At 42.5% G+C, this 57671-nt stretch carries 62 protein-coding genes and 3 tRNA genes (1 of these 65 cut by a window edge); 23 read left to right on the forward strand and 42 right to left on the reverse strand.

The genetic code is table 11. The features are described 5' to 3' along the window. Window positions 1-111: 111 nt before the first annotated feature. The 4 genes from V4467_00575 (at window position 112) to V4467_00590 (ending at window position 2908) form a co-directional block, all read left to right on the forward strand. A tRNA-Val gene (locus tag V4467_00575) sits at window positions 112-184 on the forward strand. Window positions 185-381: 197 nt separating this feature from the next. Further along, window positions 382-463: transfer RNA gene (locus tag V4467_00580), tRNA-Leu, on the forward strand. Between the two features lie 382 nt (window positions 464-845). Beyond that, window positions 846-1652: a hypothetical protein gene (locus tag V4467_00585; protein MES2087467.1), complete on the forward strand. Its 807-nt coding sequence runs from the start codon at window positions 846-848 to the stop codon at window positions 1650-1652. A 140-nt stretch (window positions 1653-1792) separates the two neighbouring features. Beyond that, a complete protein-coding gene (locus V4467_00590) occupies window positions 1793-2908 on the forward strand; it encodes a hypothetical protein (protein MES2087468.1) in 1116 nt (371 codons plus the stop codon). Window positions 2909-3152: 244 nt separating this feature from the next. On the opposite strand, the gene V4467_00595 is transcribed toward V4467_00590, so the two are convergent. The 12 genes from V4467_00595 to V4467_00650 all read right to left on the reverse strand — a co-directional run bounded on the left by V4467_00595 (window position 3153) and on the right by V4467_00650 (window position 13443). After that, a complete protein-coding gene (locus V4467_00595) occupies window positions 3153-3722 on the reverse strand; it encodes a hypothetical protein (GenBank protein MES2087469.1) in 570 nt (189 codons plus the stop codon). 472 nt (window positions 3723-4194) lie between these two features. Beyond that, the gene (locus V4467_00600) at window positions 4195-5733 is read right to left on the reverse strand and encodes a hypothetical protein (protein MES2087470.1); all 1539 of its coding nucleotides are present in this window, start codon (window positions 5731-5733) and stop codon (window positions 4195-4197) included. 1104 nt (window positions 5734-6837) lie between these two features. Then, window positions 6838-7086 carry a hypothetical protein gene (locus V4467_00605; GenBank protein MES2087471.1) on the reverse strand — a complete coding sequence of 83 codons (249 nt, stop codon included), beginning with the start codon at window positions 7084-7086 and terminating at the stop codon, window positions 6838-6840. Between the two features lie 43 nt (window positions 7087-7129). Beyond that, entirely contained in the window at window positions 7130-7546 is a 417-nt protein-coding gene (locus tag V4467_00610; GenBank protein MES2087472.1) for a hypothetical protein, read from the reverse strand. 364 nt (window positions 7547-7910) lie between these two features. Next, window positions 7911-8744: a hypothetical protein gene (locus V4467_00615; GenBank protein MES2087473.1), complete on the reverse strand. Its 834-nt coding sequence runs from the start codon at window positions 8742-8744 to the stop codon at window positions 7911-7913. A gap of 25 nt (window positions 8745-8769) precedes the next feature. After that, window positions 8770-9309 (reverse strand): hypothetical protein, encoded by a 540-nt coding sequence (locus V4467_00620; protein ID MES2087474.1) that lies wholly within the window; start codon window positions 9307-9309, stop codon window positions 8770-8772. 111 nt (window positions 9310-9420) lie between these two features. Next, entirely contained in the window at window positions 9421-9774 is a 354-nt protein-coding gene (locus V4467_00625) for a hypothetical protein (GenBank protein MES2087475.1), read from the reverse strand. Between the two features lie 14 nt (window positions 9775-9788). Beyond that, window positions 9789-10211 carry a hypothetical protein gene (locus V4467_00630; protein ID MES2087476.1) on the reverse strand — a complete coding sequence of 141 codons (423 nt, stop codon included), beginning with the start codon at window positions 10209-10211 and terminating at the stop codon, window positions 9789-9791. Window positions 10212-10270: 59 nt separating this feature from the next. Continuing rightward, the gene (locus V4467_00635; protein ID MES2087477.1) at window positions 10271-10738 is read right to left on the reverse strand and encodes a pilin; all 468 of its coding nucleotides are present in this window, start codon (window positions 10736-10738) and stop codon (window positions 10271-10273) included. A gap of 11 nt (window positions 10739-10749) precedes the next feature. Further along, the gene (locus V4467_00640) at window positions 10750-12015 is read right to left on the reverse strand and encodes an extracellular solute-binding protein (protein MES2087478.1); all 1266 of its coding nucleotides are present in this window, start codon (window positions 12013-12015) and stop codon (window positions 10750-10752) included. A 103-nt stretch (window positions 12016-12118) separates the two neighbouring features. After that, window positions 12119-12610 (reverse strand): methyltransferase domain-containing protein, encoded by a 492-nt coding sequence (locus V4467_00645; protein MES2087479.1) that lies wholly within the window; start codon window positions 12608-12610, stop codon window positions 12119-12121. Between the two features lie 116 nt (window positions 12611-12726). Further along, window positions 12727-13443 carry a glycosyltransferase family 2 protein gene (locus V4467_00650; GenBank protein ID MES2087480.1) on the reverse strand — a complete coding sequence of 239 codons (717 nt, stop codon included), beginning with the start codon at window positions 13441-13443 and terminating at the stop codon, window positions 12727-12729. A gap of 258 nt (window positions 13444-13701) precedes the next feature. Here V4467_00650 and V4467_00655 point away from each other — a divergent pair, with 258 nt between their 5' ends. Then, entirely contained in the window at window positions 13702-15003 is a 1302-nt protein-coding gene (locus V4467_00655) for a glycosyltransferase 87 family protein (protein MES2087481.1), read from the forward strand. On the opposite strand, the gene V4467_00660 is transcribed toward V4467_00655, so the two are convergent. From V4467_00660 to V4467_00680, 5 genes are all read right to left on the reverse strand, one after another. After that, window positions 14989-15939 (reverse strand): NAD(P)-dependent oxidoreductase, encoded by a 951-nt coding sequence (locus V4467_00660; protein MES2087482.1) that lies wholly within the window; start codon window positions 15937-15939, stop codon window positions 14989-14991. The genes V4467_00655 and V4467_00660 overlap by 15 nt on opposite strands. 10 nt (window positions 15940-15949) lie before the next feature. Beyond that, window positions 15950-17233 (reverse strand): hypothetical protein, encoded by a 1284-nt coding sequence (locus V4467_00665; protein ID MES2087483.1) that lies wholly within the window; start codon window positions 17231-17233, stop codon window positions 15950-15952. A 12-nt stretch (window positions 17234-17245) separates the two neighbouring features. Further along, window positions 17246-19711, reverse strand: a complete 2466-nt coding sequence (gene gyrA / locus V4467_00670) for a DNA gyrase subunit A (protein ID MES2087484.1) — start codon at window positions 19709-19711, stop codon at window positions 17246-17248. Window positions 19712-19815: 104 nt separating this feature from the next. Then, the gene (locus V4467_00675; GenBank protein MES2087485.1) at window positions 19816-20094 is read right to left on the reverse strand and encodes a hypothetical protein; all 279 of its coding nucleotides are present in this window, start codon (window positions 20092-20094) and stop codon (window positions 19816-19818) included. Between the two features lie 108 nt (window positions 20095-20202). Continuing rightward, complete coding sequence (locus V4467_00680) at window positions 20203-20853, reverse strand: MBL fold metallo-hydrolase (GenBank protein ID MES2087486.1); 651 nt, start codon at window positions 20851-20853, stop codon at window positions 20203-20205. Window positions 20854-21000: 147 nt separating this feature from the next. On the opposite strand from V4467_00680, the gene V4467_00685 reads away from it, so the two are divergent. The 3 genes from V4467_00685 (at window position 21001) to V4467_00695 (ending at window position 23550) form a co-directional block, all read left to right on the forward strand. Further along, window positions 21001-21483, forward strand: coding sequence for a hypothetical protein (locus V4467_00685; protein ID MES2087487.1), 483 nt, complete (start codon window positions 21001-21003; stop codon window positions 21481-21483). 354 nt (window positions 21484-21837) lie between these two features. Next, window positions 21838-22989 carry a S1 RNA-binding domain-containing protein gene (locus V4467_00690; GenBank protein ID MES2087488.1) on the forward strand — a complete coding sequence of 384 codons (1152 nt, stop codon included), beginning with the start codon at window positions 21838-21840 and terminating at the stop codon, window positions 22987-22989. Between the two features lie 159 nt (window positions 22990-23148). Beyond that, a complete protein-coding gene (locus V4467_00695; GenBank protein MES2087489.1) occupies window positions 23149-23550 on the forward strand; it encodes a helix-turn-helix domain-containing protein in 402 nt (133 codons plus the stop codon). Between the two features lie 137 nt (window positions 23551-23687). Here V4467_00695 and V4467_00700 read toward each other — a convergent pair whose 3' ends face one another. From V4467_00700 to frr, 10 genes are all read right to left on the reverse strand, one after another. Beyond that, window positions 23688-24317, reverse strand: a complete 630-nt coding sequence (locus V4467_00700; protein MES2087490.1) for a Type 1 glutamine amidotransferase-like domain-containing protein — start codon at window positions 24315-24317, stop codon at window positions 23688-23690. A 99-nt stretch (window positions 24318-24416) separates the two neighbouring features. Further along, the gene (locus V4467_00705) at window positions 24417-25082 is read right to left on the reverse strand and encodes a Type 1 glutamine amidotransferase-like domain-containing protein (GenBank protein ID MES2087491.1); all 666 of its coding nucleotides are present in this window, start codon (window positions 25080-25082) and stop codon (window positions 24417-24419) included. Window positions 25083-25116: 34 nt separating this feature from the next. Next, window positions 25117-25746, reverse strand: coding sequence for an aminoacyl-tRNA hydrolase (gene pth / locus V4467_00710; protein MES2087492.1), 630 nt, complete (start codon window positions 25744-25746; stop codon window positions 25117-25119). A 131-nt stretch (window positions 25747-25877) separates the two neighbouring features. Beyond that, window positions 25878-27587, reverse strand: a complete 1710-nt coding sequence (locus V4467_00715) for a penicillin-binding transpeptidase domain-containing protein (GenBank protein MES2087493.1) — start codon at window positions 27585-27587, stop codon at window positions 25878-25880. After that, window positions 27577-27840: a hypothetical protein gene (locus V4467_00720; protein ID MES2087494.1), complete on the reverse strand. Its 264-nt coding sequence runs from the start codon at window positions 27838-27840 to the stop codon at window positions 27577-27579. Before V4467_00720 ends, V4467_00715 begins: the two co-directional genes overlap by 11 nt. Window positions 27841-27844: 4 nt before the next feature. Continuing rightward, entirely contained in the window at window positions 27845-28642 is a 798-nt protein-coding gene (gene mreC / locus V4467_00725) for a rod shape-determining protein MreC (protein MES2087495.1), read from the reverse strand. Then, window positions 28620-29684 carry a rod shape-determining protein gene (locus V4467_00730; protein ID MES2087496.1) on the reverse strand — a complete coding sequence of 355 codons (1065 nt, stop codon included), beginning with the start codon at window positions 29682-29684 and terminating at the stop codon, window positions 28620-28622. Before V4467_00730 ends, mreC begins: the two co-directional genes overlap by 23 nt. 8 nt (window positions 29685-29692) lie before the next feature. Continuing rightward, window positions 29693-30934 (reverse strand): aminoacyl--tRNA ligase-related protein, encoded by a 1242-nt coding sequence (locus V4467_00735; protein MES2087497.1) that lies wholly within the window; start codon window positions 30932-30934, stop codon window positions 29693-29695. A gap of 157 nt (window positions 30935-31091) precedes the next feature. Then, window positions 31092-32192 (reverse strand): site-2 protease family protein, encoded by a 1101-nt coding sequence (locus V4467_00740; GenBank protein MES2087498.1) that lies wholly within the window; start codon window positions 32190-32192, stop codon window positions 31092-31094. A gap of 94 nt (window positions 32193-32286) precedes the next feature. Beyond that, window positions 32287-32835, reverse strand: a complete 549-nt coding sequence (gene frr / locus V4467_00745) for a ribosome recycling factor (protein ID MES2087499.1) — start codon at window positions 32833-32835, stop codon at window positions 32287-32289. An 8-nt stretch (window positions 32836-32843) separates the two neighbouring features. On the opposite strand from frr, the gene V4467_00750 reads away from it, so the two are divergent. Beyond that, the gene (locus V4467_00750; protein MES2087500.1) at window positions 32844-32972 is read left to right on the forward strand and encodes a hypothetical protein; all 129 of its coding nucleotides are present in this window, start codon (window positions 32844-32846) and stop codon (window positions 32970-32972) included. Here V4467_00750 and V4467_00755 read toward each other — a convergent pair. Beyond that, on the reverse strand, window positions 32965-33666 hold the full coding sequence (locus tag V4467_00755) for a hypothetical protein (GenBank protein ID MES2087501.1): 702 nt from the start codon (window positions 33664-33666) through the stop codon (window positions 32965-32967). The genes V4467_00750 and V4467_00755 overlap by 8 nt on opposite strands. Window positions 33667-33671: 5 nt before the next feature. Next, window positions 33672-34685: a rod shape-determining protein gene (locus V4467_00760; protein ID MES2087502.1), complete on the reverse strand. Its 1014-nt coding sequence runs from the start codon at window positions 34683-34685 to the stop codon at window positions 33672-33674. A 140-nt stretch (window positions 34686-34825) separates the two neighbouring features. Here V4467_00760 and V4467_00765 point away from each other — a divergent pair, with 140 nt between their 5' ends. Further along, on the forward strand, window positions 34826-35092 hold the full coding sequence (locus V4467_00765; protein ID MES2087503.1) for a hypothetical protein: 267 nt from the start codon (window positions 34826-34828) through the stop codon (window positions 35090-35092). A 184-nt stretch (window positions 35093-35276) separates the two neighbouring features. Here the strand turns inward: V4467_00765 and murA are convergent, their stop codons facing one another. Continuing rightward, window positions 35277-36575, reverse strand: coding sequence for a UDP-N-acetylglucosamine 1-carboxyvinyltransferase (gene murA, locus V4467_00770; protein MES2087504.1), 1299 nt, complete (start codon window positions 36573-36575; stop codon window positions 35277-35279). Between the two features lie 123 nt (window positions 36576-36698). Here murA and V4467_00775 point away from each other — a divergent pair, with 123 nt between their 5' ends. Beyond that, the gene (locus tag V4467_00775; protein ID MES2087505.1) at window positions 36699-38600 is read left to right on the forward strand and encodes a hypothetical protein; all 1902 of its coding nucleotides are present in this window, start codon (window positions 36699-36701) and stop codon (window positions 38598-38600) included. A 192-nt stretch (window positions 38601-38792) separates the two neighbouring features. Here V4467_00775 and V4467_00780 read toward each other — a convergent pair whose 3' ends face one another. Continuing rightward, the gene (locus V4467_00780) at window positions 38793-39185 is read right to left on the reverse strand and encodes a hypothetical protein (protein MES2087506.1); all 393 of its coding nucleotides are present in this window, start codon (window positions 39183-39185) and stop codon (window positions 38793-38795) included. 312 nt (window positions 39186-39497) lie between these two features. Here V4467_00780 and def point away from each other — a divergent pair, with 312 nt between their 5' ends. Further along, window positions 39498-40040 (forward strand): peptide deformylase, encoded by a 543-nt coding sequence (gene def / locus V4467_00785; protein MES2087507.1) that lies wholly within the window; start codon window positions 39498-39500, stop codon window positions 40038-40040. Then, the gene (locus V4467_00790) at window positions 40037-40903 is read left to right on the forward strand and encodes a methionyl-tRNA formyltransferase (protein ID MES2087508.1); all 867 of its coding nucleotides are present in this window, start codon (window positions 40037-40039) and stop codon (window positions 40901-40903) included. Before def ends, V4467_00790 begins: the two co-directional genes overlap by 4 nt. A 53-nt stretch (window positions 40904-40956) precedes the next feature. On the opposite strand, the gene V4467_00795 is transcribed toward V4467_00790, so the two are convergent. The 4 genes from V4467_00795 to V4467_00810 all read right to left on the reverse strand — a co-directional run bounded on the left by V4467_00795 (window position 40957) and on the right by V4467_00810 (window position 43571). Next, a complete protein-coding gene (locus tag V4467_00795) occupies window positions 40957-41112 on the reverse strand; it encodes a hypothetical protein (GenBank protein MES2087509.1) in 156 nt (51 codons plus the stop codon). A 12-nt stretch (window positions 41113-41124) separates the two neighbouring features. Further along, window positions 41125-41490 carry a ribosome-associated translation inhibitor RaiA gene (gene raiA, locus V4467_00800; GenBank protein MES2087510.1) on the reverse strand — a complete coding sequence of 122 codons (366 nt, stop codon included), beginning with the start codon at window positions 41488-41490 and terminating at the stop codon, window positions 41125-41127. A gap of 159 nt (window positions 41491-41649) precedes the next feature. Beyond that, window positions 41650-43218, reverse strand: coding sequence for a hypothetical protein (locus V4467_00805; GenBank protein ID MES2087511.1), 1569 nt, complete (start codon window positions 43216-43218; stop codon window positions 41650-41652). Between the two features lie 125 nt (window positions 43219-43343). Continuing rightward, the gene (locus V4467_00810) at window positions 43344-43571 is read right to left on the reverse strand and encodes a DUF167 domain-containing protein (GenBank protein MES2087512.1); all 228 of its coding nucleotides are present in this window, start codon (window positions 43569-43571) and stop codon (window positions 43344-43346) included. A gap of 327 nt (window positions 43572-43898) precedes the next feature. On the opposite strand from V4467_00810, the gene V4467_00815 reads away from it, so the two are divergent. Further along, window positions 43899-43973 (forward strand) — tRNA-Asn (locus V4467_00815). Here V4467_00815 and V4467_00820 read toward each other — a convergent pair. Genes V4467_00820 through V4467_00845 form a run of 6 tightly spaced genes read right to left on the reverse strand, consistent with a single transcriptional unit; the run spans window position 43959 to window position 48423 of the window. Then, window positions 43959-45470, reverse strand: coding sequence for a recombinase family protein (locus V4467_00820; GenBank protein MES2087513.1), 1512 nt, complete (start codon window positions 45468-45470; stop codon window positions 43959-43961). The genes V4467_00815 and V4467_00820 overlap by 15 nt on opposite strands. A gap of 1 nt (window position 45471) precedes the next feature. Next, window positions 45472-46239, reverse strand: coding sequence for a PmeII family type II restriction endonuclease (locus V4467_00825; GenBank protein ID MES2087514.1), 768 nt, complete (start codon window positions 46237-46239; stop codon window positions 45472-45474). A gap of 1 nt (window position 46240) precedes the next feature. Further along, window positions 46241-47113: a site-specific DNA-methyltransferase gene (locus V4467_00830; protein MES2087515.1), complete on the reverse strand. Its 873-nt coding sequence runs from the start codon at window positions 47111-47113 to the stop codon at window positions 46241-46243. After that, window positions 47098-47283 (reverse strand): helix-turn-helix domain-containing protein, encoded by a 186-nt coding sequence (locus V4467_00835; protein MES2087516.1) that lies wholly within the window; start codon window positions 47281-47283, stop codon window positions 47098-47100. The genes V4467_00830 and V4467_00835 overlap by 16 nt, the downstream gene beginning before the upstream one ends. Before the next feature lie 37 nt (window positions 47284-47320). Continuing rightward, window positions 47321-47761, reverse strand: coding sequence for a hypothetical protein (locus tag V4467_00840; protein ID MES2087517.1), 441 nt, complete (start codon window positions 47759-47761; stop codon window positions 47321-47323). A 35-nt stretch (window positions 47762-47796) separates the two neighbouring features. Next, a complete protein-coding gene (locus V4467_00845; protein ID MES2087518.1) occupies window positions 47797-48423 on the reverse strand; it encodes a hypothetical protein in 627 nt (208 codons plus the stop codon). 593 nt (window positions 48424-49016) lie between these two features. Here V4467_00845 and V4467_00850 point away from each other — a divergent pair. From V4467_00850 to V4467_00885, 8 genes are all read left to right on the forward strand, one after another. Beyond that, window positions 49017-50435 (forward strand): nucleotidyl transferase AbiEii/AbiGii toxin family protein, encoded by a 1419-nt coding sequence (locus V4467_00850; GenBank protein ID MES2087519.1) that lies wholly within the window; start codon window positions 49017-49019, stop codon window positions 50433-50435. A gap of 569 nt (window positions 50436-51004) precedes the next feature. Next, window positions 51005-51487, forward strand: a complete 483-nt coding sequence (locus V4467_00855; protein MES2087520.1) for an AAA family ATPase — start codon at window positions 51005-51007, stop codon at window positions 51485-51487. A 78-nt stretch (window positions 51488-51565) separates the two neighbouring features. Next, entirely contained in the window at window positions 51566-52135 is a 570-nt protein-coding gene (locus V4467_00860; GenBank protein MES2087521.1) for a hypothetical protein, read from the forward strand. A gap of 115 nt (window positions 52136-52250) precedes the next feature. Then, window positions 52251-52607 carry a hypothetical protein gene (locus V4467_00865; protein MES2087522.1) on the forward strand — a complete coding sequence of 119 codons (357 nt, stop codon included), beginning with the start codon at window positions 52251-52253 and terminating at the stop codon, window positions 52605-52607. Between the two features lie 155 nt (window positions 52608-52762). Then, complete coding sequence (locus tag V4467_00870) at window positions 52763-53278, forward strand: hypothetical protein (GenBank protein MES2087523.1); 516 nt, start codon at window positions 52763-52765, stop codon at window positions 53276-53278. 168 nt (window positions 53279-53446) lie between these two features. Next, entirely contained in the window at window positions 53447-53689 is a 243-nt protein-coding gene (locus tag V4467_00875) for a hypothetical protein (protein MES2087524.1), read from the forward strand. 196 nt (window positions 53690-53885) lie between these two features. Continuing rightward, window positions 53886-54509, forward strand: coding sequence for a hypothetical protein (locus V4467_00880; protein ID MES2087525.1), 624 nt, complete (start codon window positions 53886-53888; stop codon window positions 54507-54509). 326 nt (window positions 54510-54835) lie between these two features. Further along, the gene (locus V4467_00885; protein ID MES2087526.1) at window positions 54836-55384 is read left to right on the forward strand and encodes a histidine phosphatase family protein; all 549 of its coding nucleotides are present in this window, start codon (window positions 54836-54838) and stop codon (window positions 55382-55384) included. Between the two features lie 371 nt (window positions 55385-55755). Here the strand turns inward: V4467_00885 and V4467_00890 are convergent, their stop codons facing one another. Further along, window positions 55756-56193 carry an S-adenosylmethionine decarboxylase gene (locus tag V4467_00890; GenBank protein ID MES2087527.1) on the reverse strand — a complete coding sequence of 146 codons (438 nt, stop codon included), beginning with the start codon at window positions 56191-56193 and terminating at the stop codon, window positions 55756-55758. 282 nt (window positions 56194-56475) lie between these two features. Between V4467_00890 and argS the strand changes: the two genes are divergently transcribed. Continuing rightward, window positions 56476-57671, forward strand: the 5' portion of a protein-coding gene (gene argS, locus V4467_00895) for an arginine--tRNA ligase (GenBank protein ID MES2087528.1). It continues 661 nt past the right edge of the window; 1196 of the gene's 1857 nt are visible here — the first part of the coding sequence; the start codon lies at window positions 56476-56478; its stop codon lies off the right edge, out of view.

A 57671-nucleotide genomic window follows, 5' to 3' on the forward strand; every position in this document is an offset into this window, starting at 1 on the left:
ACTACAAGGGCAGTAATCACCAATCACTTACACCATAGCATTTGCTCCTTATTTTTCAAAGCCTGCCAGGTTGAGTTTTTGGCCGATATAGTGTATAAGTTAGGTAGCAATGCGCGATTAGCTCAGTTGGTAGAGCAATCCGTTTACACCGGAAAGGTCGGGGGTTCGAGTCCCTCACCGCGCACATGAGAGAGAAGTTTAAACTGCTTTAAACTTTTTCTCAGTGGTGCGAGCCGGAGGCATGTTTTGCTAGTAAGCAAAACAGCCGAGGCAAGGCTACGAAATTTTGTGAGCGACGGCGAGCAAAATATTTGTGGCCACACAACTTAGAATTTAATCGAGTGCAAATCCACGTGATAGTAGGTGCATAAAAAAATAAATGGGCGGGTGGCGTAATTGGTAAACGCGCTGGTCTTAGGAACCAGTGGAGAAATCCGTGGGAGTTCAAGTCTCCCCCCGCTCACATTTTGAAAATCCGCTCTGCTAAGAGCGTGATTTTCTTATGTGAGCGGAGTAGGCAAATTTCTTTGCCTACGCGGGGAGACTTGAAAAGGTTCTGCCATATTTTCGAACAATTCTTATCGTAAGAAAATGGGAAACCTGTACCGAGTCTGTAAGACTCAAGTCTTCTCCAGCTCGCCCCTCGTTCACCCTTCCTTATTTCCCTCTTCCAAACCCCCCAAAACCCTTATTCTTCAACCTCTTTTCCGTATTACCACCCATCCCAAACCATTGACTTTTTAATAAAATCGTGCTAAACTGCTCTCAGCGTTAATTGTACGGGTTTTGGCTGTTTCCAATACCTTTTGACAATTGCATAACATTCAAAAAACAAAGGACAATCTATGTCTGATCCTAAAACCGTAGATACAAAAGATGGCGCGAGTAATGCGTTCAAAAATATCACTGAGCCCCTGAAAAAGGCCTTGGGTGGAACGCCCGACTTAAACACGTTTCTGTCACTCTTGAATCCGTTCTTAAGCGACTCAGCAGAGGCAGCAGCAGCAAAAGCAAAAAAATCACTCGGTAATGACCACTGGCTTTGTAGTCGCAAGGGTGAGTCGGTGATCGGTGTCATTGCGGCCCAAATTGAAAACTACGCTGCAACGCAAAAAGATCCTTTGCAGGGCGCCCTGATGAAAGCCGCTGATTGGTTCGAAGCCTTCGCAGAAGCACTCCGTAGTAAGGATGGAGATCCAGCTACGGCAGGGAAAGTTACTGCCAGAGCAAGTTCCGCCGGCATTACCAAGCTTGACGAGGAATTCCTCCAATGGGCCCAAGGAAAACTCCAATCAGCAGACCTCGCTCAAATAGCGGAAGTCGAAGCGGAAATTCTGAAAAAGGCCGAAGCCCGTGAGAGATTGAAAAAGCTCGCGGCCGAGGGCTTGCCACCGGTTGAAAAGCCGGTGGTACCAAAACCCCCGAAAGAGCCTGGAACGCCGTGGACAGAAGTCTTAGACGCACAGGTCACTGAGTGGGAAGCCACGAGAGCTGCGCGGAACGCCGAAATCGTTCCTTATGAGCCAAACTGGCTCAGCCGGCTACTCCTATGGCCGTGGAAAATACTTGGGGGACTCCTCTTCGGATTCCCCAAGAGCAAGAAAAAGAAAACGTTCACAAGGCGTGGAGTGCTTGAGCGCGCCGACTGGTAAAATTCTGAAACAACATACTTAAAGAAAAAATGAAAGAACTGATTAGCTTCCTGCGACTTGTCCACAGGATATTCAAAATCGGGAGTACTGGGATCGGCCCATTGACTCCGGAAAGAATTGCCAGGTATAAAAGCGGGCTAATGCAGCTCGGTACCTTGGTGTTCTTGTTCCCCTTAGCTCTGACTATTTTAGGGGTCACAACAGGCTGGAGCAGTTTCACTGCGTGGGGAGGAGTTTGGTGCTTAACCTTTTCACTCCTTTTGATCGTTTGGGCAACCCCCATTGCAATCGCAGCTGACGCCATCCTGAGAATCAGGTGGATGAAGATCAGCTGGTACGCCGAGCTTGGACGAGGGTTGCTTCTTTCGGAGGCACTCACGTTTTCAATTCTCACACTTGTTCCAATCAGAAACGCCTGGGGTGTCTTCCCCTTCTGCTTACTCTGCGTTATAGGAATAATCTTGATGTCGTACCATTGGAAAATGGGGATGTCATGGTTTAAACCGATGATGTGGTACGGCACGATTGGGGCGGTGATTGTCTGTTTGGGGATGTTCTTCTGGCCAGCATTGGTTAGCGGAATAAAGTGGATGCACAGTGACTGGAACACCTTCGAGGTGGTAAAGGGTTACCACTGGTTGTCGCCGCACGTCAGACCTCAAATCTGGCGGGCCGACGGCAACATGAGGACTCGAGCCATCATCGGCCTAATCCTCATCCTGGCATGGGTCGCTGTTGGTAGCATCGCCCTACTCGTTACCTGGGTCTTCGGCCGAAAAGCTGGAGCTCCAGGGGCAAGTCACGCGGCTTCACCAGCGTCATCACATGGCTCAGGTCATGGAGGTGGTGGAAGTGGTGGCCTGTCGTGGAAGGCGATATTTGGGGTAGTGGTCGTGATCGGGATCATCATTGCGATCTTAGAGCACGCGGACCATCCCAATAATCCCTATCCCTTCTTCGGAGGACCGGGAAGTGGGCGAATGTTCGCCACAACCAATCCCCCAAGAACAACCACGGGGCATGCGGTTGGAGCGGCAGAAATCGCCGTCCCAATTCCCGACAACTACGACTTCGACGTCGTGGTCAGGGAGGTGGGAAAACCCATCTGGATCCGTCCGGAGGGTTCCACCAACAAGTTCCGACTCCAAAGGGGAGAGTACCTCCCCCACTTCAACCTCTATGGGAACCACTTGTTCCTGTCGACGGTTGATCCGAGTCAAACTGTCGCGGTCGACGTCAGCGTCTGGCCAAGATAGTAAAATCACAAGCGAGGAAGAGATTATATCTCCCCTCGCTTTTTCTTTTTTTTAATTTTCGAGCTACATGTTTTCAATCTTCATTCACCCCACTCGTCCCGCCTCTCTGTGTGTATGTACACCGTTTCTTCTTCCGTATACATTAAGGAGTCACGGCCGTGACTCCTTAATGTAGGTGCTCAAATCAGAGAATAATTTTTTGAAACTTAATTAGAAATAGATTTAGAAGAAACAGAAAAGAAGATTACTTCAAACCAAAATTTTTACGAATTTCTGTATCATTCTCTATTGAATCTACGATCATGTACAACACTGCCTTCCCTATCTTAAAATCCGCCTTGAGCATGGTTATAAAATCTTCGCAATCGTAGGGGTACACCCAAACGCTTTGTTGAAGCTTAATGAATCCGATATTTGATAAAGTTTTTCTTAAAAGATCGCGCGTCTTTCTGTTACCTTCTCGTATATCAAAAATCACTACGCGCCATTTCTTGTCCCAACGTTTTGGTTTCATGATCCTAAAATTATGCAGTTCAAAGTGACGAAGAATACTTTGACCTTTAGGAGAGAGCTTTAGAAAGCCGTGAGCGTCATAGAACAACAGACCTTTCTCCACGAGACGCTTCCGTGAGTTATGAATTATTTCAAGCTGTCTTGCACTTTTAATTATCCCTAACTTCTTGAGTGACTGGAGAACATTTGGTGCCAAGAGAGCAATCGCGAGTATCCCCGCAGAAGCAACTGTCTGCAAAATAATTTCCTGCAATTGATGTTTACGCGCTCGCTTTCTCGATTCAACTTCCATGTTTCCCATATACATTGATTATACACGGCCGTGTGCAATCAATGTAGTGGAAAACTAGAGACTTTACGACACTTCCGCTCACCCATTCCTACAAAAACCCGAATCTCTTACCTTCTGCTCGGTCTGCCGTTAATAAACAGACGCAACCTTGTTTTATTTCTATTACAGATGACACTTACCATAGCTCTCAGATACCATGAAATAGTCGGTAATTAGCGAACTACATTGATCACACACGGCCGTTGCTCATCGATGTAGGTGGAAGTTTTAAAGGTTTAATGATCATGAAGTCTAAGGATTTGATAATTTAAAATTTTGGAATTTAAAAGTTGAAGGATTTTTAATGTAGAGATTCTTGAAAAGGAAGGTGAAAAAGGATACGAGAAAGATTTAGTATTTAATCGATTGATACACTTTGATTAAACCAAAAGAAAAACCTCTAAACACTTAGTGTCTAGAGGTTTTTCTGAGATAAGACCGATTAGAAGATGCTCAGTAACTTTGATCCGAAGCTAACCATTTTCTGGCTCAAGGTTACAGTGGCGGCAGCCTTTACAACTGGCTTAGCTTGAGATGCCTTGAGAGCCTTGCCTCCCCCTCCAGTCTGAGGCAAGCCAGGATAAGTCTGAACAGGAGCTTGAACCGTCGGAGTAATTATTGGCGCTGGTACAGAATAGCTCGGTGAGCTCAACGAAGGAAGTACAATTGTGGGTGATGCTTGATATGTTGGACCAGCGAGCGATCGGCCAACGAACGTTGGACTAGAATCATAGGTTGGAGAACTTAGGGTATTCCCCGCTGTACCTTCTGTTGCGGCGTAGGTTGGTGAGCTCAAATTTGAACCAGCGTTACTTCCACTTGTATCATAATTTGGAGAACTTAATGAAGCACCGTTAATACCAGCTGCGGCAACATAACTTGGTGAACTTAAGGTAGCACCGTTATTACTTGCCGTAGTGTATGTGGCAGAGGACAAGCTTCCACCATTAGAATTTTCATTTGTAGTATATGTTGCGGAACTCAAAGTGCCGCCGACAGTTGCTGTCGCAATATAGGTTGCGCCAGACAAAGTGGCGCCGTTGTTGTTTGATGCACTGTAGGTTGGGGAAGAGAGGTTGTTACCGTTAGTACTTGCAGAAGTTGTATAGGTTGCTCCAGAAAGAGTCTGACCAGAATTGCCTGGGTTGGCAACGTATGTAGCAGAGCTCAAAGTAACCCCGTTAGGGTTATTAGTCGAAGTGTAGGTCGGTGAGGAAAGATTTGTACCATTTACGTTTGAATTTGCAACGTAGGTAGCCGAACTCAAGTTGGTACCGTTGACATTGCCTGTCGCGGTATACGTAGGAGAAGCTAAGTTGTTACCAGAGTTACTTCCTGAAGTTGTGTATGATGGAGAACTAAGGTTGGTACCGGTATTACTTCCTGAAGTACTGTAGGTCGGAGAAGCAAGATTGCTCCCAGAATTATTTCCATTAGCAGTATAGGTAGCCGAACTCAAGGTTGTGCCGGTGGTGTTGTTTGTCGAGGTGTAGTTTGGTGAAGATAAATTAGTTCCGGAGTTACTTGAGTTAGAAACATACGTAGCTGAACTTAGAGTAGGGCCGGCAGGATTATTTGTTGCGTAGTAATTTGGTGAAGATAAGTTTGAACCGCTATTATTGGCCGATGTTGCATACACAGGAGAAGTCAAAATATTTCCACCACTAGTTACTGTTGTTACGTACGTAACTGAAGATACAGTAGAACCATTCACGTTATTTGTAGCTGTATAGTTGGGAGAAGCTAAATTCTTACCAGTATTGTAAGAAGTTGTTGTATACCCTGGTGAAGCAAGACTGCCACCACCAGTATTGGTGTTCGCGACATAATTTGCAGCGGAACGTGAAGCGCCAGAAATATTGCTATTAGCAACATAACTTGGAGCGCTTAAAGAAGCACAGGCGCAATCAGCCTTACTTACTGCTGGTAAGAAAGCTATAAAAAGTATTGAAAAACCGATATTTATAAGGTTATTTTTCATAATTTTGTTGATTACTTTGGCGTGGAAAGTGAGGTTTTAGGCTCAATTTTTCACCCCTGAATCATAACAAACATTATAAATAAAGTCAAGGGGTATACTTGACATATCGAAACCGTGTGATAAACTGCGGTGAGCGTTCGGTTGGGCTAATTCCCTACTGAACATGACGGTTCAACGCAGTTGCACATTACACATATCTCTATGAAAAATCTGATCCTGAAGCTGGCGTTCAGCTTCCTCGCCCTCACCGCAACCTTCACCAGCGTCCATGCGGGCTTCCGAGCTCCAGTCTGGAATGACCGATGCTACACCTGTCACGGCGGCACGCCAAGCATCTGGCCCGGAGCGCCGGGGAGTGGTTGTGGAGGCCTCGCGTACGCGATCGCCTGCGGGTTCGTCAAACCCGTCACAGCGCCTCCGGCATGCTCTAACTGCGCCGTGGTTACGGTCTGCGATCCCCCACTATCGGCACCGGTCTATTCGCCGGCTGGAGGACCGGATTGCGCCCCATCGTTATCGGCGCCAGTCTATTCACCGGCAGGTGGAGTAATCTGTTACCCCTCGTTGTCGGCTCCGGTCTACAGCGCACAGACAAATGTCTGCTGTGGCGAGCCACTGTCCTCGCCGACATACACTGCGGATACAAACACCTGCTGTGGAGGGTCATTATCAGCACCGGTGTACACCGCCAACGTGGTTCCGTGCGCGGTGGTTGTGACTCCCCCGCCACCTCAAGCCAAGCGGCCGGTTTTGGGCCTAGTATTTGACTACACCGGTCAATACATCCAGGTCAAGATCTCCTTGAAAAACGGAGACCCGAATGCGAAGTATTCGCTCGAGGCGGCGGCGGTCACTGGAGGACAATGGGGAGTGGTTCCCGGCCAGAAAATATCGGCCAACGGAAATGGGGTCGGAGAGGTGAAGTTCCTCTACAACTCCACCTTTCCCTTCGCTCTCTTCAGGGCGAGATTGGATCAGTGAGGTCAGTGAAGATTTAATTACCCGAGGTTTGAGACACCACAATGTCTCGAACCTCGGTTTTTTCTTTGTAAAATTAATGCAGAAAACACCGCCGCGCAAAGCGCGGCGGTGTTTTCACTACACTTACAAAATATTAACCGTGCCCAGAATTATCTCTTTGAGCGCGTAGGCGGAAATCATAACAACCATTCCCACCACGCCCCAGATCATCTGACGAGTGCCAGTTGATCGAGCTTCGGCGTCATCGGCGGCGCCAACAAAGTTTTGGACCCCCCAAATAAAGACAAGTGTGGCCAGAGCAAACATCAACAAAATCAGCGGCTTCAGAATGAAGTCGCTGATTTTGTTTACTAATTCATTAACAGCAGTCATAGATAATATAATTTCTGCGTATAATAAATTATTTCAAACTAGATTAAACGCAAGGTGGAATAGTACAGGTAATTGTTGGCAAACCGTTCTGCGTTGCTGCTCTGTTTACTGTTGTCTGTCCAGCATTACTTAGTCCAAAAGTATTGATGAGGATTCCAACAAGACCCCAAACAGAGGCCATGAGGAAAATACCGATGATTCCCCAAATAATAAAGCCCTTAGCGCTAGCTCGAGCCTCTTCATCTCCAGCTGAACTGATGAATCCGAAAATACCGTAGATAACAACGAAAACAGCAAGACCGAACAAGAACGGAATAATGGTGTTAATAACAAGGGTCAGTCTCTGCAAAAAAGTAGTTAAACTAGTTACAGGGGCAGAAACTTGGGGAGCAGCTGCTGCTTGCGCGAACGCAAGAACCGGAAGAAGAAACGATGCTGAAGCGACGAGAAACTTTTTCATTATATTTTAATTGATTAATTGAAAACTAATAATTTGTATTGATACCGAGCGACCTTTATTATTTTTTATGAATGGTTACATTATATATTGTCCATTACAGATAACAAGTGGGGTGTGGATAGTGGCGCTCGGATTGTTCTTTTCGCTAAAGCGCTTCGTAATCCTCGAAAATCAAGTCGGTGGTCTTTACGTAAAACAAAAAACTCGCTCGAGGACTCGCTCAAACAATTTCATTTTCCTAACCATCTCGTGATTTTTTACGGCTACTACGCTAACCCGCTCAAAGAACTATCCTCACTTGGATACCGAGATAGGAATCTCGGTAGGAAAACAGGGCTGGAAATTCAAATAGAGACTAATTCAGCTACTTGCAACCAGCTGGTGTAGGAATGGCTAAACAACGAAATATCTGAGTAGTGCCTTGAGGTGTGTTGTCAAAATTAAAGGTTTTAACCAAAATATTAATCATGCCCCAAATGGAGAGCATGAGAAATATGAAGATAACACCCCAAATTATAAAATTCCTCGCATCGGCTCGTTTTTCCTCATTTTGAGCTTCTCGAATATAATTGAAAATACCAAGAATGACAACAAAGACAGCAATACCAATAAGAAATCCAACAATGTTGGGGCCGATGATATTGAGCCTTGCGATGAGTTCAACAATGGTTTTTGGCGGTGTGGTCGGCAAAGGAGTATTGTTGGGATATACAGCCGTCACAATACCGTTTGACCTGTCGAGGTTGAAAGTATTGTAGAGAATGTTTATAAGACCCCAGACTGAGAGCATGCAAAAAATACCAACAATCCCCCACACAATAAAATCTCGGGCTTCTTTACGTTTTTCTTCGTCAGCCGCCTGAGAAACATAACCGAAAATGCCGTAAATAATCAAAAATACAGCGAGACCGATCAAAAACGGTATGAAAAGGTTTATGATACCGATGAATCTATTGAGGAGAAGGTCGATGGTATTGATAGTGCCAGTCTGCAACGCTCCGGTGACAGCGCTATACCGACTATAGCCAGCTGGGCAATTCCCGTTAGCACTAGGCTGACTACTAGAGCCATCAGCAGAAACACAAATATCGGCCGCAAAAGCTGGACTGACATTCACAAAAAAACTAAGGAGCAAGGGGAAAATCAGGAGTCCCAAAAGCACCTGTGACAGTCGTAATTTTAATAATGTAATTTTCATGAGAATAATTCTGTAATCAAAAATTTCATTGAGCACCAACCAAAGGAATCACAGGGTAACGGGAATGAACGGTCGTATTTGTGTTATCGATCCCTAAGGTGTTGTACAAAATATTTACGAGCCCCCAAACAGAGAGCATGAGAACGACACCAATAACGCCCCACATGATAAAGTCACGAGCTTGCTTGCGAGCTTCTTCGTCCGCGGCTTGAGAAATGTAAGTGAAAATGCCATAAATAATGACGAAGACTCCTAGACCGACGAGGAATGGGATGAGAAGGTTTATGACACCAATAGCTCGGTTTAGAAGACCAGCGATACTGGTGATGGCTCCGCCCCCACCACCCGAACAATTTCCGAGCGCTGCATAAGCTTGGTTTAGAGCTGTGCCATTATTACCTTCCCTAGTCATATTGTGAGAACTCAACCATGCATTAACTTGATCATCAGTACATGAAGCAAAAACTGGACTAACACTTATTGAAAAACTTGAAACTAGAAGCAAACTAAAAACACTTAAAAGAAAGACTCTAGTAAATTTTGATTTTAATGATAGTTTTTTCATGGGGTAATTATATAATGAATTCATGGAACATGGAACACAAATCACAGAACACTGGGGGATAAAATTAATCTCTTTTTTATGATCCGTGTTCCATGTTTTGTGTTCTGTGACCTAAAAGGTGTCCACTCCCAAATAGGTATTGGCCAAAAGTCTGGCTAGACCCCAGAAAGAGAAAATAATAAACATCCCCAGAAGACCGTAAATAATGAGTTGTTTGGCTTTACCCAAACGTTCTTCGTCTCCACCTGCCCCGCTGTATTTTAAAATTCCGGTGAGCAATCCGAAAAAACCGAGACCGGCAACAAACATTGTAACGTCGCCTAAGATGTTTATAAAATTTAGAACAAATTCAGAAAAATTTCTAGACGGGGTCGCTGGCGTCGCGGCAACTGCGAGAAAAGGAAAGGTAGAAGACGAAATTATTATAGCCAAAGTTTTCGTATGTTTTCGTATTTTCGTAATCATTTAGTATGTTCGTATTACCGTGTTGGACACGTGAGTCCTGCAGTACCGAGTTGTTGGATGGTGCCACAAATAATAGTGGAAATAACTTTAGCACCGAGTAGAACAGCGACACCGATCACGGTCCACAAAAGTGCATTCTTGGCTTTACTTAATTTTTCTTCACTGCCTCCAGCCATAACCATCAGAAATCCAGCATAAATGAGAAAGAAAATAGAGAGTAGAGCGGCAATCGGAAAAAGGGTATCGAGAAGTAATTTGATGAAAGCCTCGATAGAGTTAACGCTTCCAAGAGGATTGGTTATAATCGGGGCAATTTGTGATCCAGATCCACCTCCCGTGATCTGCGAGCCCTGAGCCAGAGCCGTAGTGGCTGAAAGCATTGCATATGTAACTCCTGTCAAAAACGCTAGAAAAATTTTAAATTTTTTAAATATCATTGAATATATTTGATTACTATTTTGGAGCTTCATTAAAATGAATACGATTTGGAAAAATTTTATATTGGTTTTAATGTACTCCTGCTTATAAACCCGGCATCAATTAACCCGGCGTCGATTGCATGGACAATAAGCCAGGCCGAAAGCATGATCAAAAACCCGACAAGCACTTTTCCAAAAATTTCTTTGGCATGCTCTATTTTACCCATTTCTCCTCCCGCTGTCATCATCAAAAATCCTGCCCAAGCAAAGGCGAGAGCAGAAACCGCTGCTCCAAGGACGATGAGGTAGTTAGCTATTTTATTGATGAGCGTAATAATGTGTTGAAATCCACAGGGATTCGAAACCGTACCTCCTACATATTTAACTCCACTTCCTGTTCCAAGGGTAGCCCCGTCAGGATAGACTTCTGTGCCACAGGGAATAAAATTTTGTACCGCTTGTCCAAAAACCAAAAAGGGTGCTGTAATCAAAAATATCGCCAAGAAAAACGAGAAGATGGCATTTTGATTTACAATTTTTGTCATGAAAATTTTATCTAGTTACGGAGAGACTTGCCAGCAATAGTAATTGCATCTCCGACACCAGCTTCACCGCTTGTTATAGATTCTATCATATTTTGGAAAGCGGCCCGTGAATTTGAGGAGTTTGGATCAACCCAGGCTTTGGCGCGCAGTGCAGAATTATAAAAAATTGCTTGATATGGATCTTTCGGATCAGCAACAAGCATGGAGCGTCGAACTGGTGGAAGTCCAGTCCGTGAACTTAAAAGATTGATGGTGTCGGGAGCTGTCATGGCAATTAGCAACGAAACTGCACTTGCCTGGTTTTGGGAACTTTTAAGAACTGCTAAACCTTGCATTTTTCCAAAGGTCGTCAATATTGAAGCGCCTTTTGGTTGAGGGAAATAGGTTACATCAAAATTGAGATTGGAGTTTCGATCACGAATTTTAGACATCTCCGAAGCGAACCCAAAATAAAAGGCTAAATCTCCTGAGGCAAACATGTCGCGAGAATTGATCAAAGCCCTATTCCAAGAGTAGTCGGGTTTTAATGGATTAGCAAAATCAGTATAAAAATTAACAGCTCCAATAGTAGCTAAGGTTGGCGAAAGAGCGCCCATTAAGCCATCTGGACCGTACTGAGTAATGGGGCTACCTGCCTGGAGCAAGATGGCTGAAATTATTTCAAACGCATTTGTAATGTTTTTAAATTCCCCTAAAGCAACTCCGCTTTTCAGTATGTTTGAATTGGCATCCTTAACTGACAGTCGTGGAACGAGTGTAATAAATTGATCCCACGTTTTTGGAGGAAGGGATTCACCAATATTGGTCAAGGAATCTCGGTTCCAATACATGACGAGCGGATCTACTGTGAACGGTAACGCAACAACACCTTCGCTATCTATATACAACTCAGCCTCCTGAATAAAAGTGTCTTTGAAATCCCTCAGAGGCATTATGTTGTAGGAAAATGGCAGAATTTTGTCTCTATATTTAATAATTTTATCCTGTGGGAGCAAAATTGCGTCAGGTCCTACCCCTGAAGCCAAAGCTTCGATCAAATCCTGGTCAAAAGCTGCTTCAATTTTTTGTATATACTCAATTTTATAACCATTAGTACCTAACGTTAAATTTGATACAGAGTCGTTGAAAGCGGCAGTGTCCATTGTTCCCCAAATAACAACAGTCACGCTGTTGACACTACCATTTTTTGCTTTCGTGAGAGCAAGAACGATCACACCGCCGACTAAGGCGATAATAAAGATAGCGGTGAGTACGACTTGGAATGGGCTGGCTTTCATAATGATACGAAATTATTATACGAAAATACGAAATGTATACGAAAATTATGTTCCACTGTTATAATTTTTATACTAGCTCCAACGTCCATGTAAATATAGCATATTATCGTATAAAAATTAAGCCGTAGTGGTGCTCCCCTGCTGAAATTTCCCGCTGGAAAACAAATCCGGCCTTTTCAAAAAGCGCCCGAGCCATGTCAGAGGAAAAAACGTGTTCCTTTTGCGGGCCCATGCCACCAAACGACTCCTTCCAATCAACAACGAGGACACGACCTTTTGGTTTTAAAATTCTTTTTACTTCAAATGGGAAATCGGTTTTGTGTTCTAACTGAAAAAGCGTATTGCATACCAACACGTCGTCCACAGAAGAATCTGCCAATCGTGTACCACCAAGCTTTTCGACATTACCCAAAAGCGCTTCTACATTTGTGAGACTACTTCGTCGCGCCTCGTTTTTAAGTTTTTCCAATAAGTCTTTTAAAACGTCCACAGCGTAGACCTTGCCTTTGTCGCCTACTGCTCGTGCGGCAGCCATAGTATAAAAACCGGCACCCGAGCCGAGGTCGGCTACGGAAGTTCCGGGTTCAAGTCTCAATTGCTCTATATTTTTTTGTGGGTCAGAGAACAAGGTTTCTAATTATTAGTTGTAAGTCTTAAATATAAGAGAAATTATACCGCTCTCAAAACCGAAAAGCTAGTGACACTCGGGGGTTATTTGCCGATTTTAAGTTCACCAAACAACCGGTACATCCCGATAAGTTCTTTCGTCACAATAGCAGGGATTTTTTTCAGATAAAAAATATTGGTTTTTCCGCTCTGGCGCCTAAAATGATTAACTGGCACCTCGATTATTTTTGCGCCCGCAAGGTTTACTCGTATCACAAACTCAGCATTAAAAAACTGAAGATACGATACTTTTTGAGCAACGTCGTCCAAAAAACTTTTTTTAATAAGTCTAAAACCAGTATCCATGTCCTCAAAAGAAACCTTGAATATCCTGCGTAACAAAAAATTATATCCTTTTGAGAGTACTGATCTTAGCGCACCGTCCTTTCTGTCGATTTTCTTTCCTAGAATAACATCATAGCGATCAGCGTACTCCCATAATTTCCAGAAATCTTTTGGGTCAAATTGGCTATCAGAATCAACGAGAAAAACCCACTCATACCGAGGGTATTTCAAAGAATCTTTAATGGCTTGAAGATACCCCTTTCTCTTTTCACTTAAGTATACTCGTATCGATAGTTCACTCTCCAAATCTTTAAGTATCCGTTTGGTGTCATCCGTACTTCCATCCTCCACGGCAATTATTTCAAAATTAAGTTTACCTTTTAGTTCGTTGTAATATGAATGAATTGTTTTAGCAATTATGTACTCTTCATTGTATACAGGAAAAACAAATGATACGCTTCTGGTTTGTAAATTCATAATTCCGCATTATATCAGATATTTTATTCGAGTGAATAGCGATAAAAATCTTGGAAATTAATTAAATGCTATAATTATTTTGCAATTCAAATGAACGCTGTAAAACAAATTTTAACGAACCGAAAAATCATACTAAAGTGTGTTATCTGGTTTCTTATTATTGCATCGAGTGTCGCCATCTATGAACCATATCTCTCAAGCGGTTGGTCTTCGAACGAATCCCCGCGTTTTGAAGGCTGGGCGTTTTTTCATTACTATTTGGGAGCAAAATATTTTGGGGAAGTGGGTTATTTCGATTTCTACCAATGCGCTATAGAAGCTGGAGGAAAAACTGTTGGGTGGTCAGATGAGACCATAACTCGAGATTTGCGAACCTACAATCTCCTGCCCTCAAAAGACGTTCCTGCTTGTCATCGTGAACGATTTTCGGAAGCCCGTTGGCTAGAATATAAAAATGATGTAGCTTGGATTATCAAAGAAGGTGACCAGCAAAATCATCTTCCAAATCTAGACCTAGTTACCGACAAGGGTTTCAACCCAACACCTTTTTGGTCTGTGGTGGCAGGAGATCTTGCAAATGCATTTCCTTCCCAAAAAGGCTTGGCCTTAACCTTACTCATGATGGTAGACTTTTTGGTCTTTGTCTTTTCGATTGCATTCATACGCTGGAAGGAAGGAGACACACTGGCAATACTAACGGCCTTACTAACTCTTTTTTACTTCGGCGCATTTCATTCTCTTGGTGGACAATTTTTGCAGTATATTTGGTTTTTATGCATTATCGTTAGTACTGTTTTATGGCGCGCGAAAAAACCTTTCTCAAGTGGTGTATTAATGGGACTTGCGATAGGGATTCGGTCATTTCCGTTATTTTTTGCTGCGCCAATGTTTTGTGTCGCTTTTTATTCGCTCATCAAAAAGCAAAAAAATATACCTGTAATAATTTTTTGCGCTGGTTGCATAACAGCAATGCTCATGTGTTTTATTATTGGAAGCACGTCAACAAGAGGAGTGAGCGCCTGGCAGGAATGGAGCGAGAAGATATCCGTCCACGAGAAATATTTGCGTGGAGAAATTTTTGAGATTGGACTTCCGAATTTGATAAGTACGATTGCTTCAGAAGAAAATGGAAATGCGTCAAATTACCTTGAAGATTTTCCACATACGCTTCTACGTATTGCACGTTTTGAAAAATTTATTTTCTTATATTACGCTCTGGCCGGAACTCTTCTTGCTTTGTGGGCGTGGTTGCTTTGGAAAAATAGATCTCTGGAGGTTTTTGGATATGGGTTTATACCTCTCTATGTGCTTACCTCTCTTTCCCCCATTTACTATCTTTCTCTAGCACTTTTACCCTGCATGTTTGGGGGGGCACCAATACGAATTCGTAACTATGCCGTTGGCGGGACTTTATTACTTATGGTGGCTCACCTTCCTTTTCTGCTCAGTGGTTATATAACCTTCAATTATTACGATCATCTTATCAGTGGCATATTGATTTTCCTCTTTTTCATCGGAATGGTATATGTATGGCACAAGGAAGAATCATTGGCGCCTTAAAACAACGTCGATATATTTTGTCTTGACAAAAGTTTCTTGAATCGCATCCTCGAAAGGCGTTTGAGTGACACCAAACACCTTTTTTGTATCAACACCTTTGAAATCGTCCCCTGCCACTAATGCTGTGAGCTGCTGAACAGTAAATGGTGGTTTTTGAACAAACAACGCGCATATCTGCAACATAAAACCAAAAAATACAATTGGGATGTGTATAATTTTTGTAGATAATTTTTTGGCGCGAATAATTGCAAAAATAATATCTTGGTAATCGATGCGAGTGTCACCGACGATATCAAACACCTGATTATTAAACTCGGGCTTCAGAGACCGCACAAGACATCGACAAAAATCTTTAACATACAGTGGCTGTCGCAAAAACTTTCCGTTGCCAGGAATAGGAAAAATCGGAGTTTTTTCCATAAAACGTGACAACCAACCTAAGTGTTTTGGGTCAAATGGGCCAAACATCAACGTTGGCCGTAACACCGTATATCGGAGACCGCTTCTAAGCACTCCTGCTTCTTGAATTTTTTTGGCGTTTGTGTAATCATCGGTTGCAACAGAATTGACCACCGAAGAACTGACATGAATGAGACGCGGGACACTAAATTTTCTGCATGCATTGAGCACACTGTATGTGGTGTCAATCGTGTTACGTTTAAATTGCTCCGAATGCGTACTTGTAATTTGTGCCTGCAACTGAATAACTACGTCTACACCCTCAAGCGTCCGCTCCCAAAAATCAGAAGAAATAGCTAAATCTGCCTCAACAACATCCACTTCCGGATGTAACCTGTGGAGTATCGACAAATTATAGGCACTCTTATCTATAACAACAAAACGAGTGTATCTTTCTGATTTTAATTCGAAGAGAAGATTTTGCCCAACAAATCCTGCCCCTCCAGTTATCGCAATTTTTATATTTTTATTGTTCATACTAGTGAGGCTACTTCCGATAGATACTTTGTATATTTGGATATAGTCCGTCAAGCCAAATTCGTTGGTAGAATATCTTAGAGAAAAAAACAAAAAAATATAAAAATAATAAAAAATTTATTATTTCATCTATATACAATAAGTTTTGTGACCATCGACTGAGCCATACGCTAAAGATAACCCCAAGCAAAACGGCCGAGGCGGAAATACTGTATTTTCCAGCATCTTTGATCCAAATTAAAAGTTGTGGCACTAAAAAAATTAAAAAAATTAATCGATAGTCATAATTTCTACCAAGGATATAGGTACCAAGATATATTCCTGCCCCAACAAGAAAACCGGCACTAACAACTCTTCCACGTTGGGAATTTTCAAATTCCACTGCGGTTCCAAAATAGCTGCGTCTCCTAAATATAGAAAAAATCAAAACCAGCAGTGATGATAGGGTTAAAAATTCGATAAAAAAACCTACTTTTGATGTTAGAACATGCTCAATGATATCGAAGCTGACGCTAATTCCGTACGTAAAATAATTACCGATAGTTGGAAGAACTTGAACTATACGCTGAATGTCATTAAAGATTACGAATAGGTACAACAAGAAAGTGAAAAAAACACTTATAAAAATAAGCGTTCCTCTTTTTCCTTTCTCCTTCAACACAACAACAAGCGCCATTATTGGATATAATTTTAATACAGCAGCTAAAAACAAAACGACGTAACCAAAAACATTAGTTTTCTTCTGTACGCTACTTATAGAAAACGTAGCCAAGGCCAAAAGAGAAAATATAATGAGATCATTATTACCCCGTTCAACCGCAAGCAAAACAGACGGGGAAAGCAAAATTAAAAGATACACAATCACTTCCGGTATATTTATAAAGCCAATTATAAAATAAGCACTGGTAAAAAAAAGTATTCCCGAAAGGATTCCTAAAAAGACTGTGTGCGACTGATCTATCTGGAGTGGGGCCAGCGCCATCCATATGCGAGGATAATCAAATGGCCGCTTCCACGGATCGCATGGATTTGCGATGAGTACATCATGTCCAGAACGATTGCACTCAAGAGCGCTCGTAGTTTGTCTTGTGTCTGCAAACAACGAACCGTTAGCTAATTCACCCGGTTTTTGCCAAAACAAAATATAATACGGCATGAAAAAACTTGAGACAAACACCGTCAAAAAATAAAGGCCCGTGAGAAAAAATAATATCTTGCGACAATCAAATGACTGATTTTTTGCCACCCGAGAAATACTACTACTGTTGAGAAACTGAAAAGGTGGTGTGGTCACAAAACAAAAATGTTACAAACAAGTAAGTGACGCGATGGCATCACCTTCGCGGAGTTTCATAATGCGAACGCCCTGAGTCTGGCGGCCAATGACAGGAATTTCTTTGATATCAACACGGATGACCTGACTTTTTTTGGAAATGGCAATCACCTCTTCGATTTCAGTTTCATCGATCACTTTTGAGGCGATGAGTACGCCAGTTTTTGGAGTAATCTTGGCGGTCTTGATGCCCGATCCTCCGCGCTTTTGCACTTTATATTCTGAGAGATCAGTTTTCTTACCATAACCATTTTCCATGATGACAAGCAGTGATGGTTCTTTGTGACTTTTCTTAATGATGTCAGCGCCAACAAGCATGTCGCCTTTTCCGAGTCGAACAACACGAACTCCGCCGGCATTTCTGCCCATTTCTCTCACATCATTTTCTTTAAAACGAATTGATTGACCCTTGCTGGTGACGACAATACAATCATCCCCCTTCTCAACAAACGAAGCGGAAATCAATTGATCGCCCGGCTGAAGTTTAATAGCAATCAAACCACTGCGTCTGACATCGTGGAAACTTTTTGCGGCCACTTTTTTGCCAACGCCAGATTTTGTAACCATCATAAGAGACAGGGTTGATTGTTTAACTTCTTTCGGCATCGCCAAAATGCTCGTAACTTTTTCGTCATCAGAAAGTGAGATGAAGTTTACAATGGATTTTCCTCGCGTGGCGCGTTTACCTTCTGGAATTTCATACATTTTCACTTGGTAGGCCTTGCCTTTATCGGTAAAGAACAACAAATCACTGTGGGTTGTGGTCGTCAAAAACATCGTCACAAAATCTTCTTCCTTAGTATCAAGATCAACCACGCCAACTCCTCCGCGTTTCTGTTTGCGATATTCTTCTGGATCGGTGCGCTTAATGTAACCGCCCTTGGTGAGCACCAAAACGCTTTCCGCGTCGGGAATTAAATCTTCTTCGGAAAACGTGCCCGCGCCGGCCTTGATAATTTTGGTGCGGCGTTCGTCGCCATACTTGGCTTTGATTTCGTTCAACTCATCTTTAATAATTGAAAGAATTTTCTTTGGGCTGGCCAAAATAGCTTTGAGAATTTCGATGAGTTCTTGGATCGCTTTGAGTTCATCTTCGATTTTCTTGCGTTCAAGGCCGGCGAGACGTGAGAGTTTCATTTCCAAAATGGCGGTGGCCTGACGGTCAGAGAATTTAAATTGCTTCATCAAGTTGGCGTGAGCTTCGGGAGTGTCTTTCGACTTTTTGATGAGTTTGATAATTTCATCAATGTGATCCAGCGCTTTTTTCAGACCGATCAAAATGTGCTCGCGTTCTTCCGCTTTTCGTAAATCAAATTCGGTGCGGCGTCGCACGACGATCACCCGATGCGCCACGAATTCCTCGAGGATGGATTTCAGTGACAAAGTTTGAGGAATACCGTCAACAAGCGCAACCACGTTGAAGTGAAAAGCTTCTTCGAGCTGAGTGTGTTTGTATAAAAAGTTTAAAACTTTTTCTGGATAGGCTCCCTGCTTGAGATCAATCACCACGCGAATGTCTTTTGAGGATTCATCGCGAAGACCCTTGATGCCTTCGATTTTTTTGTCGCGAACCAAGTCGGCAATGCGCATGATGAGTTCAGCTTTGTTGACGCGATACGGAATTGAGGTAATGACAATTTGAAAAGTTCCAGATTTTGATTCGATAATTTCTGCAATACCTCGAGTTACGACGCCACCGCGGCCTGAGCCGTAGGCGTGCATTAAATCTTTGGCGCCGAAGACCACGCCGCCCGTTGGAAAATCGGGGCCTTTAACAAACTGTAATAAATCTTCGGTTGTGGCACTTTTATTATCGATAAGATGTGTTGTCGCATCAACCACTTCGCCGAGATTGTGCGGTGGGATGTTGGTGGCCATACCGACAGCAATTCCCAATGTGCCGTTGAGCAAAAGACTTGGAACGACTGAAGGTAACACTATCGGTTCTTGTTTGGTGTTGTCATAGTTTGGACGGAAATCAACAGTTTCTTTTTCGATGTCACGAAGAAGTTCTGAAGAAATTTTAGACATGCGAGCTTCAGTGTATCGGTGCGCAGCTGCTGGATCGCCGTCGATTGAACCAAAGTTTCCCTGGCCAATGATCAGCGGGTATCTCATCGAAAAATCCTGAACCATTTTTACCATTGTGTCGTACACTGCAATGTCGCCGTGAGGGTGATAGTTACCGAGTACTTCTCCAACCACGGTGGCGGATTTTCTAAATTTGGCAGACGAAGTGAGACCCATCTGGTTCATGGCGAAGAGAATGCGGCGGTGCACTGGTTTTAATCCATCACGAACATCAGGAAGGGCTCGAGAGGTAATAACCGACATGGCGTAGTCGAGATACGACTCGCGCATTTCAGTGGAAATGTTGCGGGAAACTACGTTTACATGAGGGGCTTTTTCCTCGTTTTTTGGTTCTTTCTTGTCGGGCATTGTGGGGCAATTTTAACAGAAAATGAATAAAAAGTGAAGTCCTTCAATACGAAAAGGCGGGTATACGAAAATACGAAATTTTACGAAAACTTTGTGGTGTGTTTTCAATATTTTTGGTCGGGAGAAGTTGTAGCATCACCTGCAAACATCTCGCTACCCAACTTTTTTATGACCGTGAAAAAACTAGAAATATTTGATGCGATTTCACTAATTGGACCGGACTGTTCTTCCTCCAATGACTGTACTGGCTGGTCGAAACTGAAATTAAAAGTGCTGACCCAAATCAAAAAAATCAAACCAGTGATTGACGTGGTAACAATGAGCAAAAAACGCTTCCGGTAGGCGAGAGGTTTCTTTCTCAATTGTTCTATGTAGTCGAACATATAAATATGAACTTGTTTATGAAAATACGAAATAATACGAAAACTCTCGTTACATAGAAAAAATTTTTGTATGTTTTCGTATTTTCGTACCCATTTCGTATGTTCGTATTAAACCTGTGCCTCCAAAACAATCGCCTCGCCCTCTTTGCCCTCCAAATCTTTTTTCTTGAGCGTCAATTTATCTACCGGTTTAATTCCCTCTTCTCCGGCTTCTTTCAAAAATAACTTAAGATTTTTATCCTGAGCATTTTCGTAGTGGGTAGGAATAATAATTTTCGGTTCTAGTTTTACTGCAAGCTCATAGGCCAGAGATGGACTCAAAACTCCTTCGCCACCAATTGGCACAAACAAAACATCAATATCATCGAGTGCTTCTTTGGTTTCCGCGGATAAATCTTTAGAATCAAGCGCACCGAGGAAACAAAGATTCATGCCTTCCAACGATAGACTATATATAGTATTGAGTCGCGATTCGCCTGAGCCGGCCTTGAGCCCGTAGTGGGATTCACCTTTAAATCCTTTTATAAAAATTCCTTTAATTTCATATTCGCCAGGACCGGTAATAGCAAACGGCGCGCGATCGCCATGAGTGACTGCTTCAACACCGTTGAAATCTGGATCGTTTAAGGAAATCAAAGCGATGTCGGCACCAAATCGAGAAACTTTACGCTTTGAATCTTTCGAAATCGGGTTGACCGCGATCACGGTGTCGCCGAATTGAATCTTGAAGGCTTCGAGGCCTAGGTATGTGATTATCATAAAAATAAGCTGAAAGCTTATAGCTGTTAGCTGATAGGAAGAGGACTCAAGTATAACAGAACGGAAAAAAGATTAAAGCCCCCAATCATTGACAACTCCCAACAAATAAACTAGTTTTTGATTAGAAATAATGCGAAAGAAAGACCTATGAAAAGCGATACAATACTGATCACGAACCTTTGCTCCGTAATAATCCAAGTTCCTGGGGCAATTATGACCGCCTCGCCCCACGCCTTAGTCTTGTTTCAAAGGCCATACCAAGGAGAGCCACTGACGCGTGGAGAAAATTGCATCCGAGGATTTGGCACTGAAAAGGCAGAGTGGATTTTTGACAGGACGCTTGCCTGCGGCTACGGTGACTATCAAATCTTCGATCCGCAAGGCGACGATTCTCACTACAAATGGATCACTCTGGCCTTCGCTGACGGGACAACAGTAAAGTTGCAGAGGATGCAAGATGATCAGGATCTAGTAATCTTACGGCACGAGAATTATGAGCACGCAACGCGTAATGTGTTGCCGCGGCTTGTGCGAAAATTCTGGCACCAATCAGGAAACTTCCCCGTCAGGAACTGGCTCAGGTTTGCGGATCTTCCTCCGTTGACTCCGCCGATCGAATCGGCCGATTAAAGCACGATGTTCACTTCCGAGACACAACCTTTTGTGTCTCGTTTTATTTTGCAAAATCAGGAAAACTTTTAACTTGAGAAACGCTCCGGTTATTGCCATTGGAGCGTTTCTCTGTATAATACCCCCATGCCTGTTCGCCAGATTGCGGATGCATAATTGAGAACTAATTAAATAGCCTCCAGATGCGAGGCGCCAGCGAGGATTGCGACCAAAATGTATTCATATACATTGCGGGAGCAAACGGAGCTGGCAACAAAGCAGATGGGGTTATTTTATTAGTTCTTGGGCATTTAATAGAAAGAGTGTGAGCTAACCTTAGACAAAGTGTCTGAGCCTCGCATTCACCATTAAAAAATGAAAAAAGATACTACTGCGAAAGTAAAGGACGGTTCAAGTGGAGCAGATATGATCGCGAAAGATCACGAGGAAAAAGTAGAAGAAGAAAGCTTGATGACACGTCTCATCAAGGAAACCGGCAATCCAGCCGCCGTTGGAGATTTGGTTGAGGGTACTGTTTTAAATATCGAAAAAGCTAAAGTGTTTGTTGACCTGTCGCCATTCGGCACGGGTATTATTTATGGACGGGAATACATCAACGCCCGAGATGTTATCAAAAAAGTAAGCATCGGGGACAAGATTGCCGCCAAGGTTGTCGATGTTGAAAATGAAGATGGTTATGTTGAACTCTCTCTTCGAGAAGCTCGACAGGCGATGATTTGGAGCGAGGCCGAAGCGGCTATTCGCGACAAGAAAACTTTAGAACTTTTGGTTAAGGAAGCTAACAAAGGAGGTTTGATTTTGGAATGGCAAGGCATTGCAGGATTCCTTCCTGCGTCACAATTGAAGCCTGAACATTACCCTCGCGTGGCTGAAGGCGATAAAGATAAGATTATCGAGGAACTCCGCAAGTTGGTTGGCGAACGAATTTCTGTCTGCGTTATTTCCGCCATTCCTAAAGAAGGTAAATTGATTTTCTCTGAGAAAAATCCTGAAACAAAAGATAAAGAAAAGATTGTCGGTAAATATACTGTTGGCGATGAAGTCGGAGGTGAAATCACGGGCATCGTAGACTTCGGCATCTTCGTGAAAATCGAAGAAGGACTTGAGGGCTTGGTGCACATTTCTGAAATCGACTGGGCACTTGTAGAAAACCCACGACTTTTGTACAAAGTCGGCCAGAAAGTAAACGTGAAAATAATTGAAATTAAGGAAGGAAAAATTTCACTTTCAATTAAAGCGTTGAAAGCAAACCCTTGGGTTGATGCCAGCAAGAAATACAAAAAAGATGATGTGGTCAAGGCGGTTATCATCAAATTCAACAAACACGGAGCCTTGGCTTCGATTGAAGAGGGTGTCGCCGGACTTGTTCACATTTCTGAATTTGGAACCGAAGAAAAATTGCGCGCCAATCTAGAACTCGGCAAAACCTACTCTTTCAAAATCACCTTCTTTGATGCGAAGGAGCAGAAGATGGCGCTGTCGTTTGCAGGTGAAAAGAAAGCCTAGAGCTGAAAAAAAATTTTTTGATTAAACTGAAAACTCCGCCGCGACTACGTCGCGGCGGAGTTTTCTCTACTTATTTGCTTTTAATTTCGTTCTAGTTATTGTCATTAAAATATTTTGTACGATATATCGTACAAAATATTGTTGTGATACAATAACAACATGCCACATGTATCCAAACACCTTGTAGCTGAAAAGGTACTCCGCGAACTAGAGGAGCACATTATCGCTGTCTTGAGTGACACAGGTTTGAAAGCCAGAAACAAAATCTTCAAAGAAATACTAACAAAGACAGAGAGACTGATGGTTGCGAAACGTCTGGCAATGATTTACTTGATACAGAAAGGGAGGGCGACGCACGAGATCAGCGAGATGTTGAAGGTTAGTCCTTCAACTGTAGCTCGTTTTGAGAACCAACTTGAGCAAAAGTGTTTCATACACACCGCTTCGTGGGTAAAAAATCACGTTGCCATGAATCGCGTTTTTAAACTTATTTTTAACTTAGCTGCCGTTCCGTTTGAAGCCCAGAAAAAATCTCTCGGCCAAATGCTTGATGAAAACTAATTATTGAACATGTCGGTTCACTATTTGTACGATATATCGTACAAAATCAATTTGACACCTTGAATTGTTCACGAAAGAAGAGACAAAAAAAACGGCTCTGCCCAATTTGTACGATATATCGTACAAAGTAGAGATTTTTATAGAATAATTTCGTCACCTTTTCCGATCAATTCCACCTTCCCATCTCGCATCAAAATCCCTTGCTCATCGGTAAGAATTTTTACCGGAAGTGGGGTTTGAGAAATTTTTTCCTTCAAAATCTGATCATACTCTGGTTTGTAATGAACCGTCATAAGAAATGGAACCAAACTCATGGCGGTCAAATCGGTAAGATTGTAATGACTGTATTTATCCTGATGTTTCCAAAGCGCCATTTCTATTGTTGGACAGGCAACATAACTGCCGGCACTTGCTCCCATGTAAATTAAACCTTTCGGCAACAACTCTTTTATAATTTTTTCAAAACCACTCTGCCTAATTGACTTCATGAGTAAAAACGTATTACCACCTTCAACGTACACTAATTCAGTTTTTTCTAAAACTTTTTTTAAATCATCCCCTGTCGTGTGATCCAAATCTATTTCCGTGCAATCATAGTTGTGTTCTTTGAAAAACTTTCGATTCCTTTCAAAGTAGGCTGTATCAGAAACTCCTTTCGAAGCAGTTGTAATGTGAACCATCTTGAAAGTATTGAAAGGCCGCCCCAAAACTTCAGGAGGGTTGTTCATCAAAAACCGAGCGGTGGAAAGCAATAAAATTGTACTCATGTTTTTAAATTCTAGCTGGCTGTTTCATTACTCAAGAAAGAAGACGTACCAAAACAACCCTAGCCAATTTGTACGATATATCGTACAAATTGCAAATACTTATAATTTACTTTGATTGAAAATAAGATACTTCCCTTCACTAACAACCTCAACTTCCTCATCAACAACTTTAAGTGCGGACTCATCGTCAAGAGCATATATTGGTTCTTTAATTTTTTCTGCAACCTTAGTGAGATTTTCTTTTGTATTCTTTGGTGAATCTGGAGAATGTAAATGAGGGTAAAAATAAAAAGGAACCAAACCAAGTGCGTCATTGTCATCATACCCAGTAAGTTCTTTATAGACCGAACGTTTGTTACTCATCAGAAGTGTTGGTGCAGTAACAATACTGCCGGCGCTTATCCCAGCATATACCTTAGTTTTTAAGAGTTCAGGCAAAAGCTCCTTCAGGCCAGATTTTTTCATCCAATACATCAAGTGAGCTGAAGTTCCTCCTGAGAAAAACAAAACATTAGCCTTCTCAAGTTTTGGTAACCAAATATCTTGAGGTAATGCAGAAATATCTACAATATCAATAAATTTGAGACCAAGATTTTTGAGATTGGATAAATCATCTATAAACCAACTTTTGTCGCCCCTACTGACGTTCATTGCAGTAGGAATAAAAGCGAGGTGAATCTCACTCGCTGGCTTTCCGACTAAATCAATAAAGGCCTCGGCAATCGACTTGTTGCTAATACCGTTTGAAGTAAGAAATAATTTCATGTTTTATTAAAAGCTCACAGCTCTCAGCTTAAAGCTATAAGCCACTTTGTTGACTCATCGCCATTTCGCGACCGTCGACAACAAGCGTATGCAATGATTCGTTTAGGGTTTTTGAAAGTTTTTTTAGAGTGGCAAGCTGATCAGGAGAAAATTTTCCGAGAATGTGTTTATCGACGGCTTCTTCACCCTTTGGTTTCTTGAGGTCGCCTTTGGGAGTGACCGGAGAAATACCGACCCGAACGCGGACAAAACTTTCAGTTTTAATTGCTTTCATAATTGACTCAACTCCCCTGTGGCCCCCAGAACTTTTGTTGAAAGAAATTTTCACTTTTCCAAACGGAATATCTAAGTCATCATGAATGACTGCCAAGTTGACCGCTTCAACCATTTTTTGTTTTCCCTTGCCGGTGGTTTTAAATTTTAAATCCTTGCACTTCTTCACCGCGTCACCTGACTTGTTCATGAAGGTTTCAGGTTCGATGAGCATGACAGCTGATGTACCGACTTTGCCAGAAGAAATCAAAGCTTTGGTTTTAAAATCAGTTTCCCAATCGGACAAATTTTCAGCCACGCGAAAAGCCTCGAGAAAAATTCTTCCAGTGTTGTGACGGGTATTTTCGTATTCTGCACCGGGATTTCCGAGGCCGACAATGATGTAAGACATGGAAACAAGTATAGAGTATGGGGTATAAAGTATCAAGCGGGAAGACAGATCACGGAACACGGACCACAGAACATTAAAGCCGGCGCACTTCGCGCGCCGGCCTCTGTTCCCTCTTTTTTATGTTCCATGTTCTATGTTTCGTGTTCTGTGAGATATTCGGGCGTATTCCCCGCCATCCATTCAAAAAGTTGTCGCATCACATACAAAGCCCCAATCGTATTTTCGTATGGACCTTTTTCCATAATGGCAGCAAAAGCATATCGAGGGTGATCGTATGGGAAAAAACCCACAACCCATGAATTCACCAATTTTTTAGTTGTTCCAAGTTCAGCGGTTCCAGTTTTTGCGGCAAGCTCGACTTGTGAAATGTTCAAACCTTTTGAGGTTCCGACAAGTACTGATTGTCGCATGCCCTCCCGAACCACTTGCATTTGATCTTCAGTAAATGGTAACACTTCGGCAGCCTTATCTGCTTCAACCTTGCTTGTTTGCAACAAAGTTGGACTTAAAAGTTTTCCTCCGTTGACCAAACTGGCAACTGCCCGAACCACTTGCGTCGGTGTCACCTGAAAACCATACTGACCAATCGCGGTGTGATACGTGTCTCCAATTCTCCAATCTTCTCCATTAAAATTTTCCTTTTTCCATTCCGGACTAGGAATCGTTCCATTTTTTTCCAAAAGCGGATTCCCGGGCAAGGTTTCTCCGAAACCAAAAAGTCGCATGTATTTTTCAATTTTGGCGATACCGAGACCAATCTGATTTTCAAATCCCCCGCCGATTTCGTAAAAATAAACGTCAGACGAAACCGCCAAGGCATCTCTCATGGCAACATACCCTTGCGGCCGCCAATCGTTAAACACACTTTTTTTAGTTGGATCAAATGGATTGGGAATAGAAATTGAACCGGTACTTAAAATAGTTTTGTTGGGATCAATAATATTTTCTTTCAGCGCCGCGAGCGCCACAAACGGCTTGACGATCGAGCCTGGCGTGTACAAACCGTCAGTCACCCGATTAAGAAAAGGCATATTCTTACTTTTGAAAAAATCGTTTATCTCTTTGGTGTTTGTGCGATCAGACATCACATTAGAATCATATTCAGGATAACTTACAGACGTTAAAATTTCGCCAGTGGTAACATCCATAATCACTCCCGCTCCACCTTGAAAGCCGATGCTATCCGCCGAGGCTTTCATAAGATCGTATAGTTTCTCACCGATTCTCACATCAATTGAAAGGTTGAGCGTCTGACCGTTTTCTGGAGGTTCGATCACGCTTTCAGTTTCAATTTTTCCCAGCGCGTTGGTTTCAATAATTTTCAGTCCCGGTTTTCCAGAAATTTGGCTTTCGTACATTTTCTCAACACCATCCATTCCTTCATAATGACCTTGGTAATAAAAACCGTTGGCATCTTTAGATGGATAGCGAATGTACCCTAGAATATGAGCGAGACCGTCAATCGAAGCGTATTTTCTTTGGGAATATTCGTTGGTTGTACTGGCTGAGACATTTGAGATTAAAGAAACCTTATTGCGGTCGTACACCACGCCACGTTCAGGGAAAATGGTAGTTTGACGCAAACTATTTTGTTCACTTTTCAATGCGTACTGTTTGCCCTGGGCCACTTGCAACATAGAAATTTTTCCGGAAAAAACCAAAAAAATAATCAAAAAAAGTATTCCCGCGCCAATAATGGTCTTTTTTGAAATTGGTTTTTCCAGGCGCCCTTCAAATTGACTCCGATCGAAATCGGGCAAATTTTTGGCATCAAGCAAAACCTCATCAGGATCGATTTCCCTATTCCAATTTTTTTGATGAAGGTTTTTTTTAAATACCATAAAATTTTAGATGTCTGCGCAAAAAAGCTTTGAGAATAAAAATAGCTGACATAGAAACCGAATAGAGCACAGGGGTGGGAAGAAACCGAGTGGGGACGCCGTAGAGCACATCAACAATGACTCCTAATATAATACATTCGTAAAAATTATCAAAAATAAACAAACAGATAATCGCTACCAAAAAAACCAGCCAGACGGGCAGTGCAAAAACGGCGGCCAAAAGAATGATGTCCATTAGAATTCTTAGTACCATAGAATTATTCTTCGGAGGAAAGTATCAAAACCTGATCAACGATGTTCAAGTTGACCGGTAAGGTAAAAAGGATAGATTGAAAGGCGCTCGTTTCTGTCTGCTCAACATCTCCAACAACGCCGTAAAATTTCGGGTAGAGGCCCGTGGATTTTATCACGTCTCCCGGCTTAACCAGAATTTCTTTTGGGAGTTTAATAGAAAAATTTCCGGCTCCTCTGCCGAGCGCTTCGGTATCAACACCACTTGTACCGACCCTCACTAACACTGACTCACCGAAGGACGAAAACAAAGAAATTTTTGCATAGCGATTAAACACCTCTTCCACTGTACCAATAGCAAAGTCTTGAACTAAAACCAAATCGCCTTTTTTCACGCCATCATTTTTTCCCGCGTCAACCACAAAAGAATCATACGCAGTATGGCCGGGACGACTAAGAACGGAGGCTAAAACTGATTTCTCGCCGTTGGTCCTCCCGAGCAAAGTCTTGAGCGTGTCATTTTCTCTTTTGTAATCATCGAGGGTCGTAAGCGCCACGTTTGCAATACTGAGCTTTAAAAGAAGCGCGGCATTTTCAGATTCCAGTTTCGCCTTATCATCAAACATAGACCACACAGCGGCAAAACTACCTTTGACAAATTCACTTGAATTCCAAACAGGCGTTGCAACCCCGTACAACGTTTGTGTCAAAAAGTTCGGAAGGAAAAAATAAAAAATTCCGGCCAGTCCAAGAACTAAAACCACGCCAACAATAGACTTCCAAGCGCTACTATTTCTGTGGTTATTTTTTTGGAGGTAATTCATCTTCATTCTGAAGCAACACTTCACTATACCGATCGAGATCTTCGAGAATAATTCCAGCGCCACGAGCAACGGCAGTCAAAGGGTCTTCGGCGATGTGTACGGGAATTTTTAAAGAATCGACCAACAGTTCATCAAAACCTTTGAGGAGCGCTCCACCTCCGACAAGATAGGCGCCGCGATGCATGATGTCTGCCACAATTTCAGGCGGCGTGGTTTCAAGAACTTCTTTAACGGACTCAACGAGATTATCGACCGATTGCGCAATCGCCTCACGAACATCAGAATCGGTCACAATCACTTCGCGTGGCAATCCGGTAATCAAATCGCGCCCTCGGATTGAAGCTTCCATTGGAGAGCCGCTGGGCAAGACAGAACCAATGGCAATTTTAATACTCTCAGCGGTTTTCTCCCCAATTAAAATTTTAAATTCGCCTCGAATATAGGAAATAATATCTTCATTCAATCGATCGCCGGCAATTTTCAAACTTTTTGAACGCACAATTCCTCCGAGAGAAATAACGGCAATGTCTGACGTACCTCCACCGATATCAATAATCATATTTCCAACCGGTTCCTGCACGGGAAGACGAATACCGATGGCGGCGGCCATCGGTTCTTCTACGATATGGACTTCGCGCGCGCCGTTATTTTTGGTAGCGTCGCGTACCGCTCGGGTTTCCACATTTGTAATTCCTGAAGGAACTCCAACAACCACTCGCGGTCCCAAAAGTTTTCTAGAATTAGCTTCAGCTTTTTTTATCAAGTACGAAATCATTTCTTCAGTCACTTCAAAATCTGAAATTACACCGCCAACAAGCGGTTTGACCGCACTAATGTGCGGCGGCGTGCGTCCCAACATCGATTTAGCGTGAATACCAACGGCCACCACTTGACCAGTTTTATTATTAACGGCAACAACAGAAGGTTCGTTGATAATAATTCCCTGTCCGCGCATGTAGACCAGTGTATTAGCCGTACCGAGATCAATCCCGATGTCATTCGACAAAAAAGTATACATTTTTTCTAGGTGTTTGTTTCTCATGTGGCTTCTTAGATCATCTTGAGCACTTCAGCTTCACTCAACATTTTTGATTGGCTTTCGGTTCTGCCTTTAACTTCAATCACGCCCGCCTTGACTGTTTTATCGCTGACCACAAGCCGCCATGGTAGACCCAACAAATCCGAATCAGCAAATTTTTCTCCGGCGCGAAGATCTCGATCGTCATACAAAACCTCAACTCCCATCTTATTTAATTTCTCGTACAACTCGTCTGCGTATTTTTTAGCGTCACCTTCCATAGAAAGTGAGATGAGGTGAACTTTAAACGGCGCAACTGATTCTGGCCAGACAATGCCTTTTTCATCGGCGAGAACTTCCACAATCGTACCCATGAGTCTCCCGAGCCCGATACCGTAGCAACCCATAATAACGGTTTTCTTTTCACTTTTTTCGTCCATGAAATGGAGCTCAAGTGGTTCAGAAAAATTAACTCCGAGATTAAAAATATTTCCAACCTCAACGGCTTTTTTCTTCACTAAATCTTTATTGCCACAATTAGGACAAGCGGATACTTCCTTGAAAATTTCATCGTTAATAGCCATTTTACATTTCTCGCAAATATAAATGACATCTTCTCCTGCGTCAGTCACCGTCTGAAATTCATCTGAGTATTTTGAAAAACTTCCACCACTTGAAGACGTGATGTACGTCTGTGAACCAATTCCAACTGCATCGTAAATATTTTTGTACGCAGTTTTTGCTCCCTCATAAAAAGCTGAGTGTTCCTCCTGAGTTCTCGAAAAAGAATACATATCTTTCATCAAAAATTCTCGGCCGCGAATGATGCCACTTTTGGCTCGCGCTTCATTTCTAAATTTCGTTTGGATTTGGTAAATATACAACGGCAAATCTCTCCACGAACGAACATAATCTTTCAAAAGATTGGTGAGCTCGGCTTCGTGACTGTATCCAAGCCCGACCTCGTTGTCATTTTTTAATTTAGTTTTAAACCAATTGTCGACAACCGCGTCACTCCATTTGCCAGCTTTCTCCCAAAGATTTTTGTCTTGAAGAACCGTGAGCATCACTTCCTGTCCGCCAACCGCATTCATTTCCCTGCGAATAATGTTGCCAATTTTGTTTATAACTCTAAGGCCGAGCGGCAGATATGAATAAACTCCAGCCATTTCTTTGTGAATAAATCCTGCGCGAATGAGCAGTTCGGCATTTTTTGCCACTTCATCTTTTGGAGCCTCTTTGCGAGTTTTTGTAAAAAGTTTTGATTGGCGCATAAAATAAAATAGGTGGATAGAAATTAAAATCCGTGGCTTTAATACTACAGCAAAGCCCGAAAAAACGCGATAGTTGACTATCGCAATTCTTTATTGTAACTGACGAGGACAAACTCTATTATCGTAGACTTAGAGAAAAGGGCCAAACAGGCAAGTTCTAAAAGAGCTTAACGATATCGTGATAGGTAATAAATAGCATCAGTAAAATAAGCAACCCGAATCCTGCCGTGTTTAATCCTTGAATCAATTTCGGTTTGAGCGGCGAGCCTTTAATAGCTTCAATGAGGACCACAAAAATTCTACCGCCATCGAGCGCCGGCAGTGGTAAAAGATTAATAACAGCCAAATTTATTGAAAGAAGCGCGGTGAAAAAAATCAAATACGAGAAACCAAGATTTTTCGCGTCGCCAACCAACGAGACCATACCGATGGGACCCGAGACCGTAGACAAATCAGCTCGTCCAAAAATCGCATCTTTGAAAAAATCAAAAATTCCCAGCGCCACATTTACAAACAAACGCTCAGTCATAATTCCTGCTTGCCAAAAAGCTTTAAAAATTGGCAACTTGATGTAGCCGATCATGTCCATGCCGATTCCGATAGCTACCGCGTCCCCAACGATTCCTTTTTTCGCTTCAATCTGCAGTTGAGAAATTTTTGACCCGCGCTGTATAGACATCTCAATTGGACCCTTGCTTTTCATAATAAAATCGTGAACCGTGTCTGGATTTAATTTTTCCGTCATTTGAGCCGTTGTGGTTTTTAATGAAAGAATCGCGTCTCCCGCTTTCAACCCTGACAATTCTGCTGGTGAATTTGGCAAAATGGAAGTGACAGTTAATTGTACATTAGTCAGTTGTGAAGCATTGGTCGTGTCGAGGGCTGTCGGCAAACCGAACATAAAACCTAGAGAAATAATAAGCCACGCAAAAATAACATTAAACAAAACGCCGCCAGAGAGCACAGCCGCTTGAACGAAACTACTTTTATGCGCCAAACTTCGACTTTTATTTTCAACCACTCCATTGGGGCTTTCTAAACTTTCAGCGTTCTCACCGAAAATTCTCACAAACCCGCCGAACGGTAAGAGGTTCAGCGAGTAGATAGTCTCACCAATTTTTTTACTAAAAAGTGTGGGAGGAAATCCCAAACCAAATTCATCTACTCTCACTCCATTTTTTTTGGCAATCAAAAAATGGCCAAGTTCGTGAACGAGGACGAGCAACGCTAAAATTATTAGAAAAATTATTATGTTCATTTTTAAAAAGGGTTTAGGGTAGAGGGCACAGGGTTTAATCAAAAAAGATTTCTTGTATTTCAAAAACTACACCCTTAACCCTAACCCCTATACCCTAACTTTGTATTTCCTTCTCCTTCCTCTCCGCCGCGTCCCCAAGTTTTTTATTGAGCGCATCCACAAGCTTTTGCAATTCCGCTTTTAAACGAAACTTTTCGTCTTCTCCCATGCCCCCTGCTTTTTCTGCCGCCTCAATTTCTTTTTGGACTTCATCACGCAATTTTCTCACTGAGACTCGCGCATCTTCCAATTTATCTTTCGCGATTTTCAATAACGCTGTTCGTCGATCGTTGGTTAGTTCTGGAAATGAAACTCGAACACCAGTGTCCACTGCGGCTACAGATAGCCCCAGGCTCGCCGCCACAACCGCTTTTTCAATTTCTTTTATGAGTGACGTGTCCCACGGTGTGATAAAAAGTGATCGCGCGTCCTGACTAGCGATGCTTCCAACAGAACTAATCGGCATCTTGGCGCCATATGACTCAACTAAAATTCCATCGAGAATAGCTGGCGTTGCGCGAGACGTGCGAACACTCCCCAACTCCTTAGTGAGCCACTCTTCGATATCTTTGCCTTTTTGATTGAATTTAGTGAAGGAAAACATAGAGGGTCATGGAACACGTAGCACACAACATGGAGCAAGGGGATAAATCTTGTCTGCATGTTCCATGCTTCATGATACGTGCTCCATGTTATATTATCAGCTCTCCAGAAAAAATCCAATCACGAAAAATCATTTAGGCAGCGGAACTATAAGAGAAACGTATTCCAAAAGCATTTTGACGCTCGCCGAGCGGTCGAGCATATAGTCTCGGCATTTTTCGATATCGACTAAAATTTTTGGCGACAGCCCCTTTTTATCTTTAAACTTTTGATACAAAATTTCTTCAACACCTTCGATCAAACGGAGTGCTTCTGCCTTAGTTTTCTTTTCGTCTTTAATATCGTCGGCTAGTTTTTTAACAAAGGCGAGACGTTTGGGTAAACTGAGAGAGAGGAATTCTTTGGCCCCGGCCGCGGCGGCCGGGGCTGTTCTCATCTCAATCTTTGCCACACGCGAGAGCAACGTCGGGATCAAATTTTTCACACATTCGCCAAGCAAGAAAAAATAAGTATTTTCAGTCGGTTCTTCAAAAACTTTCAACAATGAATTTTGGGCTTCGAGCGTTATCGAGTCCGCTTCAATCACAAAAATTTTCTTAGCGTCCACTACAAAAGATTTTTTTTCTTGAAATTCTTTCAGAATTCTGGCGTTTTCAATGTTCAATGATTCAAATTTCTGATACGAAAAATCTGGGTTGCCCTTCGTTTCAATCTTCCACGAGCGTTCTAAAAGTTCAAATAATTTTTCTTTGGCGTTAACATCTCCAAAAATAGCATTGGCATGATGCCCCAAAATTTCGGCATGTTCCGTGTTCCGTGTTTTGTGTTCCATGGCTTCTAGCGCTTCGCTATGATGCTCTTCTTGTACATCTCAAGATGCTCCAACGCAATTCCTGTCCCGAGAGCCACACAATAGAGTGCATCTTTAGCAAGTGTGGCTTTCACTCCAGTTCGGCGAAAAACCAATTCTGGTAAATTGCGCAACTGCGAAGAACCGCCTGTCATCATAATTCCTTGATCAATAATATCCGCAGCCAGTTCTGGTGGCGTTTCCTGCAAAACATCTTTAATAGCTTTGACCATTTCGCGAAGTTCTTTACTGATGGCTTTGACCACTTCGTTGGTTTTTACTTCAGCTGTTCGAGGAAGCCCAGTAATAAAATCACGGCCTTTGATTGTCATGGCAATCTCTTCTTCGAGCGGCACGGCAGAACCGATATTAATTTTTATATCCTCCGCCATTTTATCCCCAATCGCTAAGTTGAAAGTTTTTTTAATGTAATCGGTAATGGCAATATCAATTTTGTTGCCAGCCACTTTTACGGAAGTTGAAGCAACAATACCTCCAAGCGAAATCACCGCCACATCTGTCGTGCCACCACCGATATCCACAATCATTCGTCCCACAGCTTCTTGAATAGGAATACCCGCGCCGATGGCCGCCAAAATTGGTTCCTTCACCACGTAGGCATTTTTGGCTCCAGCTTTAATAGCCGCCTCAATCACCGCGCGCCGTTCAGTCGAAGTCACGCCAGCTGGCACACTGATCATCACTTCTGGTTTCCAAATATTCCATTTGCCAAGAGCCTTGTTTATAAAATATCGCAACATGGCTTCGGTCACTCGATAATCAGCAATCACACCATCTTTCATCGGGCGGTAGGCAATAATCGAATCGGGGGTTTTCCCAATCATATTTTTGGCTTCAACTCCGACGGCTAAAATTTTATTGTCTTGTTCAGACACGGCAACCACTGATGGTTCGTTTAACACGACGCCTTTACCCGGAACAAACACCAAGGTGTTGGCGGTGCCGAGATCAATGCCAAGTTTTTTGGAAAATAAACTCATAAGAAGGGTTGAGGGTATAGGGTTCAGGGTTTAGTAAAAGAATTGTAACAGTATAGTACGTTTTGCGAAAAAGGTTTAATAGTTGACGAGACCAGTTTATTATTTTAGTCTGGTTTTAGAAAAGTCGAAGGCCCCATTATATGGAACCTATACATTGGATTATCGTGGACACGGGATTAACCTGCACAGCAATCCTGTTCATCTACGAAACGAAGGAGTCATACCTGCATTGGTGCCTTGTGTCCTTTCTTGATTTTTGGATAGGCGCTCACCTTGTTGGAACTGCTGCACTGGGAGTAACCATGGGCAACTCCATAATCCCGTCTGTAGCCTTTTTGTTCAGTGTGCTCTTTTTTGTGAACGCTAAAAGGGATTTCGAAAAGGCACTCAAATTTCCTCGGGAATAATTCCTTTCCTGAATCCCCCGCGCTCGTACTCGAGCGCGGGTTTTCTTTTACCTTTCCTCTAACCTTTCTCAAATTGCTGTAAACCACAAAACTTCATTTGCAAAGAAAAACTTCTCCAGCGCGCCTTGTCCGGGCTTGGGCAAGCGGGAGGAGTTTTTCGAAGCAGAGGGTTTTGTGTTTACAGCTAATTACTCACTCTCTCTATATCCACTCCCACCGCCTTTAGCCTCTCCTCAATTCTTTCATAGCCTCGATCGACATAATGAACATTATTAATAACGGATCGCCCCTTCGCCACAATAGCTGCCAAAATGTAGGCGAGACCAGCGCGAATGTCTGGTCCGTCGAGCTCCCTACCTTTTAAAATCGCTGGACCTTTGATTGTCATGGTGTGCTTACTCCAGACGTTCAGCTTCGCTCCCATCTTTACCAAATCATCAGCGTAATTTAATCGGCCGTCAAAAATAGTTTCAAAGACGCTACTCTCGCCCGTTACTTGAGTCAAAAAAACCGTCAGCGGCGCTTGCAAGTCAGTTGGAAAACCTGGGTACTCGTGAGTGGTGACACTGGTTCCATGAAAATTAGAATTTTTTGCATCCCGTGAATATTTAACATGAATGGAGTCTTTCGTGATATTCATGTGAAGTCCAGAACGCTCAAAGGTGGCAATCAAACTTTCCAAATGCATCGGGTTACAATTTTTTATAGTGATGTCCTCTCCTGCAAGCGCAGCCAAAATAAGGAAACTTCCCGCCTCGATTCGATCCGGAATAGTTTTAAAACTTTTTTTGCCAGCTTTCAAAATGCCTCCACCAACAATCGTCAATGTTGGAGAACCCACACCAGTAATTTTCGCGCCGCAAGAAATTAAAAATTCAGCGACATTTCCGATCTCCGGTTCCATAGCGGCGTTTTTAATAACCGTCGTTCCTTCAGCCAACGTGGCCGCCATCATTACCGTCTCGGTGACGGTATGACTTGGCACACGAAGGAAAATTTCCGCACCATGAAGTTTCTTACCGTTAGTTTTAAATGTATAAATTTCTGAATCAAATGTAACCGTCGCACCCATTTTTTCAAAAGCCGAAATAAACATATCCACCGGTCGCTCACCGAGCACGCAACCTCCCGGATGCGGCAACACCACCTCTCCATAGCGTGCGAGCAGAGGGCCAATAAAAACCGTCGACGCTCTCATTTTTTTCGAAAGTTCATGGTCGAGAATTTTGCTCGTTAAAACCGAAGCATCGATTCTCCACTCGTGATAACCTTTTCGCTCAATCTTACCACCTAGATTTTTTATAATTTCTACCGAACTTTGGACATCCTGAATAAACGGCACGTTTTCAAATAGTATCGGCTCGTCAAATAAAATGGCGCTTGCAAACGCCGGCAATACAGCATTCTTCGCGCCAAACACAGGAAGTTCTCCGACGAGAGCTCGTTTGCCGTGCTGGCCTTTGATAAGAAAAATGTCTTTCATACAGCGCATTCTAATCGTTTCAGCAACTTTTTACAAATAGAACAAGATTGCAAGGTCGATACTTTTTTGCGACTATGTATTTACAATCTGTTTCTTAAATTGAAACTAATCTAAATCCGTTATATGAAACTCATTGAAGTCATTCCCATAGCTCGTGGCATTGGAAAGGAAACTCTTTCCTACTTTTCTAATGCAGACATTCCCAATGGCTCCCTTGTCACCGTACCTGTTCGCAAACGCCTGATTTCTGGCCTTGTCGTTTCTTCGCACGACGCGCAAGAAGAAAAATCTTCCATCAGATCGTCCGACTATCAAATGAGAAAGGTTGGTGAATTCAAATCTGAAAGTTTTTTATCGGAAAATTTCATGAAGGCGGCGAAATCAATCGCAGACTTCTCGGCAAGTTCAATCGGCAGTGTGCTCAATCTTCTTATTCCGAAAACTATTTTGGAACACGCACCAGAGGTTAAAGCCAATAACCCTAAACAAATTCAGAAACTGGAAAATTTTGACCGGCTGGCACTTCAAGCCGAAGATGAGGAGCGGTTTGCGACCTATCGCAGTTTGATACGTGAGGAATTTGCCCGCAGACACTCGGTATTTTTCTGTGTGCCAACCGCGGAAGACGCTATAAAACTTTCAGCACTTTTACCCAAAGGCATTGAGGATTACACCTTTGCTTTTTACGGCTCGCTCCCGAAAAATAAAATGCTAACGCTTTGGCAAAAAGCCGTTAGCGAAGAACATCCGATTTTAATTATTGCCACAGCGCCCTTTTTTTCAATTTCACGATCTGACATCAGTACGATCGTAGTTGAAAATGAAAGTTCCCGATCATACAAAATGCAGATGCGACCCTTTTTGGATGTGCGGATTTTTGCTGAATTTTTTGCCAAAGAAATTGGCGCAAAATTTATTGTTGGTGATAATTTTTTGCGAACCGAAACAATTTTCAAAGTTAAACAAGGAGAATTTGCAGAACTTTCTCCGCTAAAATTTCGATCGCTCTCCCCCGCTAGAAATACAGTCATCGACATGAGCGCTCTGAAAAAAAGTACTGGAGGAAAATTTGAAACTTTGAGCCCTGAACTTGAAGCGCTAATACAGCAGTCACATACTGCCAATCAAAATTTATTTATTTTTGCTGCCCGAAGAGGTTTCGCGCCGGAAACTATTTGTGGCGACTGCGGAACTCTTGTCCTCTGCAGTCGTTGCCGATCACCGATTACGCTCCATCGCGCCAAACCCGGAGACAACAGCCAAAACTTTTTTTTCTGCCACGGATGTAATGAGAAACGAAGTACCGAGGAACATTGTTCGAAATGCGGCAGTTGGAAGTTGCAATCAATTGGCATCGGGATTGAGCTCGTAGAAGTGGAACTAGAAAAAAAATTCCCTTTCATCAAAATATTCAGAGTCGATAAAGACACCACGCCAACCAAAAAACAAATTTCTAAAAAGATTGCTTCGTTTTACGCGTCACCTGGAAGTATTCTATTGGCAACCGAAATGGTGTTTCCCTATTTAGACAAAAAAATCGAAAATACCGCAGTGGCCTCACTCGACGCCCTGTTTTCACTTCCGGATTTTCGAATCAACGAAAAAATCCTCCATATTCTTCTGAAAATCAGAGCACTCACCGAATCTTCTTTTTTTGTGCAAACTCGAATTCCAAATGAAAAAATTCTTGATTACGCACTCAAAGGAAATTTGATCGATTTTTATCGAGAAGAAATTGCCGCGAGGAAAGACTTTAATTATCCCCCATTTACCACGCTCATTAAAATTTCCCTCTCAGGAACACGAGCGGCCGTTTCAAAAGAAATGCTCGAACTTAAAGAGTTTCTTCAGCCTTTCACAACAGAGATTTTTCCAGCGTTCATTGAGGAATCTCGCGGGGCCTTTACGCTTCACGCTCTCATCCGCTTGCCTATCGGCGGCTGGATCAATCGCGAACTTTTGTCAAAACTTCTTCAGCTCCCTCCTCAATTTCGCATCGCGGTGGAACCGGAGAGTCTGCTATAAATAAGTTAAAAGTTCATCAAGTTCGTAAAGTTTATAAAGTAAAAATAGAAATCAACCTAAACCATTCACACATTCGTGCGAATGTGTGAATGGTTTAATTGTGAAAAAACAGCATTATACCTTTCGCTCGAAAGGTATAATGCTATTTGATAAAAACTGTAAATCCTAAAATGTTCCTAAATCTGTCTCGCCTTAACGCTCCCATTTCTTTTCTTCAGGGTGAAAATCAACTTGGTGTTCAGGAATTCCTAGAGAAATGCCGTAACGTTTCGCCGCGTCATATTCTTGCTGGCTATTCTTATTGATTTTGAAAATTTTTCCGGGGAAAATAATAAAGTGAGTATTCTCGTTTTTAAAATCTGCGTACCATGCTGAAGGTTGGGAAATTAAAGTTTGGCTCAAAATTTTTGTAGCCAGATCAACTTTTTCCTCAGAAATTTCTACTGTGTGCAAAGTCCACTGCGAAAGCCATGGGGTGTGATGTTCAGGTGTCACCGTTTCAATTTCAGTTTTAAGAACCGCGACCTCCGCGAGCACCTCTAAATTCTTCAAACTTTCTTCGATTATTATGCCACTGTAATTCATAAATTTATTTGATTGTAACATGCAATTTTTCCAAAGAAAAAGCGCCGAAATAATTTAGCGGCGCTCCGGCAAAAACGAGCGAGTGATTCTTCTCCCATCCGGACCCTTGGCATGCCGAGAGATCAACCTTTGTTGAAGACGGTGATCAAAGATGGCTGGAATCCTCTCTTTGAGCGCAGCTTGGGAGTTTGGATTTTCTACTTCTGGGTTGTTACCTTTTGTCTTCATTTGATACCTCAATTTGATCTGTCAAAATTGTAACTTACTATTTCCTACTTTGCTAAAGCTCTTTTTGCACGGTACAATTATTTAATGACACCGATTGTCCAAAACCCTAATCCTGTTCTACGCAAAGTAGCGAAGGAAGTGCCGGAAAAAACCATAAAAAGCCCTAAAATCATTGCTGTTTTAGAAAGGATGAAAGAGGCCCTTGATTCCCAAGAAGACGGCGTGGCCATTGCTGCACCACAAATTGGCGAATCATTGAGAATTTTTGTAATCACCGAACGAGCTCTTGAAATTTCAGATGAACTAGCGGAAGGAAAAAAAATCGCTAAGAACCCTGAAAAAGTTTATGGTCATTTGGTTTTTATCAATCCCGTAATTTCCAAAATTTCGAAAACCAAAGCCGTACTCGAAGAAGGGTGTCTCAGTGTCAGGTATGCCTATGGAAAAGTTAACCGTTCAACCAAGGCCACGGTCAAAGCGTTCAACGAAAAAGGTGAAAAATTTACACGCGGCGGAAGCGGGCTTTTAGCGCAAATTTTCCAGCATGAAATCGATCATCTCAATGGCATTTTATTTATTGATACGGCAAAAGAGGTTAAGGAGGTTCCACCTGAAAAAACTACATGAGTACGACACCTCTCAATTACGTTTTTTTCGGAACTCCAGAATTTTCCACACTTGTCCTCGCTGAACTTTTATCGAAGGGATATTCCCCCGCCTTTGTGGTGACGACTCCCGACAAGCCGGCAGGAAGAGGGCTGGCACTCACGGAATCGCCGGTGAAAATTTTTGCGACAAAGCAAAATATTCCGGTATTGCAACCAGAAAAACTCGATGCCGAATTTGTTTCTAATCTCAAAGAAAAAAATCTCGACCTATGTATTGTGGCGGCATATGGAAAAATTTTGCCAGAATCTCTACTGTCCATTACAAAGTATCCTCCGCTCAACGTGCACCCATCACTGCTTCCAAAGTATCGCGGTACGTCTCCCGTTGAAAGCCAGATTTTAGCGGATGAAAAAAATATCGGCGTTTCAGTAATTCGCATGGATGAAAAAACCGATCACGGACCGATCGTTGCCCAAGAAAAAGTGGAAATACCTAACTGGCCGATTTCACGAGATACCTTAAATACTATTTTATGGAAAAAAGGAGGAGCGTTGATTGCGCAGGCGTTACCGAGCTGGATAGATGGAAGCCTAAAAGAAATTCCTCAAAATCACGACGAGGCCACACCTACACCAAGAACACAAAAAACCGACGGACTCGTTGAACTTTTAGATTCTGATCGAAAAAATTATCTTAAATATCTTGCGTACGAAGGCTGGCCGGGCACCTATTTTTTTAGTGAGAAAGATGGTAAAAAAATCCGTGTCATTATCAAAAAAGCGCGCCTTCTTGATGAAAAATTTGTGATCGACACTGTGCTACCTGAAGGGAAAAAAGAAATGGGGTATGAAGATTTTCTTAAGGGGAAAAAAGTCGGTTAAAAAATCCCCGTTCCGATGTACATCGGAACGGGGATTTTCTTTACTGCTCCTATTTACTCCAACAACTCATTAATCTCTGCTCTGTGGTCTGGATTATCAAGCTTGCTCAATGCCCCATCCGCGACACGATAGATCGCAGCCGCGATAATAGTTATCGCCAGAAGAAAAAATAAAGAAAGATTTTTACCCAAACTTTGATGTAGGTTCATTGTAGAAACTAACTATCGGTAAAACCGGCGAAACATATTTTTAATTCTTTGCCCACTTCTTCTGACGAGCGACATCTTTTTTCCTTTGTGCGAACTCAATTCCCTACTTATTTCATCTTTAATGTCATCGATGGCGGTCATCAAATCTTCTTGTTCTGAAACGGCGCGAAAAGCCTTGCCCCCAATGTGAATATTGATTTCAGCTCTAAAAATATCCCCGGCTTGATGATGTTTAGTGGTTTTGCCGAGTTCAACGTCAATAATATATCCATCGGCCTCGCTTGGTAAAAATTTCTCAATAGCTCCGAGTCTCTTATACAAATAATCCGACACATCTGGGGTAATTTCTAACCCTGTACCTTTTAAGTTTATTTTCATATATTTAGTATAACACGCAGGTTAACTTTACATTACAATCCTCTGTCTCTTAATTTTTCTCTTATTCTTAATTTCCCGATGCTCCGTAATCGGAGTTCGGGATCCCGACCGTCTTCGCGTCGGGACTTAAATCTTAAATCCTGAATCTTGAATCTTCTGCTAGTACACGTCCTCCTGCTTCTCCTTCAAAAAGGACACGAAGGCGTCTGAAAATTGGAGCAGAAGTTTGAACGGTGTTTCGATAATAAAATCGAGAACGAAGGCGAATAAATTGATTGAAGAAAATTTTCGAGAAAGCCACTTGCCGGCTTGGACAATTGGGAGGGCGAAGAGATTAAACATCATAGTGACAATGCGATCTTCCTCAACAGACACTTTCCATTTGTTGGCGCTATGGCGAATTCGCAGGGCAAAATAACTAACGAGGGTTAAGAATGAGAGAAACAATAAAATACTCACAATGCTCCAATTAAATTTATTGAGCACAAAGACAATGAAACCGAATACGATCAAAAACAAAACCGCGTACATCATGAGGAAGAATGAATAAATCACACCGACGCCTTTGTCTCTCACTTTTATGATTTTAATATTTTCGCCCGCGATAACATCCCCCACCCCGTGGATTATGGCGCTGGTATTTTTATCTCCCAACGGACGAACAGAAATAGTCATGAACAACAAAAGGGCTGGGTGGAAAAGAACGTTTGTGGCAATCGGGGCGTACTCGATTCCATGTTCAAAATACCATTGGTACGGCAACTCGATAGCCAGAGCTAAAAGAATTTTGGTAGTTAAAATAAAAAACACCGCGCGCACTGCGCTCGCGCGCGCTTTCTTGTATTGTTTTAAATAATTTTTTTCCAAAAATTCCCGACTAAAGTGAGCTAACGTTGCACTATCAATAAACACTCTTTCGGATTCTGCCCCGTAAGCTCTGACCACTTCACGAATGACAGAAAAATAAATGGCGTAATTATTTAATCTAGGCAAAAGTTTGAAACTGAGCGGATGTTTTAAAGACGCGTGAATGCTGTGCCAAATGGCTGGACAATTTTCCGCAATGTTTTTAATGGCAACATCACTTTCAAGATTTGGCCATTCTGGAGGAAGGTATCGCAACCAAAATTTATAAAACAAGGTTTCGTCGTCAACGTGGAGTAATCCTCGATAACAGGCAATGGCAACCTGAGATTCCAATTCTTCTTCGGAAACTGAGGATCCAACCTTGATAGAATCTTTCACCGTGTCAAAAAAAGCGTCGGCTACAAAATCATCTTCGTTGTTGGGATAAAAAAAAGCTTCGATCTCACTCGCCATGAGACTGACAATTATTTTCTGGGATCGTGAGGGAGTAAAACTACTTCGTGGTAGAAAATTTTCAATTTTTTTGTACTTCCGGATAATTTTTTCCACGTCAACCGCCACCATTTCAGGAATGGAGTTGTTCAACAAATATCGTCCGGCAATAAGTTCTTGGATTAGAGAAAGTCCAATTCCCGTACCACCTTCAAAAATAACTTTTCTTTTTATAATTCTCTCGATAGCACTCCGGCGGATATGTCGTTCATCTTTGTAGTCCACCAAATAGCGGAGCTTTTCATAGGCAGCGCCAGCTTTTTCGGTCAGCTTGTGAACGTTTATCAGAGTGTCGTTTGGAGAATGGGGTATGATCCCCTTCTGAGTCTTCAGCTTCGTAATCAACGTCTCTATTGGCCTTGAAATCATCGGATTATTATGCCAGATTTTAAAGCAATTTGCTAATTGCAAATACGAAATACAAATTGGTACGAATATACAAATTACAGCATTTGTACTTTTGTATTGATTTGTATTTCGTATTTACCTTGAAATTACAGTATTTTATCAACACTCACAATCTTATGCGGACTATGATGCCCGCTCACAAGCCTGATCTGAACTCGCTTTTCACCAAATTCTTTTCTCATGAGATCTAAAACTTTACGATTGGCCTGATTTTGTAGCGCTTTCTCTTTCACAGAAATATCGTAGGAATCTATACCGGTTTTTTGTATGGACTCTTCCCGAGCGTCGGCAACTACGTGAAGCTTTATATACATTTAGAAATTATTTCACTTTTTCCTAAACTTTGCTATCATAACGAAGGTTTTAAAAAACCAACATTCCCCGGCCCGCCCGTACCGACACGGCATGTTCGGGCAGGTGGCGCAGTGTGGCGTGAGCTTGGGGTGGGACCCAAGCGCAAGACCGGAGCGTGACGACGCGAGGAGGGCGAGCAGTAGCGAGTGTCGTGAGACTTCGCGGAATTCGCTAGCAAGCGAATATCCGTGATGAGCCTGTTAAACGGTTAAAAAATTCATCTATTTTAAACCTTTCTTCTGTTTACGAAATTTTTGCAAACAGATTGAGTTTTAAAACTCAGACATTCCCCGGTGGCGCAGTGGTAGCGCAGTCGCCTGTTAAGCGATTGGTCGTAGGTTCGAATCCTACCCGGGGAGCCAAATAGGACTGTCAGCTAGTTCTAGGACTAGATTGAACGGAGAACGCAAGGTAAACCCTAGCGTTTTTTCGTTTACAGTCGGGTTCTGAAGTATGAAGTTAAGAAAGGCCCTTTGCTCGGCTGTTTCAGAACCCTCGAAGATTTGTCTTGCACGGCGGGCAACAGAAAGGACAGTGGCCACAGTAGTCTGATACTCGTAGTCGGCTTTTGTATGTTCCTCTAGTTCGATGTTAAGAAGCTGCAACTTGTCCGCATACTCTTGATGCTTTCTGTCATAGGTTTCCTTAGTAATACTCTGGTCAAGGAAGGCCTCTAGTAATCTGTCATCCTTCATTTTGATTTGCTCGTACTCACTGCGGATGCGCTTAATCTGGGCCTTATGAAAGACAATTTCGGTTTCGGTGCTCTTCCGCAGTTCATCCACCAGCTCGCTCTGTACCTCGTCTGTAATGCCCTCAAACCGCTCCAGTACCTCGTATACAGGCTTGAGCAAGTCCTTTTCAGGTACATACACTCTCTTGCAGATACCCTTAGCGTTGGTACAGGAATAATAGGTAAAAGTCAGCCCGCTTTTCTTGGTCTTGGTTTCGCCGCTCATAGAGCAACCACAGTTTTGACACTTCAGCAGACCCTTAAATATAAAATCTTTGGAGCGACCCATATAAGGCGACACTCGACGCTTCAAACGTATTTCTTGGCACTTATCAAAGAGTTCTTTATCAACCAAGCGCGGATATTTATGAGGATAGGAACCATACTTTTTCGACATAGCGATGCCACAATAAAAAGTATCCTTGAGGATATTTTCAACACCACTCTTCGAGAGTTTGTTACCCTTGAGCGTTCGTAAACCAAGCTCGGTCATTTTGATACGGATAGTTTCAAGCGAGTGGTTTCCTGTCGCGTATAGCTCAAACATCTTTTGAATGAGATGTCCTCTTTCGGGGTCTATAATTATGTCCTTTCGTAATCTTTTTTCTACATCCAAAGACACATTCAAATAACCCAAACGAACACTGCCCGTCCACTCACCACTTCTTCGTTTTTGTTCAAAAGCTCTTTTGACGTTGTCGCCGATTGCATCAGAGTAATACTTGGCCAAACCTAAGCTCATACCAAATTGAAACTTCTCAACCGCAGACATCTGATTATTTATAACTTGCCCATCAGATACAAAGTGAAGCTCTATTTTGTCTGCTACCGCCATCTCGTAGAGGGTGCCAACCCTTTTATCAAAAACGCTTCTTGAAAGGCGGTCTACCTTATCAAAACAAACGGCAACTTTTTCTTTTTTCGCTACCTCTTCAACAGACTCAACTAACTTATCAAACTCATCTCTCTTATCTTTGTACGCACTTTCGTCAAAGCTATACTTTTCTATAATCGTAAAGCCTTTCTTAGCACAATAATCGTTTATGCGCTTATCCTGCGCTGGCAAAGAATTGCCCGCTTCTTTTTGTTCCTCTGTTGATACTCGTGAGACGATTATTGCTTTCATATTATTCTTTCGCTTTTGAGACGTAGTCTACAATTTTATCCCAATCCAACTGGTCTTTTGTGTAGAACAGCTCAATTAAATCTTTCGTCATTTCGTTGATTTTCTTTACGTAGGTTTCTTTGAAAGTATCGTCTCGTTTCTTCACTTCCTTATCGAGCGGCTTAATCAAGTTTCGATAAAGGTCTTTATCACCAGAAATTAATTCCCAAAAGTTTTGCCCGCAGAGTTTGGTGTAGTCAAGCTCACTATCTACCTTATGCTTTTTAAGAGGCACGTTATCTTTCCCATAAATACACCCGTTCACACAAACCATTTCTTGGGTCTTGCCTTCTTCGCGTAGGATACGCCGCGCTTCCTTAAGATTGCTTCTCATACCACTAATCTGGTCAGCGTTTCCCCAATTTGGGCCTGATTTTATGCCAACAATGTAGAGTTTGTTATCTCTTTCAAAGATTAAGTCCACACTCTTAAACTTATTCTCTTCAGCTTTTAGGCCCTTAAAAACAGTATGATTGATATTGATAGCCAGATTCTCTAGCAGGTCTCCAAAAATTGTTTCCTCTTGTGAGGATAGAAACGCGTTTAATATATCGTTTACTAAGTCGCCAGCCGTTTGTATATTCTTGGCCTTAAATAGGTAGGGATTTTTTCTACGCATCACATCCTTAAGTTTTATGCTCTTCAGCTTCTCTATGCGTTTATCATAGAAAGGTTGAATCACATCTGATGCTACAAACTTATCCAATTCTTCGTAATTAATTTTTTTCATATTATTTTTGTGATTCTTGAAAGTTAGTAATTGATAATTCGTAGTATTCAGGGAGTATCTCTATACCGATGGAACTTCGCCCTAATTGACCAGCAACAAGAGAGGTAGTGCCAGACCCTAAAAATGGGTCAAGCACGGTATCACCTGGTTTAGTAAAAAGTTTAATAAACCATTCGGGCAAGGATGCAGGAAAAGCCGCGCTATGGTTTTTATTTCCGCTTTCTGTCGCCATACTTACAACATTAGTCGGGTATGCCATATCCCGTCCGACCCAACTAGATACATTTTTTCCAAACCCGCTTCCGACTTTTGAATTATCTCTTCGCTTGTCAGTCTCACTTAAGTTTTTTAAGCGAGTTTTAGCCCAATCTCCCATTGGAACCATAACTTCATCTTGGTACATATTAAAGCTCTTATCCTTATTGAACTGCAACAATCGCTCCCAAGCATCTCGAAACCTGTTCGGCCATTTACCAGGGAAGCAGTTTTTCTTATGCCAGATAAACTCTTCAGTCCAAAGCCAGCCGTGCTTTCTCATTTCGATAATTAACTCCATTACATACGTATGGCGCTCTCCGTTTGAAACCTTTTCTTTTATATTCAAAATAAACGTACCGTCTTTTTTAAGTACCCTCAATAACTCTTTTGATATTGGAGTAAACCACTCTACATATTTCTCTGGCTTTATACCGCCGTAAGTCTTGGCTCTCTGGTCTGCATAGGGAGGAGAAGTGACAATCAAGTCCACTGAATTATCTGGCAATTCTTTGAGTGCCTCGACACAATCACCATTAATAAATCTTGCCTCAACAGATTTATCATTCGCAAAAAGCGTATTTGATTTTATTACTTTTGCTTTCATATCTTTTTGCATTTCTTAAGAAAGGAATTGAACTCCTCTTTATCAATACGAAACTCTTTGCCAATCTTGTAGGCTTGTAACCGACCTGCTTTTATATAGCGGTAAATTGTCATAATGTTTACCTCTAGTATCGTTGCCAGGTCTTCCGCTTTATAAAATGGTTTGTCTTTTTTTGTGTCCATAATTACCTAATTATTATACTTTACTTTGCTTTACATATCAATTTGGCACCTGTGGATAATCCCCATACTTATACGTCTTAAACTCATTAAGCTTAGTGTCTATTTGCATAACCCAATTCCTAATTCCATTCTTAGTAACAAACTCGCTAACCAGCTTTAAGTCATTGGCAATTCGGTACCAGGTTCGCTCTCCTGATTTTTTAGAGACTACCGAACGCAGCTCTCTTACTCCATCTTTCGCAAGAAGTAATAATCCTGCGAGATAGATTGCTTGCTTTGGCTTTATATTTTTCTGTTCCATAAAAATGCTTTGCAAAATATCTTTGTTACTTATGGAAATGGATAGTAGAGCACTGTTTCCTTCTTTGATAACTGCTTGCCAATAATGCGTCACTACCGCCTTACTCAATTTTGAGCTAAAGACATCTTGGAAAGTTGGATTTTGAGAATAGCCTAACTTCTTAAGTACGCTGTTCATTTTCTGTTTACGAACTAGCCGAACTTCAAAACGGATTATTTCTGGCAACCTCTTAACACCTGAAAGGATGCTTCTCTGGTAATAGGTCTGGTCTCTATCAATAGCTCTTTTCTCGCTGGCGAGTATGTCTGCGACCTTGTCATAGATAATGAACTCGTGAGATGCGGTATGCGCATACAAGCTTTGGCCGTCATTGGTATAGCGTGAGCGGGTAAAATCAAAACCTTTCTAAGATTTACTTTATTTATTTCACTGATTAAATAATTTGTCGTATAGCCATCTTCTAGGTGGATATTCTTTGAGAAGTGCACTGAACTTACTACTGCATTTTTGATACTCTCTTCGGAGACAATGAGTCCCATTGTTTTAAGACGTTCTTGTAATGTACTGACTGCTTTAGGAAAATCAGCATCTTCTAATTCGTCCAGGTTATTAAGAAAGAGAAGTTTGGAAACTGAAAACTCTATCCTTACGTTTGCGTTCTGCTTAAACCACTTGCCGTAACTTGTAAGCCGTGGAAAGTAGTAGCCAGTTTTCAAATCGCTTTTAGAGGGATTCTTTATGTACCTAGAATAGCGCTCGGTTCGTGATTGTAAGTCCCAATCATCCGCGATATTTTGTATCTCGCTCCAGGGAATTGAAAGGCAGATAGAATCAATCATTTTTCTCTCGTTGCTTCTTATAAAGATGCGGATTTATTCGTTTATCAACTTTTATGAGCAGCGCAAAAAAGCCGACAAGGTTGCGCTTGTCTTCAGGCGTTAATTTCTCCTGATTCTTTTTTAATTTTTCTTGCTTTTGTACGCTCAACATAAAAGCCCGCTCTTGGCTTGGCAGGTTTCCATTGGCGTGGCGACCCGCGAAGCCAAGAAAGGGCTTGCGTACATTTTGCCAATGAAATTACCGCCGTTATTTAAGAACGGACTTTTGTTTGATAAACAAAAAATTGCCCGTACAATCGCTATCCTCTACTGGGCAGTTGGCAGATATTTCTGCGCTACTTCAGCAATTCGGATACGATTATATTGGGCAATTACGGTTGAGATGGTAGGCGCGGTTTTCTCTCCGCGGCTATGTAATTGATTACTTTAAGTGTAGCGAGACGAAACGGGCGCGTCAATAAAAAGCGCTGTTATACAGTGACCAAGCGCGCCATACTCTGTTATCCAGGATTAAAGTCGGTTATCCACAGAAAGAAAAAACCAGGCCCAAAAAATTGCTATCACTGACAGAAATCGCTACAATTCACTTGACAATGATTTACAAAGAAGAAATCGAAGCAAAAGCAAAAGAGTTTGAAATCCATCCCTCGAATGTCGAAAGGGACTATGTTTTTGGATGGCTGCTTTTTGGCATCTTCACCGCGAGTGGACTGAAGGATAGAATCTTTCTCAAGGGCGGAAATGCCCTCCGAAAAGGCTACTTTGAGAATACTCGCTTTTCGAGCGACTTGGATTTTGGAATACCTGACGACATAAGCCAGGAAGAATTGCTGTCCGAAATAAATAAAGTCTGCGAGCTTGCTCAAGAGAAGTCGGGAGTGGTCTTTGTCAAAGATGACAACAAAGTTGAAGAAAAGTTTACCGCCAGTGAAGCGCCACTGCCTGACCTAAAGGTCTATGAGGTGCGGGTTTACTTCAAAGGTTTTAATGGAGAGTCCGACCATATAAAAATAAGAATCTCAATGGACGTCACGCGTTTCGATAAAGTTCTTCTACCTCTTCAGACTGTGAAGTTGATACATCCTTATTCAGATGCGGCAGACTTAGTTTGTGACATTCAGTGTATGAAGCTCGAAGAGATTATCGCTACAAAACTGAAATGCCTTATACAACGACAGCACGCGCCTGACCTTTTTGACTACGCTCACTCCATCAAACTTTTAGGCGGTACTTTGAACAAGGAAGAGGTGGTGGAGACCCTCGTCAAGAAAACAATTTTCAATCGTAACCCTTTCATCCTCAAAGGCATTTTGAACGGCACAGCGTTTACCTATTTCAGAACAGAGTGGGCTAAATCCGTTATCTGCGCGAAACAACTTGCTATGAATGTTGAGGATGCCATCGCGGCTTTCATTGCCGACCTCGATATTCTTTTTGCGAACTACACCGATAACGGATTTGCTCAATTCGTCTACTTCAGTCCTGAAGTGCGAGCAAAGATTATGCACGCGGGGCGCACGCAGACGCTAATGAAAGTTCGGTATAAGGGCTATGACAGAATCATTGAACCGTATTCTCTAAAATATCTTGAAAAGAAAAGTGGTGAGGCCCGTGAGTATTTCTATCTTTATAATTGTAGTGGTGGCGAGAGCAAACCAGATACTCGTTGCTTTCTTCCTGAACGTATTGAGTCCATCGAAAACACCGAAGAGAAGTTTACGCCTCGGTTTCAAATTGAATTGTCAAAAGCAGGAGAGTTACCAGAAAATCGCTATCTCTTTGACCCAAACAGACCTACTCCTGCTCCACGGCCGCGTGTTTCGAGAAGTACCAGTCCAAGAGCGCCGCGTGCGCGCGGTTTTTCTAGTGGAATAAAGTACATATATAAATGCACTTCTTGCGGCAAGACATCCACGAAAACTACGATGGATGGAAATCTGCGTGCTCATAAGGCCCCTGGTGGTTATGCTTGTGGCGGCAGATTTGGTTATTACGTTCGGACAAAGTACTAAAAAGTTTTCCCTCAAAAAAGCTCAACTGGGTTAGGGTGTCCCCCCAGCGCGAAAAAAGTCGAAACGGAAAATACCCACTACCCGAAAAGGCAAAACGAAGAGGGTTACACCCCTTTGGTATAACTCTGCATAACCTTGTTATGCTCTGTTATACCGTGCGTAAGTAGCATAGCCAGATACTACCTGTGCTATGGCGGGTTAAAGTATCCGACAGGCATAGCACACCCTCACTTTACCCACACCCCGAAAATACTTCGTATAGAACGCTACGTACTGGTCTATGCAAAGGATAGAATACCGCTAAACTGAAGTTCACTCTTGATACTTGCCCAGTTGAGAGTTCTGAACCTGTCCACGAGTGGGAGCAAAACAAACGCCGAAAGGCGTTTTTGTTTTGCTCACCGGAGGAAGCGCAAATCGCTTCCGTGTAGGATTCGAAAACCTTCTCCCGTATCCGCCGCGGCGGATGGGAAAGGTGTACCGTCTACAGGTGTCTATCACAAACGATAGACCTGACCCTGTAAGGTTCGAAATTCCTACCCACAACCTCTTTATGCTACAATTTTTAAATGAAAACGTATCTAATCGAAGGTTTGTCTGGTACCGGTAAAACAACAGTCTGCGCAGAATTAAATAAAAGGAATTACACAGCCGTAGATGCCGATGAGGTATTTGCTCATTTTGTTGACCCTAAAACTGGTTTGCATAGTGATGAAAAGACTACACACTGGATGTGGGAGGAAGAAAAATTTAATACTATCGTTAAACAGGAAAGGGACGGACAATTATTTGTGTGTGGAGGCGCCACTAATCAGGAAAATTTTAAACATCATTTTGATAAAATTTTTACTCTCCATGTTGATGATAACGTTCTGAAAGATAGGCTGTTACATAGAACTAACAATGACTACGGTAAGGACCCGAAGGAATTAGAACAACAACTAGAGTGGAACAAAGGTGCTGTACAGCATTCAAGACACAGAGGAACAACTTTGATCGACGCAACCAAGCCAATAAGTGACGTGGTGGATGAAATACTAAAAAATCTTTAAATTAGATTTGGAAACTTAGTTTCCAAAATACTAGCTGACCCTATTCTCCTTGTATCCCCTTGTGATATGATTTTTATTATGTCTGAAAATCCATCACCACTTGAAAAACCTCCTCAAGAAAATATACCCTATCCTGAAATGATAGCTGGACAAAAGCTAGAGACATTAATGAGCCCTGAGTTCAGAACATTTGCTGTGCGATTTGTAAATTTCCAACAATACAAAGAATATCTTGAAGCGGGCATGGGAGATTCCGGCGGTCGTGGGTTTCAAGCCTACGGAGAAGTTGTAGGTGTTATGGACCAATCATTTCCTGAATTTTTAAAGGAATCCTCAAAAGATTGGGGTGAATCCATTCATGAATATACAGACTGGCCTCAATCTCGTGTTGGCATAAAAGTGCATGAACAGCTAACAGAAATTTTTAGAAATGCTCACACTGAAGCACTGAAATCGGTCGGTAGCAAGGATGAATTGAGAGAAAGATCGCTTGAAATATTTCGTGATATTATTTTAAAAAAAGCAAGATCGATTAGAGAAAAAAAGGAAAGTCCTGGATATGATGGTGCGGATGAACGTGGAGCTTTAAACAGAAATCCTCCTGACTCTTCTTTAGAAAGTAGTCGCTGTATCAAAACTAACGAGTAATGATTCTGGATGGTTGTATGATGGTAGGAATCTTAATGAATTCTTAGAGGGCGAAAAGACAAACTGGGATTGGCTATATAAAAAGCGTGACCCTAAGCCCCCTTTTCCCGAAGAAATGTTGCGGACAATATACAAATTTGTACACACACCTAGGGATATTACCCCTGCGGAATTAAAGGTTGTTTTTACCTATCTTTCAGATCTTAATATCGAGGGTGAACTTCAATATGACGTGGCAGTAATTTTTGATCCAAGTGTTATGAAAGATTTTTCCAAGTCAGAACATTCCGCAAATCGTTTCTGGTCAGATGTAATTCCCAGAGGAGGAGAACAAAAAATCATGGGTGCTGTAGCCCTTCGGTCAGATCGTGAACTTGTAGAAAAAATTATTCACACCCCCAACAACAACACAAATCTATCCCATCCTGTGTTTGATTCCAAAGGAAACATTAGATATCCCCTTGGGAAGTAATCTATTTACAAAGGTTCGACCTTTGTACTTGGAATTCCCACTCAAATTGACAAAACAACCTTTACACTCTAACCTCAAACAAGTTGTTAGGGCTGTTCCCTAACACTTTCAACGCTCAGCAGAGCATAAAAGAGCAGTAGCTCTAGAAAGGTAGTATGAAAAGCGTGGTTTCGCAGTATCGCAATAGTTACATTCCAACAAATGACGAAGGTCGAGTCCTCGGGAAATTTTTCAAAGAATTTCCGTGGCTTTGGGCCTTATCATCTGACTGGTCCGGTCTCCTACTCATAAAAGTGCACAGGGCAGATCCTGGAATCGTTGAGGAGAACTTAGGGTGCCCATCATTCGCTTCGACGGCTGGGATTGCAACCACAACCTTTTGGCTCAAGGCTTGGGGTCGTGATTGTAACCTCAACTTGTGGGAATCTGTTAAACGGATTGAAACGGACGATTGGAATCGGGAAAAGGGCGAGAATCTGACGTATCTGGTCCGCAAAGCGTTTCGTCAGTTGCCTCCGGAATGTGAACTTGAGTTTCTAATCAGTAAGAAAGAATTCAGGGGGTATACCTCATCTGCAATGCATGACGGTCCATGCCCTAGCCATGAGTACAACATCTTCAAGCCACCTCTGGGAGACAAAGGTTTTCGCGGTTTTGCTGGTGTGAAGTAGAGTCCGCGCTTCAAAATTTTCAATCCGTCTTACGTTTAAATAGTAGACGGGTTTTTCTTTTTTAAAAACTTAAAGCGTTCAACTTACAGAAGTGCGACCTTTGTATATAAATTTGACAAAGAACCATATCTCTGTTATATTACCTGTAGCAGTAGAAAAATTTTAACCATGAACGCTCAACTTCTTGTGGTAACGCAAACCGTACTCGAGAACTTCTCGAATACCGATTTGGCCGCTTTAAACACCCAAGTCGGGTTTTACGGGAATATGGCAAAGGGTTGTCCTGGCTACGCTCAAGCGTTTGAGACTGGACTCATCAAGGAAAGCGGCGAGCCCGCTGACCTCGACACACTTCGGGAAGCTTGCAGGCTTGAGGTCGTCCGCCGGGACGAAGCAGGAACATTCCAATAAATCCCCTCCTCGTCTCATCAGCCGAGGAAACACCCAAGCGCGACCGCCCAACTCAAGTTTCACTTGGGATGGGCGGTTTTCTTTTTTAGAAAATCTAAGTCCCCTGACTTGTAAGTAATGACATTCTTGCCACTATAAACTTGTAAATGCTATTATCATATATGTAGCCTGAATTTATTAACTAACATTAAAGTTTATGAAAGTGAAAATAATGCCAGTGATTTCAAGTGCTATTGTATTTTCTAGTCTGATATTCGGAATAGCGTCAGCTCAAAGTGTTGCCGCAATCAATATTCACGCGAATGCAAACGTTGAACTAGAAACAAAAGGTAACGCCACAAGCACTAACGCAAAAAACGGTAACGCAACGAGCACGGATGCAAACAGCCAAGGTCAACTTACTGCCGAATCACACCGTAGTACAGTTGCGTCGTTTGTGGAATCACTTCTCAGTGTCGCCAATCGCGAAGGTGGAATCGGAGCCCAAGTACGAGTAATTGCCCAAGCACAAAACGATTCAGCGAGCACCACTGCAGAAGCCATCACAAAGGTGGAGAGCCGAAACAGTCTTAAGACATTTTTGATTGGTAGTGACTACAAAAATTTAGGCCAACTTCGTAGCGAAATTGTTACCACTCAAAACAACATAGACCAACTAAAAAAACTAGAAGCGCAAGCAACGAGTGATGCAGACAAAGCAGAACTGACAGTTCAGATCAAAGCCCTTGAGGATTCTCAGGTAAAAGTGGAAGCATTTGTTAAGGCGCATGAAAGTTCATTCAGCCTCTTTGGCTGGTTTGTAAAGCTATTCGTAAAATAATTTACTAGGCATACATGTAGCCGTCAAGCAATTGCTTGAACCTGTTTTTGGTGTCATGACAAATACGAGCAAAACTAAAATACTATATTCCGTTCTTGCAACACTATTCGGGGCATTTTTTGTTGTATACAGTGGGATTGATGACAGTCCTGGAGGACAATTGCTCGGACTCGTGGTAGTTATTGCCGGCATTGTAGGCATAGTAAAAAGCAAGAAGAAAATCTGACCAAACAAGGCTCTGACACCGTCTGCTAAAATTAGAATTAGTAATACATTAAAAATGTATACTGCCTTCTCAAATACATGAGAATAATTAAATAAGTCGCATGTCTGTAAAAATTACATACTTTGTACACGGAACAACTACCGACAATGAGAAGGAGGTGTCATCAGGTTGGTCTGATGCGGAACTTTCAGAACTTGGTATCCAGCAATCAATTGATTTGAAAGAAAAAACTAAGGATAAAACATTTGATGCGATCTTTTGTTCTGATTTACAGCGTGCGGTTAGGTCAGCAGAACTAGTTTGGGGTGGAATATATCCTATTGTTCCTGACGCTAGGTTAAGAGAGTGTAATTATGGAAAACTTAATGCCAACCCCTCTGCCATAGTTGAACCAATGCAAGAGGAAGAGTGCCTTACAAGCCCCTTTCCTGAAGGAGAAAGTTACGAAGATGTGAAAACTAGAATTGCCGACTTTCTTGAATTTCTAAAAAAGAATTATGACGGAAAAAGTGTTGCGATTGTTGCACACAAAGCCCCGCAACTTTCGCTTGATGTTTTACTAAAGGGCAAAACTTGGACACAAGCTCTTGCAGAAGATTGGAGAAAGACTAAATCTTGGAAAGCGGGTTGGTACTATGTGCTAAACTAAAAAAACTTAAGTACAAAGAGCTTCTTTTCAAAAATTTCCCAAATGACCCAACTTTTCATCCCACGTGTCGGGCTGGTTATCTGCACGCTTGCAAATCAATTGCTCATAAACAGCAGGGTCAGGAAAAGCAAATAAAGTTTGTCCTCGTCCTATCCCCGCCGCAAGCGGTTCCCTCGCGGACTCGGCGGGGTATTAGGCGAGGAATCGGGGCAAACTTTTTGTAGCAGAGTCGGCTCCGCCGACTCATCCATTCGTTGTGGATTCATCCTCGCCGCAAGGCAGGCGAGGTATTCTCCGCAGTTACAATAAAAAAGACACCGAGGGATTGCCCTTGGTGTCGGTTATCTTGTGGCCAATTTGTGTTAGTGACCCTACTGACGAAAACGTTTTCCACGAACCGTGAGTTGCACGTCCTCTTTTTTTGCCTCAAACGTTTTACGAATGAAAGCCAAGGCTTTTTCCTGGTCGAACGCCTTGCATGAGAAGATGTCCAGAAAGAACGTCTTGTCATACGGATAGGTGTGGATGGAGATGTGGGAGGTCGCAATAATAACGACCCCGGTCACTCCATAATCATTCGGCATATCAGCCCCGTCATATGAAATGACGTAAGGTTGAGTCAGCCGTTGCATTCCGATGACCGCCGGCAATTTGAGCAAGAACTCAAACACCACTTGCATGTCATTCAGACGAACATGATCAGCCTCATACCCGTCGTAAGTGAGGTGCGGACCGTACCCTTTGATTTCGTTTTTACGGTCGGTGTCAGAAGGAATGTTCTGACTAACTGCCCTTTGCTTCGTGTTCATTTAATTGCTTGAAGTTTTAGTTTTTTATACTGGTACCCGCTTCCTGAGCGCCTCTGCATGGAAGTATAGGGAAGAATGTTTAAAATGTAAATGTGGATAACATAATTTGCAAATGAACATCGAACATGAATATTGACAAGTGCTGGTAAATTCTATACTGTACTTTTAGTTCGAAAAAGCTTTTGCCTTTCCTTTTTGATCATCAATCTGATTAGTAAAGGATCTGTTTTTTTATTGAACCTTAAAAAATGACGGTACACCCGTCTGTGATAGGAGAAACACATGAAATCGAAAAGAGTAGTTGAAAAGTCGGAAAACGGCTTGGCCCATCTTGTTGATGGCGTTCTGTGCTTAGCGCTTAGTTCCAAGGTCTTTGCGGACTGTAGGTCACCGCGGGAAGTTGTTACTGTCGGCACTCCGCCAAATCCGGAGCTTGGTGACATTTCAGTTGTTTGTTTCGGACTTGCGGAGAAACTTAACCGGAAGAAAGATGTAAACACCGTGGCTAAACAACTTGCCGCGGCGATTCCGTCGACTTCAAAAATCGCAAAGGTGTCGGCTGCCGGACCTTATGTGAACATAACGTTCGATCGCGCGGCGGTAAGCGCGCCTGCAGTTACGGCAATACTTGCCGAGAATGAGCGGTACGGGTTCAACAAAACCCTTGCAGGAAAAACATTCATGGTGGAGTATCTTTCCCCAAATACCAACAAGCCACTTCACTTAGGACACCTGAGAAATGGCGTAATCGGAACAACCGCAGCTCGGTTGCTCGAAGCGTGCGGCGCAACGGTGCTCAAGGCGAACAACATCAACGATCGGGGCATTCACATCATCAAGTCAATGCTCACCTACCAGAAATTTGGCAACGGCGAAACTCCCGAATCAACTGGTGAAAAAGGAGATCATTTCGTCGGTCGGTATTATGTCCGGTTCGAAACGGAACTTCGCCGCCTAAAAGCCGAGTGGCTGAAAGAGAGAGGCCTTACTTGGGACGTACTCTCGGAAGAGGAGCAAGAAAAAATTAGCGAACTTTTCGAGAAGGAATGTCCGCTCATGGTTGAAGCGCGGGAGATGCTGCGTCTTTGGGAATCAGGCGACCCTGCGGTCCTTCCGCTCTGGCGCAGGATGAACCAATGGGTGTTGTCCGGATTCGACCAGTCAAATGCCCGTTTAGGGTACGCGTTTGACAGGGTCTATTACGAGAGTGAGACCTACCTTCTCGGACGCAGGATTGTTCTGGAACAACTCGAGCGCGGAATCGGCGAGCGCCGCCCCGATCAGGCGGTGGTCGTTGACCTCAGCAATTCAAAGCTTGGTACAAAACTACTTCTTCGTGCGGACGGAACTTCAGTGTACATGACCCAAGATGTCGGTCTGGCCGTTACGCGATTCGAACAAGAAGGACGACTTGATGGCATCATTTATGTGGTGGCCACTGAGCAGGAGCATCATTTCAAGGTCCTCTTCGAATTGTT

Source organism: Patescibacteria group bacterium (genome assembly GCA_040390045.1).
In the GTDB taxonomy this organism is placed as follows: Bacteria; Patescibacteriota; Minisyncoccia; order Phycocordibacterales; family SIBU01; genus SIBU01.

Coding starts and splice junctions, on each gene's coding strand:
- V4467_00750 (MES2087500.1), top strand. CDS start 32,844: ATGGAACACGTAGCACACAACATGGAGCAAGGGGATAAATCTTGTCTG.
- V4467_00875 (MES2087524.1), top strand. CDS start 53,447: ATGAACGCTCAACTTCTTGTGGTAACGCAAACCGTACTCGAGAACTTC.
- def (MES2087507.1), top strand. CDS start 39,498: ATGACACCGATTGTCCAAAACCCTAATCCTGTTCTACGCAAAGTAGCG.
- V4467_00830 (MES2087515.1), bottom strand. CDS start 47,113: ATGCAAAAAGATATGAAAGCAAAAGTAATAAAATCAAATACGCTTTTT.
- V4467_00705 (MES2087491.1), bottom strand. CDS start 25,082: ATGAAATTATTTCTTACTTCAAACGGTATTAGCAACAAGTCGATTGCC.
- V4467_00870 (MES2087523.1), top strand. CDS start 52,763: ATGAAAAGCGTGGTTTCGCAGTATCGCAATAGTTACATTCCAACAAAT.
- V4467_00825 (MES2087514.1), bottom strand. CDS start 46,239: ATGAAAAAAATTAATTACGAAGAATTGGATAAGTTTGTAGCATCAGAT.
- V4467_00600 (MES2087470.1), bottom strand. CDS start 5,733: ATGAAAAATAACCTTATAAATATCGGTTTTTCAATACTTTTTATAGCT.
- V4467_00730 (MES2087496.1), bottom strand. CDS start 29,684: ATGAGAAACAAACACCTAGAAAAAATGTATACTTTTTTGTCGAATGAC.
- V4467_00835 (MES2087516.1), bottom strand. CDS start 47,283: ATGGACACAAAAAAAGACAAACCATTTTATAAAGCGGAAGACCTGGCA.
- V4467_00635 (MES2087477.1), bottom strand. CDS start 10,738: ATGACAAAAATTGTAAATCAAAATGCCATCTTCTCGTTTTTCTTGGCG.
- V4467_00715 (MES2087493.1), bottom strand. CDS start 27,587: ATGGTATTTAAAAAAAACCTTCATCAAAAAAATTGGAATAGGGAAATC.
- V4467_00795 (MES2087509.1), bottom strand. CDS start 41,112: ATGAACCTACATCAAAGTTTGGGTAAAAATCTTTCTTTATTTTTTCTT.
- V4467_00690 (MES2087488.1), top strand. CDS start 21,838: ATGAAAAAAGATACTACTGCGAAAGTAAAGGACGGTTCAAGTGGAGCA.
- V4467_00625 (MES2087475.1), bottom strand. CDS start 9,774: ATGATTACGAAAATACGAAAACATACGAAAACTTTGGCTATAATAATT.
- V4467_00885 (MES2087526.1), top strand. CDS start 54,836: ATGTCTGTAAAAATTACATACTTTGTACACGGAACAACTACCGACAAT.
- V4467_00735 (MES2087497.1), bottom strand. CDS start 30,934: ATGCGCCAATCAAAACTTTTTACAAAAACTCGCAAAGAGGCTCCAAAA.
- V4467_00740 (MES2087498.1), bottom strand. CDS start 32,192: ATGAACATAATAATTTTTCTAATAATTTTAGCGTTGCTCGTCCTCGTT.
- V4467_00595 (MES2087469.1), bottom strand. CDS start 3,722: ATGGGAAACATGGAAGTTGAATCGAGAAAGCGAGCGCGTAAACATCAA.
- V4467_00820 (MES2087513.1), bottom strand. CDS start 45,470: ATGAAAGCAATAATCGTCTCACGAGTATCAACAGAGGAACAAAAAGAA.
- V4467_00700 (MES2087490.1), bottom strand. CDS start 24,317: ATGAGTACAATTTTATTGCTTTCCACCGCTCGGTTTTTGATGAACAAC.
- V4467_00660 (MES2087482.1), bottom strand. CDS start 15,939: ATGAACAATAAAAATATAAAAATTGCGATAACTGGAGGGGCAGGATTT.
- V4467_00865 (MES2087522.1), top strand. CDS start 52,251: ATGTTGCGGACAATATACAAATTTGTACACACACCTAGGGATATTACC.
- V4467_00610 (MES2087472.1), bottom strand. CDS start 7,546: ATGAAAAAGTTTCTCGTCGCTTCAGCATCGTTTCTTCTTCCGGTTCTT.
- V4467_00650 (MES2087480.1), bottom strand. CDS start 13,443: ATGAATTTACAAACCAGAAGCGTATCATTTGTTTTTCCTGTATACAAT.
- V4467_00805 (MES2087511.1), bottom strand. CDS start 43,218: ATGATTTCAAGGCCAATAGAGACGTTGATTACGAAGCTGAAGACTCAG.
- V4467_00695 (MES2087489.1), top strand. CDS start 23,149: ATGCCACATGTATCCAAACACCTTGTAGCTGAAAAGGTACTCCGCGAA.
- V4467_00590 (MES2087468.1), top strand. CDS start 1,793: ATGCAGCTCGGTACCTTGGTGTTCTTGTTCCCCTTAGCTCTGACTATT.
- V4467_00680 (MES2087486.1), bottom strand. CDS start 20,853: ATGATAATCACATACCTAGGCCTCGAAGCCTTCAAGATTCAATTCGGC.
- V4467_00850 (MES2087519.1), top strand. CDS start 49,017: ATGATTTACAAAGAAGAAATCGAAGCAAAAGCAAAAGAGTTTGAAATC.
- V4467_00615 (MES2087473.1), bottom strand. CDS start 8,744: ATGAAAATTACATTATTAAAATTACGACTGTCACAGGTGCTTTTGGGA.
- V4467_00840 (MES2087517.1), bottom strand. CDS start 47,761: ATGAACAGCGTACTTAAGAAGTTAGGCTATTCTCAAAATCCAACTTTC.
- V4467_00605 (MES2087471.1), bottom strand. CDS start 7,086: ATGACTGCTGTTAATGAATTAGTAAACAAAATCAGCGACTTCATTCTG.
- V4467_00855 (MES2087520.1), top strand. CDS start 51,005: ATGAAAACGTATCTAATCGAAGGTTTGTCTGGTACCGGTAAAACAACA.
- V4467_00780 (MES2087506.1), bottom strand. CDS start 39,185: ATGAATTACAGTGGCATAATAATCGAAGAAAGTTTGAAGAATTTAGAG.
- V4467_00675 (MES2087485.1), bottom strand. CDS start 20,094: ATGTTCGACTACATAGAACAATTGAGAAAGAAACCTCTCGCCTACCGG.
- V4467_00810 (MES2087512.1), bottom strand. CDS start 43,571: ATGTATATAAAGCTTCACGTAGTTGCCGACGCTCGGGAAGAGTCCATA.
- V4467_00775 (MES2087505.1), top strand. CDS start 36,699: ATGAAACTCATTGAAGTCATTCCCATAGCTCGTGGCATTGGAAAGGAA.
- V4467_00720 (MES2087494.1), bottom strand. CDS start 27,840: ATGGTACTAAGAATTCTAATGGACATCATTCTTTTGGCCGCCGTTTTT.
- V4467_00620 (MES2087474.1), bottom strand. CDS start 9,309: ATGAAAAAACTATCATTAAAATCAAAATTTACTAGAGTCTTTCTTTTA.
- V4467_00630 (MES2087476.1), bottom strand. CDS start 10,211: ATGATATTTAAAAAATTTAAAATTTTTCTAGCGTTTTTGACAGGAGTT.
- V4467_00685 (MES2087487.1), top strand. CDS start 21,001: ATGAAAAGCGATACAATACTGATCACGAACCTTTGCTCCGTAATAATC.
- raiA (MES2087510.1), bottom strand. CDS start 41,490: ATGAAAATAAACTTAAAAGGTACAGGGTTAGAAATTACCCCAGATGTG.
- V4467_00755 (MES2087501.1), bottom strand. CDS start 33,666: ATGGAACACAAAACACGGAACACGGAACATGCCGAAATTTTGGGGCAT.
- V4467_00640 (MES2087478.1), bottom strand. CDS start 12,015: ATGAAAGCCAGCCCATTCCAAGTCGTACTCACCGCTATCTTTATTATC.
- gyrA (MES2087484.1), bottom strand. CDS start 19,711: ATGCCCGACAAGAAAGAACCAAAAAACGAGGAAAAAGCCCCTCATGTA.
- mreC (MES2087495.1), bottom strand. CDS start 28,642: ATGAATTACCTCCAAAAAAATAACCACAGAAATAGTAGCGCTTGGAAG.
- murA (MES2087504.1), bottom strand. CDS start 36,575: ATGAAAGACATTTTTCTTATCAAAGGCCAGCACGGCAAACGAGCTCTC.
- pth (MES2087492.1), bottom strand. CDS start 25,746: ATGTCTTACATCATTGTCGGCCTCGGAAATCCCGGTGCAGAATACGAA.
- V4467_00880 (MES2087525.1), top strand. CDS start 53,886: ATGAAAGTGAAAATAATGCCAGTGATTTCAAGTGCTATTGTATTTTCT.
- frr (MES2087499.1), bottom strand. CDS start 32,835: ATGTTTTCCTTCACTAAATTCAATCAAAAAGGCAAAGATATCGAAGAG.
- V4467_00760 (MES2087502.1), bottom strand. CDS start 34,685: ATGAGTTTATTTTCCAAAAAACTTGGCATTGATCTCGGCACCGCCAAC.
- V4467_00845 (MES2087518.1), bottom strand. CDS start 48,423: ATGATTGATTCTATCTGCCTTTCAATTCCCTGGAGCGAGATACAAAAT.
- V4467_00860 (MES2087521.1), top strand. CDS start 51,566: ATGTCTGAAAATCCATCACCACTTGAAAAACCTCCTCAAGAAAATATA.
- V4467_00790 (MES2087508.1), top strand. CDS start 40,037: ATGAGTACGACACCTCTCAATTACGTTTTTTTCGGAACTCCAGAATTT.
- V4467_00765 (MES2087503.1), top strand. CDS start 34,826: ATGGAACCTATACATTGGATTATCGTGGACACGGGATTAACCTGCACA.
- V4467_00585 (MES2087467.1), top strand. CDS start 846: ATGTCTGATCCTAAAACCGTAGATACAAAAGATGGCGCGAGTAATGCG.
- V4467_00890 (MES2087527.1), bottom strand. CDS start 56,193: ATGAACACGAAGCAAAGGGCAGTTAGTCAGAACATTCCTTCTGACACC.